General features: G+C 71.6%; 55 protein-coding genes and 1 pseudogene (1 of these 56 running past the window's edge). 31 read left to right on the top strand and 25 right to left on the bottom strand.

Features of this window, described 5'->3' with window-relative positions:
- Positions 1-274 precede the first annotated feature (274 nt).
- A complete protein-coding gene (locus tag WA640_RS04325; protein WP_335986265.1) occupies positions 275-3,445 on the top strand; it encodes a BTAD domain-containing putative transcriptional regulator in 3,171 nt (1,056 codons plus the stop codon).
- A gap of 36 nt (positions 3,446-3,481) precedes the next feature.
- On the opposite strand, the gene WA640_RS04320 is transcribed toward WA640_RS04325, so the two are convergent.
- The 3 genes from WA640_RS04320 to WA640_RS04310 all read right to left on the bottom strand — a co-directional run bounded on the left by WA640_RS04320 (position 3,482) and on the right by WA640_RS04310 (position 6,157).
- The gene (locus tag WA640_RS04320; protein ID WP_335986264.1) at positions 3,482-4,300 is read right to left on the bottom strand and encodes an ABC transporter permease; all 819 of its coding nucleotides are present in this window, start codon (positions 4,298-4,300) and stop codon (positions 3,482-3,484) included.
- Positions 4,297-5,262: an ATP-binding cassette domain-containing protein gene (locus WA640_RS04315; protein WP_335986263.1), complete on the bottom strand. Its 966-nt coding sequence runs from the start codon at positions 5,260-5,262 to the stop codon at positions 4,297-4,299. Before WA640_RS04315 ends, WA640_RS04320 begins: the two co-directional genes overlap by 4 nt.
- 100 nt (positions 5,263-5,362) lie before the next feature.
- On the bottom strand, positions 5,363-6,157 hold the full coding sequence (locus tag WA640_RS04310; protein WP_335986262.1) for an MBL fold metallo-hydrolase: 795 nt from the start codon (positions 6,155-6,157) through the stop codon (positions 5,363-5,365).
- A gap of 54 nt (positions 6,158-6,211) precedes the next feature.
- On the opposite strand from WA640_RS04310, the gene WA640_RS04305 reads away from it, so the two are divergent.
- The 8 genes from WA640_RS04305 (at position 6,212) to WA640_RS04270 (ending at position 13,093) form a co-directional block, all read left to right on the top strand.
- The gene (locus WA640_RS04305) at positions 6,212-7,066 is read left to right on the top strand and encodes an NAD-dependent epimerase/dehydratase family protein (protein WP_335986261.1); all 855 of its coding nucleotides are present in this window, start codon (positions 6,212-6,214) and stop codon (positions 7,064-7,066) included.
- 86 nt (positions 7,067-7,152) lie between these two features.
- Positions 7,153-7,638 (top strand): hypothetical protein, encoded by a 486-nt coding sequence (locus WA640_RS04300; RefSeq protein WP_335986260.1) that lies wholly within the window; start codon positions 7,153-7,155, stop codon positions 7,636-7,638.
- A complete protein-coding gene (locus tag WA640_RS04295) occupies positions 7,635-8,543 on the top strand; it encodes a hypothetical protein (RefSeq protein WP_335986259.1) in 909 nt (302 codons plus the stop codon). Before WA640_RS04300 ends, WA640_RS04295 begins: the two co-directional genes overlap by 4 nt.
- 77 nt (positions 8,544-8,620) lie before the next feature.
- Positions 8,621-9,748, top strand: coding sequence for a hypothetical protein (locus WA640_RS04290; RefSeq protein WP_335986258.1), 1,128 nt, complete (start codon positions 8,621-8,623; stop codon positions 9,746-9,748).
- Positions 9,749-9,809: 61 nt separating this feature from the next.
- A complete protein-coding gene (locus tag WA640_RS04285; RefSeq protein WP_335986257.1) occupies positions 9,810-10,262 on the top strand; it encodes a VOC family protein in 453 nt (150 codons plus the stop codon).
- Between the two features lie 129 nt (positions 10,263-10,391).
- A complete protein-coding gene (locus WA640_RS04280; protein ID WP_335986256.1) occupies positions 10,392-10,979 on the top strand; it encodes a DUF1707 SHOCT-like domain-containing protein in 588 nt (195 codons plus the stop codon).
- A 260-nt stretch (positions 10,980-11,239) separates the two neighbouring features.
- On the top strand, positions 11,240-11,860 hold the full coding sequence (locus tag WA640_RS04275) for a helix-turn-helix transcriptional regulator (protein ID WP_181245907.1): 621 nt from the start codon (positions 11,240-11,242) through the stop codon (positions 11,858-11,860).
- A gap of 93 nt (positions 11,861-11,953) precedes the next feature.
- Positions 11,954-13,093, top strand: a complete 1,140-nt coding sequence (locus WA640_RS04270) for a hypothetical protein (RefSeq protein ID WP_335986255.1) — start codon at positions 11,954-11,956, stop codon at positions 13,091-13,093.
- A 94-nt stretch (positions 13,094-13,187) separates the two neighbouring features.
- Here WA640_RS04270 and WA640_RS04265 read toward each other — a convergent pair whose 3' ends face one another.
- The 5 genes from WA640_RS04265 to WA640_RS04245 form a co-directional block, all read right to left on the bottom strand.
- Entirely contained in the window at positions 13,188-13,973 is a 786-nt protein-coding gene (locus WA640_RS04265) for an ABC transporter permease (protein ID WP_335986254.1), read from the bottom strand.
- Positions 13,974-14,012: 39 nt separating this feature from the next.
- Positions 14,013-14,957 (bottom strand): ATP-binding cassette domain-containing protein, encoded by a 945-nt coding sequence (locus WA640_RS04260; protein WP_335986253.1) that lies wholly within the window; start codon positions 14,955-14,957, stop codon positions 14,013-14,015.
- Positions 14,958-15,256: 299 nt separating this feature from the next.
- The gene (locus WA640_RS04255; RefSeq protein ID WP_106366096.1) at positions 15,257-15,775 is read right to left on the bottom strand and encodes an EXLDI protein; all 519 of its coding nucleotides are present in this window, start codon (positions 15,773-15,775) and stop codon (positions 15,257-15,259) included.
- A 204-nt stretch (positions 15,776-15,979) separates the two neighbouring features.
- On the bottom strand, positions 15,980-16,753 hold the full coding sequence (locus tag WA640_RS04250; protein WP_335986251.1) for a sporulation protein: 774 nt from the start codon (positions 16,751-16,753) through the stop codon (positions 15,980-15,982).
- A 140-nt stretch (positions 16,754-16,893) separates the two neighbouring features.
- Positions 16,894-18,189 (bottom strand): nicotinate phosphoribosyltransferase, encoded by a 1,296-nt coding sequence (locus WA640_RS04245; protein ID WP_106366098.1) that lies wholly within the window; start codon positions 18,187-18,189, stop codon positions 16,894-16,896.
- A gap of 157 nt (positions 18,190-18,346) precedes the next feature.
- Here WA640_RS04245 and WA640_RS04240 point away from each other — a divergent pair, with 157 nt between their 5' ends.
- The 3 genes from WA640_RS04240 to WA640_RS04230 all read left to right on the top strand — a co-directional run bounded on the left by WA640_RS04240 (position 18,347) and on the right by WA640_RS04230 (position 20,172).
- On the top strand, positions 18,347-18,829 hold the full coding sequence (locus WA640_RS04240) for a M67 family metallopeptidase (RefSeq protein WP_281260950.1): 483 nt from the start codon (positions 18,347-18,349) through the stop codon (positions 18,827-18,829).
- Between the two features lie 98 nt (positions 18,830-18,927).
- Positions 18,928-19,206, top strand: a complete 279-nt coding sequence (locus WA640_RS04235) for a MoaD family protein (protein ID WP_106366099.1) — start codon at positions 18,928-18,930, stop codon at positions 19,204-19,206.
- Positions 19,207-19,221: 15 nt separating this feature from the next.
- The gene (locus tag WA640_RS04230) at positions 19,222-20,172 is read left to right on the top strand and encodes a PLP-dependent cysteine synthase family protein (RefSeq protein WP_106366100.1); all 951 of its coding nucleotides are present in this window, start codon (positions 19,222-19,224) and stop codon (positions 20,170-20,172) included.
- Positions 20,173-20,223: 51 nt separating this feature from the next.
- On the opposite strand, the gene WA640_RS04225 is transcribed toward WA640_RS04230, so the two are convergent.
- A complete protein-coding gene (locus tag WA640_RS04225; protein ID WP_335986248.1) occupies positions 20,224-20,811 on the bottom strand; it encodes a hypothetical protein in 588 nt (195 codons plus the stop codon).
- Positions 20,812-21,111: 300 nt separating this feature from the next.
- On the opposite strand from WA640_RS04225, the gene WA640_RS04220 reads away from it, so the two are divergent.
- The 5 genes from WA640_RS04220 to WA640_RS04200 all read left to right on the top strand — a co-directional run bounded on the left by WA640_RS04220 (position 21,112) and on the right by WA640_RS04200 (position 26,574).
- Positions 21,112-21,546 carry a hypothetical protein gene (locus WA640_RS04220; RefSeq protein ID WP_335986247.1) on the top strand — a complete coding sequence of 145 codons (435 nt, stop codon included), beginning with the start codon at positions 21,112-21,114 and terminating at the stop codon, positions 21,544-21,546.
- A 247-nt stretch (positions 21,547-21,793) separates the two neighbouring features.
- A complete protein-coding gene (murI, locus tag WA640_RS04215; RefSeq protein ID WP_335986246.1) occupies positions 21,794-22,606 on the top strand; it encodes a glutamate racemase in 813 nt (270 codons plus the stop codon).
- On the top strand, positions 22,603-23,361 hold the full coding sequence (locus WA640_RS04210) for an MBL fold metallo-hydrolase (RefSeq protein ID WP_335986245.1): 759 nt from the start codon (positions 22,603-22,605) through the stop codon (positions 23,359-23,361). Before murI ends, WA640_RS04210 begins: the two co-directional genes overlap by 4 nt.
- Before the next feature lie 123 nt (positions 23,362-23,484).
- A complete protein-coding gene (locus WA640_RS04205) occupies positions 23,485-25,290 on the top strand; it encodes a hypothetical protein (RefSeq protein WP_335986244.1) in 1,806 nt (601 codons plus the stop codon).
- Positions 25,291-25,344: 54 nt separating this feature from the next.
- Entirely contained in the window at positions 25,345-26,574 is a 1,230-nt protein-coding gene (locus tag WA640_RS04200; RefSeq protein ID WP_442904684.1) for a deoxyguanosinetriphosphate triphosphohydrolase, read from the top strand.
- A gap of 2 nt (positions 26,575-26,576) precedes the next feature.
- Here WA640_RS04200 and trmB read toward each other — a convergent pair whose 3' ends face one another.
- Positions 26,577-27,266 (bottom strand): tRNA (guanosine(46)-N7)-methyltransferase TrmB, encoded by a 690-nt coding sequence (gene trmB, locus WA640_RS04195; protein WP_335986241.1) that lies wholly within the window; start codon positions 27,264-27,266, stop codon positions 26,577-26,579.
- Positions 27,267-27,320: 54 nt separating this feature from the next.
- A complete protein-coding gene (locus WA640_RS04190) occupies positions 27,321-28,154 on the bottom strand; it encodes a hypothetical protein (protein ID WP_335986240.1) in 834 nt (277 codons plus the stop codon).
- A gap of 367 nt (positions 28,155-28,521) precedes the next feature.
- Between WA640_RS04190 and WA640_RS04185 the strand changes: the two genes are divergently transcribed.
- Both WA640_RS04185 and WA640_RS04180 read left to right on the top strand, forming a co-directional pair.
- Positions 28,522-30,999, top strand: a complete 2,478-nt coding sequence (locus tag WA640_RS04185; RefSeq protein WP_335986239.1) for a sigma-70 family RNA polymerase sigma factor — start codon at positions 28,522-28,524, stop codon at positions 30,997-30,999.
- 49 nt (positions 31,000-31,048) lie between these two features.
- Entirely contained in the window at positions 31,049-31,564 is a 516-nt protein-coding gene (locus WA640_RS04180; protein WP_335986238.1) for a GtrA family protein, read from the top strand.
- 65 nt (positions 31,565-31,629) lie between these two features.
- On the opposite strand, the gene WA640_RS04175 is transcribed toward WA640_RS04180, so the two are convergent.
- The 3 genes from WA640_RS04175 to WA640_RS04165 all read right to left on the bottom strand — a co-directional run bounded on the left by WA640_RS04175 (position 31,630) and on the right by WA640_RS04165 (position 34,087).
- The gene (locus WA640_RS04175) at positions 31,630-32,154 is read right to left on the bottom strand and encodes a PH domain-containing protein (RefSeq protein WP_335986237.1); all 525 of its coding nucleotides are present in this window, start codon (positions 32,152-32,154) and stop codon (positions 31,630-31,632) included.
- A 115-nt stretch (positions 32,155-32,269) separates the two neighbouring features.
- On the bottom strand, positions 32,270-33,271 hold the full coding sequence (locus WA640_RS04170) for a hypothetical protein (protein WP_335986235.1): 1,002 nt from the start codon (positions 33,269-33,271) through the stop codon (positions 32,270-32,272).
- An 18-nt stretch (positions 33,272-33,289) separates the two neighbouring features.
- Complete coding sequence (locus WA640_RS04165) at positions 33,290-34,087, bottom strand: biotin--[acetyl-CoA-carboxylase] ligase (RefSeq protein WP_335986233.1); 798 nt, start codon at positions 34,085-34,087, stop codon at positions 33,290-33,292.
- Positions 34,088-34,120: 33 nt separating this feature from the next.
- On the opposite strand from WA640_RS04165, the gene WA640_RS04160 reads away from it, so the two are divergent.
- From WA640_RS04160 to WA640_RS04145, 4 genes are all read left to right on the top strand, one after another.
- Positions 34,121-35,704: a carboxyl transferase domain-containing protein gene (locus tag WA640_RS04160; RefSeq protein ID WP_106366183.1), complete on the top strand. Its 1,584-nt coding sequence runs from the start codon at positions 34,121-34,123 to the stop codon at positions 35,702-35,704.
- A gap of 238 nt (positions 35,705-35,942) precedes the next feature.
- Positions 35,943-36,938, top strand: coding sequence for an NYN domain-containing protein (locus WA640_RS04155; protein WP_106366111.1), 996 nt, complete (start codon positions 35,943-35,945; stop codon positions 36,936-36,938).
- Positions 36,939-36,942: 4 nt separating this feature from the next.
- The gene (locus WA640_RS04150; protein ID WP_335986231.1) at positions 36,943-37,152 is read left to right on the top strand and encodes an acyl-CoA carboxylase subunit epsilon; all 210 of its coding nucleotides are present in this window, start codon (positions 36,943-36,945) and stop codon (positions 37,150-37,152) included.
- Positions 37,149-37,742, top strand: coding sequence for a Maf family protein (locus tag WA640_RS04145; protein WP_335986229.1), 594 nt, complete (start codon positions 37,149-37,151; stop codon positions 37,740-37,742). Before WA640_RS04150 ends, WA640_RS04145 begins: the two co-directional genes overlap by 4 nt.
- On the opposite strand, the gene WA640_RS04140 is transcribed toward WA640_RS04145, so the two are convergent.
- The gene (locus WA640_RS04140; RefSeq protein WP_335986227.1) at positions 37,677-38,414 is read right to left on the bottom strand and encodes a GntR family transcriptional regulator; all 738 of its coding nucleotides are present in this window, start codon (positions 38,412-38,414) and stop codon (positions 37,677-37,679) included. The genes WA640_RS04145 and WA640_RS04140 overlap by 66 nt on opposite strands.
- A gap of 98 nt (positions 38,415-38,512) precedes the next feature.
- Between WA640_RS04140 and WA640_RS04135 the strand changes: the two genes are divergently transcribed.
- A complete protein-coding gene (locus WA640_RS04135) occupies positions 38,513-39,691 on the top strand; it encodes an amidohydrolase (protein WP_335986225.1) in 1,179 nt (392 codons plus the stop codon).
- Positions 39,692-39,699: 8 nt separating this feature from the next.
- Here WA640_RS04135 and WA640_RS04130 read toward each other — a convergent pair whose 3' ends face one another.
- Positions 39,700-40,239, bottom strand: coding sequence for a thioredoxin family protein (locus WA640_RS04130; protein WP_335986222.1), 540 nt, complete (start codon positions 40,237-40,239; stop codon positions 39,700-39,702).
- A gap of 338 nt (positions 40,240-40,577) precedes the next feature.
- The gene (locus WA640_RS04125; RefSeq protein WP_335986221.1) at positions 40,578-41,252 is read right to left on the bottom strand and encodes a MerR family transcriptional regulator; all 675 of its coding nucleotides are present in this window, start codon (positions 41,250-41,252) and stop codon (positions 40,578-40,580) included.
- A 92-nt stretch (positions 41,253-41,344) separates the two neighbouring features.
- Here WA640_RS04125 and WA640_RS04120 point away from each other — a divergent pair, with 92 nt between their 5' ends.
- The 3 genes from WA640_RS04120 (at position 41,345) to WA640_RS04110 (ending at position 44,731) form a co-directional block, all read left to right on the top strand.
- Positions 41,345-42,046: a DUF2306 domain-containing protein gene (locus WA640_RS04120; protein ID WP_335986220.1), complete on the top strand. Its 702-nt coding sequence runs from the start codon at positions 41,345-41,347 to the stop codon at positions 42,044-42,046.
- A gap of 15 nt (positions 42,047-42,061) precedes the next feature.
- Positions 42,062-42,487: a GNAT family N-acetyltransferase gene (locus tag WA640_RS04115; RefSeq protein WP_106366117.1), complete on the top strand. Its 426-nt coding sequence runs from the start codon at positions 42,062-42,064 to the stop codon at positions 42,485-42,487.
- A gap of 102 nt (positions 42,488-42,589) precedes the next feature.
- Positions 42,590-44,731 carry a HelD family protein gene (locus WA640_RS04110; protein ID WP_335986218.1) on the top strand — a complete coding sequence of 714 codons (2,142 nt, stop codon included), beginning with the start codon at positions 42,590-42,592 and terminating at the stop codon, positions 44,729-44,731.
- On the opposite strand, the gene WA640_RS04105 is transcribed toward WA640_RS04110, so the two are convergent.
- Genes WA640_RS04105 through WA640_RS04085 form a run of 5 tightly spaced genes read right to left on the bottom strand, consistent with a single transcriptional unit; the run spans position 44,728 to position 48,406 of the window.
- Entirely contained in the window at positions 44,728-45,420 is a 693-nt protein-coding gene (locus WA640_RS04105; protein WP_335986217.1) for a lysoplasmalogenase, read from the bottom strand. The two genes, WA640_RS04110 and WA640_RS04105, sit on opposite strands and share 4 nt — an antisense overlap.
- A gap of 28 nt (positions 45,421-45,448) precedes the next feature.
- The gene (locus WA640_RS04100; RefSeq protein WP_335986215.1) at positions 45,449-45,817 is read right to left on the bottom strand and encodes a hypothetical protein; all 369 of its coding nucleotides are present in this window, start codon (positions 45,815-45,817) and stop codon (positions 45,449-45,451) included.
- Positions 45,818-45,850: 33 nt separating this feature from the next.
- Positions 45,851-46,447, bottom strand: a complete 597-nt coding sequence (locus WA640_RS04095; protein ID WP_335986212.1) for a histidine phosphatase family protein — start codon at positions 46,445-46,447, stop codon at positions 45,851-45,853.
- 40 nt (positions 46,448-46,487) lie between these two features.
- A complete protein-coding gene (egtD, locus tag WA640_RS04090; RefSeq protein ID WP_335986210.1) occupies positions 46,488-47,465 on the bottom strand; it encodes an L-histidine N(alpha)-methyltransferase in 978 nt (325 codons plus the stop codon).
- Between the two features lie 53 nt (positions 47,466-47,518).
- The gene (locus WA640_RS04085) at positions 47,519-48,406 is read right to left on the bottom strand and encodes a carbohydrate kinase family protein (RefSeq protein ID WP_335986535.1); all 888 of its coding nucleotides are present in this window, start codon (positions 48,404-48,406) and stop codon (positions 47,519-47,521) included.
- Positions 48,407-48,635: 229 nt separating this feature from the next.
- On the opposite strand from WA640_RS04085, the gene WA640_RS04080 reads away from it, so the two are divergent.
- Positions 48,636-49,226, top strand: a complete 591-nt coding sequence (locus tag WA640_RS04080) for a DUF4245 family protein (protein ID WP_335986209.1) — start codon at positions 48,636-48,638, stop codon at positions 49,224-49,226.
- A 192-nt stretch (positions 49,227-49,418) separates the two neighbouring features.
- Here WA640_RS04080 and WA640_RS04075 read toward each other — a convergent pair whose 3' ends face one another.
- Positions 49,419-49,631 (bottom strand): exodeoxyribonuclease VII small subunit, encoded by a 213-nt coding sequence (locus tag WA640_RS04075; protein WP_106366123.1) that lies wholly within the window; start codon positions 49,629-49,631, stop codon positions 49,419-49,421.
- Positions 49,628-50,857, bottom strand: a complete 1,230-nt coding sequence (gene xseA / locus WA640_RS04070) for an exodeoxyribonuclease VII large subunit (RefSeq protein WP_442904683.1) — start codon at positions 50,855-50,857, stop codon at positions 49,628-49,630. Before xseA ends, WA640_RS04075 begins: the two co-directional genes overlap by 4 nt.
- Before the next feature lie 125 nt (positions 50,858-50,982).
- Between xseA and WA640_RS04065 the strand changes: the two genes are divergently transcribed.
- Positions 50,983-51,945, top strand: a complete 963-nt coding sequence (locus WA640_RS04065) for a 4-hydroxy-3-methylbut-2-enyl diphosphate reductase (protein WP_219926932.1) — start codon at positions 50,983-50,985, stop codon at positions 51,943-51,945.
- Here the strand turns inward: WA640_RS04065 and WA640_RS28770 are convergent.
- Positions 51,943-53,064 (bottom strand): annotated as a pseudogene (locus WA640_RS28770) (DNA recombination protein RmuC); the annotation flags it as partial. The gene WA640_RS04065 and the pseudogene WA640_RS28770 overlap by 3 nt on opposite strands.
- Before the next feature lie 41 nt (positions 53,065-53,105).
- Here WA640_RS28770 and WA640_RS04055 point away from each other — a divergent pair.
- Both WA640_RS04055 and WA640_RS04050 read left to right on the top strand, forming a co-directional pair.
- Positions 53,106-53,864, top strand: a complete 759-nt coding sequence (locus WA640_RS04055; RefSeq protein ID WP_335986200.1) for a hypothetical protein — start codon at positions 53,106-53,108, stop codon at positions 53,862-53,864.
- 482 nt (positions 53,865-54,346) lie between these two features.
- Positions 54,347-55,493 carry the 5' portion of a S8 family serine peptidase gene (locus WA640_RS04050; protein WP_335986199.1) on the top strand. 2,192 nt of this gene lie beyond the right edge of the window, so the window shows 1,147 of its 3,339 coding nt (coding positions 1-1,147); it begins with the start codon at positions 54,347-54,349; its stop codon lies off the right edge, out of view.

The following is a 55,493-nucleotide window of genomic DNA, read 5'->3' as shown; positions in this document are numbered from 1 at the left end:
GGGGGACCGTAGCGCCAAGGCTTGCCGAGGGGTCCGACAGAAACCGGCCGCCGCGGGCGATGTGTCACCCGAACGGGTGCCCGCCGCGCGGCCCCGCAGCGGGTGCACTGTCCCCGCCTGCGCCGACCCGCAGCGGATGCTCTGTCCCCGTCCACGCGGACCCGCAATGGGTGCCCTGCGCCCCATCCGCGCGGCCTCGCGGCGGGCGCCCCGCCCCCGCCCGCGCCGACTCGCGAAGCGAAAACCGCTGCGCCCGGCGACGTATATTCATCTCATGCCGCCACTCGACGCCTCTACGTTCACGGTCGGGGTGCTGGGGCCGCTCGCGGTCGGGACCGCCGACGGGCCCGTCGAGGTCGCCGGGGCCCGGCTCCGCGCGCTGCTGACCCGCCTCGCGCAGAGCGCGGGGCGGCCCGTCGCCGCCGAATCGCTCGCCGCGGCCGTGTGGCCCGAAGACGGGCCCGCCGACCCCGCCTCCGCGGTCCGATCCCTGGTCACGCGCCTGCGCCGCCTCCTGCCGCCCGGCGCCGTCGCGTCCGTCCCCGGCGGGTACCGCCTCGAAGCCGACCCCGAGGCCGTCGACCTGCTCCGCTTCGAACGCCTCGCCGCCGCGGGCCGCCGCGCGCTCCGGGCCGGGGACCCCGCCGCCCGCGGCCTCCTCGCCGAGGCGCTCGGCCTGTGGCGCGGCCCCGCGCTCGCCGACACCCCCGACGCGCTCAGCGCGATCGCCGCGCTCGAAGAGACCCGCCTCGCCGCCGTCGAGGACTGGGCCGAGGCCGAACTCGCCTCCGGCGCGGCCGCAGCCGCGCTGCTCCCCGCGCTGGCCGAGGCCGCCGTCGCACACCCCCTCCGGGAACGCCTGCACGCCTTGTACTTCCGCGCCCTCCTCGCCGCGGGCCAAGGCGCCGAGGCGCTCGCCCGCTACGACGCGCTGCGCCGCCGCCTCGCCGACGAGCTCGGCGCCGACCCCGGCCCCGACCTCCAGGCCGTCCACATGCGACTCCTCGAACCGGCGCCGCCGAAGCCCGCCCGCACCCGCGGCAACCTCCGCGCCCCGCTCACCAGCTTCGTCGGCCGCGAACCCGAGCGCGCCCAGATCGCCGCCGCCCTCGGCAACGCCCGCCTCGTCACCCTCTGCGGCCCCGGCGGCGTCGGCAAGACCCGCCTCGCCACCTCCGCCGCCGCCTCCACCGCCCCGCCCGGCGGCGCCTGGATCGCCGAGCTCGCGCCCGTCACCGACCCTGAGGGCGTCGCCCGCGCCGCCGCGGAAGCCGTGGGCGCCTTCGACACCGACCCCGCCGAGCGCCGCGCCCCCGCCGCCACCCTCGAACTTCTCGTCGAGGCCCTCGCGGGTCGGCCCGCGCTCCTCGTGCTCGACAACTGCGAGCACCTCATCGACGCCGCCGCCGACTTCGCCGACCGCCTCCTCGGCGCCTGCCCCGACCTGCGCATCCTCGCCACCAGCCGCGAACCGCTCGCCATCACCGGCGAGACCGTCTGCCACATCGGCCCCCTCGGCTCCCAAGCGGCCCAACGGCTCTTCGCCGACCGCGCCGCCGCCGTCCGCCCCGGGTTCACCGTGGACGAAGCGAACGCGGCGGACGTCGCGGCCCTCTGCGACCGGCTCGACCGCCTCCCCCTCGCCATCGAGCTCGCCGCCGCGAAGCTCCGCACCCTCGACCTCCCGCAGGTCGCCGACCGCCTCGGCGACCGCTTCCTGCTCCTCACCGGCGGCTCCCGCACCGCCCTCCCGCGCCACCAGACACTCCGCGCCGTGGTCGCCTGGAGCTGGGACCTCCTCGAACCGTCCGAACGGGACCTCGCCGAGTCCGCCTCCGTCTTCGCCGGGGGCCTCTCCATCGACGCCGCCGAATGGCTCGGCGCCTCCCTCGACACCCTGACCTCCTTGGCGGACAAGTCGATCCTCCAGCCCACCGGATCGGGCCGCTTCCACATGCTGGAGACCATCCGCGAGTACGGCCAGGAGCGCCTCGCCGAGACCGGCCGCCTCGTCAAGGCCCACGAAGCGCACGCCGCCTACGCCCTCGAACTCGCCGAGGCCGCCGAGCCGCACCTGCGCGGCGCCGACCAGATCGAGTGGATGCGCCGCCTCGACGCCGAACGCGGGAACCTCCTGGCCGCCTTCCACTTCGCCGTCGGCGGCGGCGACGCCGACACGGCCGTGCGCCTCGCCGCCGCCATGTGCATCCACTGGCTCTACGCGGGCGCCCGCCCCGAGGTCACCGGCTGGCTCGACGCGGCGCTGGCCGTCCCCGGCCCCGCCCCCGACGAATCCCGCGTCGTGGTGCAGGGCATGGCCGTGATCAACCGGATGATGTGCGGCACCTTCCAGACCGACGGCATCATCGAGGAGTTCGACGCCGTCGTCCGCGCCGCCGCGCCCTACCCCGACCATCCGCTGCTCGTCCTCGCCGAACCCCTGCTGCTCATGTTCATCGACGAGCACGACGGCGGCTTCGCCTGCATCGAGCGGCGCATGGCCCACCCCGACCCGTGGGTCCGCTCCGTGCTCTGGATGCTGCGTGCGCTCCTGCTCGAAGACCGCGGCGAGATGACCGAGATGCGCGTGGACCTCGGCCGAGCCGCCTCCGGCTTCCGCGACACCGGCGACCGGTTCGGCCTCTACCACGCGCTCAACTGGCTCGCCCAGATCGGCCTCATGTTCGGCGACCTCGAACCGGCCGTCGCCGCCCTGGAGGAGTCCATTGCGCTGCAACGCGAATTGAGCCCCGGGGCCGCCGCGATCCAGACCCGCACCATCCTCGCGAGCGCCCTGATCCGCGAGGGACGCAATGACGAGGCCCGCGAGGCCCTCGAAGCGGTCATCGCCGAGGCCGAGGCCGACCGGGACCACCCCTCGGCGGGCCGCGAGGCCCTGTTCGCCCACTTGGGACTCGGCGACCTCGCCCGCCTCGAAGGGCGCCTTGAGGACGCCGAGCGCCACTACACCGTCGCCGACGGGCTGCGCGAGGACCAGTGGGTCATCGTGCCTCCCCAGTGGACTGCGCTGATGTCGCGGGCCCGGATCTTCACCGCCCTCGCCCGCGACGACCAGGAGGGCGCCCGCCGTCTCCTCGCCGAGTCCTTCGACGCCGCGCACTCGGCGCTCGACATGCCGGTCCTCGCCAAGGTCGCCATCGCCGCCGGGTCGTTCGCGGCGGCCGGAGGCGATGACACCGCCGCGGCCGAGCTCCTCGGCGTCGCCGACGAGCTCCGCGGCGCCCCCGACCGGTTCGACGTCGACGCCGCGATCCTCGAACGCGCCCTTCGCAAACGCCTCGGCGCCGAGCCCTTCGAGGCGGCGGCGCAGCGCGGCCGCGCCCTCGACCGGGACGCGGCCCTCGCCCGCCTGGAGCGGGCCTGCAAAGCGCGAGAGCCGGACCCGGAGGCCCGGCGCTCGCGCGGTGTTTCCCAGTTGGATTAGTCCCGATCCCTCTGCGCCCCTTGCCAGACGCAGGGATCAGGTGCGCCGCCGGTAGGCCGCGACCGCGAGCGGCGCGAACACCGCGATGATCCCGGCGATCCACGCGAGGGTCACCGCGACCGGCGTGGCGACCGGCCCGCCGACCATGAGCCCGCGCGCCGCGTCCATCGCGTACACCGACGGGTTCACGTCCATCCACGCCTGGAGCCAGCCGGGCATCGACGCGGTCGGGGTGAGCATGTTCGTGCCGAACGTCAGCGGGAACGTCACGATGAACGCGATGCCCTGCACCGACCCCGGCTCCTTCATGACCGCACCGAGCAGCAGGAACACCCAGCTCAGCGCGAACCCGAGCCCGATCGCGAGCAGGCACGCCGCGAGCGCCCGCGCCGGGTCGGTCTCGATCCGGAACCCGAGCAGGTACGAGAACCCGAGCAGCACGACGATGGTGACCACGTACCGGATCGCGTCCCCGAGGACCGCGCCGATGAGCGGCGCGGACCGCCCGATCGGCATCGACCGGAACCGGTCGAACAGGCCGCTCTTGAGGTCCGTGGAGAAGTTCGTGCCCGACTGGATCGACGCGAACAGCGTCAGCATCACCATCAGCGCGGGCACGAGCGTCTGGAGGTACGCGGCGGTGTCGCCCGCGAGCGCGCCGCCGAGGAGGAACCCGAACATCGCGGTGAAGATGATCGGCTGGAGCGTCACGTCGAGCAGCTGCTCGGGGTTCCGCATGGTCTTGACGAGGTTGCGCCAGGCGAGCGCGAGCGAGTGGCGCGCGAGCGCGAACGGGCGCTTGACGGCCGCGGCGTCGAGGTCGGGCGCGGCGGGTGCGGTGAGGACGGCGGTCATGCCGGCACCTCCGTTTTCTGGTCGTTGCTGCTGGTGACGTGCCCGGTGAGCTTGAAGAACACGTCGTCGAGGTCGGGGAGGCGGAGCGCCAGCTCGGTGACGCCGATCCCGGCGAGCGCGAGCTCGGCGACGATCGCGGTGAACACGAGCTCGTTCTCCGCGGGCACGGCGAGCACGCCGCGCTGCGGCGACTCGGGCTCGTGCCCGGTGAACTTCCGCAGCAGGCCGGCGACGGCGTCGAACGTGCCGGCCTCGCTGGGCCGCACCACGATCGACTGCCCGCCGACGATCCGCTTCAGCTCGGCGGGCGTGCCGTGCGCGATGACGCGGCCGTGGTCGAACACGCTGATCGCGTCGGCGAGCGCGTCGGCCTCTTCGAGGTACTGCGTGGTGAGCAGGACCGTGGTGCCGTCGGCGACGAGCCTGCGCACGACGCCCCACAGCTCCTCGCGCTTGACCGGGTCGAGCCCCGTCGTCGGCTCGTCGAGGAAGACGGTGCGCGGGCGGCCCATGAGGCTCGCGGCGAGGTCGAGGCGGCGGCGCATCCCGCCGGAGTAGGTCTTGACGGTGCGCTTGGCGGCGTCCGTGAGGTCGAAATCGGCCAGGAGCTGCTTCGTGCGGGACCGGATCTCGCTGCCGCGCAGGTCGAGGAGCCTGCCGATGAGCTGGAGGTTCTCCATCCCGGTCAGGTCGTCGTCAACGGACGCGAACTGGCCGGTGAGCCCGATCCGGCGCCGCACCTCGTCGGGGCGGCGCGTGACGTCGATGCCGTCGACCCGCGCGGCGCCGCCGTCGGGGCGCAGGAGCGTCGCGAGGACGCGCACCATGGTGGTCTTGCCCGCGCCGTTGGGCCCGAGCACGCCGAGGACGGTGCCCTCCTCGGCGGCCAGGTCGACCCCGGCGAGGGCGGTGAAGTCGCCGAAGCGCTTGACGAGCCCTTCGGTCTCGAATGCGGTGGACATGCGGGTTTCCCTTCGAACCTTGTCGGTTGACGGAACCCATGGTTCGCGGCCCGCATGTCATCGGCGGTGCACGCGCATGTCACCCCCGCACGCGCCCGTGTCAGACCCTGACGAACGGCCTGGTCAAGTGCGGTGTCGCCAGGTGGAGCACGGCGTCGGTCGCGAGGATCGCCTCGCGGGAGCGCTTGGCGGCGGGGCGGTCCATCTCGTGGGCGTATTCGAGGGCGGGGTGGGCGAGCTGGATGGCGTGGACCAGGAGGTCGCCGGTGACGACGGCGAGGTCGCGGCCCGATTCGACGAGGACGCTCTGGTGGCCGGGGGTGTGCCCCGGGGTCGCCACGACGCGCTCGCCGGTGGGCAGCAGGGTGTCGCCGTCGAGGAGGCGCAGGCGCTCGGCGCCGAGCAGCGGCGCGATGATCTGGCCCTCCAGCTTCGGGTTGATCGCCTCGATCGCCTCGAACTCCTTGCGCTGCAACAGGTACTCGGCGTTCGGGAAGTAAGGGTGCTTGTCGTCGCCCACCACGGCCCAGCCGATGTGGTCCGAATGCAGATGGGTCAAGACGACCCGGTCGACCTCGGCCAGGTCGATCCCGGCCGCCGCCAGCTCCTCCGGGAGCCGCCCCGGCACCGGCGTCCACGAGGCCGCCGGGGCTCCGGCCGGACCGATCCCGGTGTCCACCAGCGTGACGCCCCGGTCCGAGCGGATCGCGAAGGCCCGGAACTGGAGCACCCACTCGCCGTTCGCGTCCACCGCATCGGGATCGAGCGCGTCCGCGTCCGCCCACTGCTCCGGCGTCGCGTCCGGGAACGCCTCCGCCCGCGAGGAGAGGAACGGCCCCACCCCGTCGGTCAGAGCGATGATCTGATGCGACCCGAGGTCCAGCGTTGGCGTCATCCGCATGATCCTGCCACACTGGTGTCGCACAAGCCACGATCAAGGGGAGGCGCGATGGCGCGCGCAGCGGTCACCGGAGGCAGCGGCAAGCTCGGCAGGGCGGTCGTCCGCCACCTGGTCGAGCACGGCTGGGACGTCGTCAACCTCGACCGGCGCCCCTCGCCCGACGGCCACGAACCCTACTCCCAGATCGACCTCACCGACTACGGTCAGGCCGTCGAGGCGCTCACCCGCATCGACGACCGCTACGACGGCGTCGACGCCCTCGTCCACCTCGCCGCGATCCCCGCTCCCGGCCTGCAGCCGAACTCCGCGGTCTTCCGCAACAACATGCTCACGAGCTACAACGTGTTCGCCGCCGCCCGCCTCGCCGGGATCGACAACATCGTCTGGGCCTCAAGCGAAACCGTCCTCGGCCTCCCCTTCGAGACCCCGCCCCCGTACCTCCCCGTCGACGAGGAGTACGCGCCCCGCCCCGAATCCACCTACTCCCTCGTCAAGACCATGGAGGAGACCATGGTCGACCAGTTCTGCCGCTGGAACCCGGACCTGAAGGCCACCGGCCTGCGGTTCTCCAACGTCATGTACCCCGAGGACTACGCGAAGTTCCCGTCCTTCAACGACGATCCCGCACTGCGCCAATGGAACCTCTGGTCCTACATCGACGCCCGCGACGGCGCGCTGGCCGTGCGCCTCGGCCTCGAACGCGAGGGCACCGGCAAGGAGGTCTTCGTGATCGCCTCCCCCGACACGGTCATGACCACCCCGACCGCCGACCTCGTCGCCGCCCACTACCCGGACCTCGAACTCAAGCGGCCCGTCTCCGGCCACGAGACGCTCCTCTCGATCGACAAGGCCCGCAGGCTCCTCGGCTACGACCCGAAGCACACCTGGCGCGACCACGTCTGAGCCGCCCCCTGCAGGTGGCCGTACCTCCATATAGTGGGCGATAGGGCCCGCCCCTCGGGCCCGTCGCGCACCCGGGGAGACCGTCCATGGGACACAACGGCTTCCAAGTGAATACCTCCGCCCTCCGCGAGACGGCCGCCCAGCTGCGCGCACTCGCCCCCGAGTTCGACGAGGTCGCCTCCTATGCGGCTGAAGCGGACCCGCCCAAGTGGGCGTGGGGACCCGCGGGCGTCGGGCTCGCCGGGAAATACGAGGACGCTGCCGCGCGGGCGGGCGCCGTCCTCGGCAGGCTCGGTCCGGCCCTCGACGGCCTCGCTTCCGGCATCGAAGGCTCCTGCGGCGACTACGAGGACGCGGACGGCAAGGCGGGCATCGACTTCGGCGCGATCGTCGACCTTTTCCGCCCCGGCCCGGGCCCCGGCACCGGCAGCCACCCTGGCCCCGGCCCGGCCACGCAGCCCGGTCCCGGCACCGGCTCCCACCCCGGCCCGGGCCCGGCCACGCAACCGGGCCCCGGCACCGGCGGCGACCCGCGAGGCAGCGACGGCGCCTATCCGAGGACCGCGCCGTGACCGACCCGATCGACATGTCCGACAAGCCCCGCCACACCGGCTGGGGCAGCCAGACGAGCGCCGAGGGTGACACCGGCTACGGCATCGACGACCTCGTGCGCGCCCGCCGCGACGGCGACCCGTACTACAAGCGGATCAAGAACATCCGCGACCAGCTCGACGCCGGGGATGAACCCCTCGACCGGCTCTTCGACGGCGACGCCAGCCACGACGACCTGCTTGTCCTCGCCCAGTCGCTGGTCGCGCTGTATCTGCAGATGTCGGAGATCGTGGACCTCGCCTACGCCAACTACGACGGTCCCGACCCCGCCTCCATCGCGGGCGAGGTCGCGAGCATGGGTCTCGACATCCTGCTCGCCGCCGCCCAGCCGCTCCAGGACGCGGTCGGCCTGGCGCTGTGCAACCCCGAGCGGCTCGGCCTCTCCGCGACCATGTGGCGCGAGACCGAGGCCGCTCTGAACACGTTGTCGCAGCATCTCAGCGGCGCGGTCGCCGACATGCTCGATGTCCAATGGCAAGGCGCCGCAAGGGATGCCGCCGTCCAGCGTCTTGCCGAGTACCAGGACGCCGTGTTCACCGCGCGCCTCGTCGCCGCTCTCCTGCAAGAGCTCATGGAGCGCACCGCCGAATTCGCGCAGGCCCTCAACAACCGCGCGAAGACCCTCTACGTGGAGTCCATCATGGATGCCGTCAGCCTGATCTCCATGATCCTCGGGAACCCCTCGTCCGTGGTCGACGTGCTGCTCTCCACCCGCAGCAAGCTCACCCGGCTCGCCTTGGACATCGTGAACACGCTCCTCGCCGCCGGCCGCATCTACGAGGCCCTCTCCCTGCTCACCGACAAGCTCGCCGAGGAGTTCGAGAAGACCACGGCACTCCTCGACCGCCTCGCCGCCTGCCGCTGATCCGGGCCGCGTGCAACCTTCGGGCGGTTTCGGCGCATCTATTCTGATGTCCCGCCTCCCCGTCGAAGGGCCACGCCATGCGCCGACCCGCACTCGCGCTCCTGTCGCTCCCGCTCCTCCTGACCGCTTGCGGCGGTGAGGAACCCGTCGAAGTCACCGACGAGGACATCGAGGCGATCGAGCAGAGCATCGTCAACATCTCCACGCTCAGTTGGGAACTGGTCCAGGCGGAGTACCGCGTCGGCTCCATGTGCATGCAGGACGAGGGCTACACGGTCCACGACCCGCTTGCCCTCTTCGGGAACGCCGTCCCGAACCGCTTCACCGGCTTCGCCTCCCCGTACGCCCGCATCCCCACGGTCGAGCAGGCCGAGAAGTTCGCCTTCGGCGACTGGGTCACCTGGACCGACACCGATGCGGCCCTTGAGATGCGCGAGGACCCCGACTACCTGGCCGCCCACGCCGAGGACCAGGGCTACTGGGAGCCCGCCTGGGACGCCGAGCACGAGGAGTTCGAGGCCCAGGGCGAGGAGTACACGGTCGCTTGGGAACAGGCGTGGAAGGGCCCCGAGCGCTACGAGTACGACCAGGCGTTCGAGGAGGCGATGGAGTCCGCCGGGGACCCCGCGGAGATCGATCTCGAACAGCCGCCGTTCGGCGGTTGCGAGCTGGAGACCATCGAGACCGTCTACGGCGAGCCGGAGAAGCGCGAGTTCGACGACGGCTCGGTCGCCTGGCTGAAGCCCGGCAACGATGAGAGCCCGTTGACGCAGATCGGCGACGGCGAGATCTACGGGGAGATGCTCGACGAGTACGCCGACGAGGAGGACGCGTTCCTCGGCTGCCTCGCCGACCGCGGCTACGGCGAATGGGAGTTCAGCGAGATCGGCTGGCTGGCGACCGACCAGTACACCACCGTGAACCTGTATGGCGACACCACGATCGCCTACGAAGGCGACGAGCGCGTCGAGGTCCCCGAGCTCCCCGACGGCCTCGACACCACCGACCCTGTGGCCGCCGAGTTCGCGATCGCCCTCGACTTCGCGCAGTGCGCCGAGGACTCGGGCCTGCGCGACGGCTCCGAGGAGCTCTATGCGCGCCTGTACGTCGAGAGGCTCATGTCGAACCAGACCGAGATCTACGCCCAGGAGCAGCAGGTCAAGGACCACCTGGCGAACGCCCAGGCCTACATCGAGGGGGAGTAGGGGAGCGGCCGGAGGGGCGAAAGGGGAACGGCTGTCGGTCCCCCGATCTACGATCGGGGGCATGGCCGTACCGTTCAAGATCTGCATCGACTGCACCGACCCGCACCGCCTGGCCGACTTCTGGGCCGCCGCGATGGACTACGTCGTCGAGGACCACTCGGCGCTCATCGCGGTGCTCCTCGAACAGGGGGTCGTCACCGAGGAGCACACCGTGGAGGTCCACGGCCGCAAGGGATGGAAGACCGCCGCCGCGGTCCGCGACCCCGAAGCGCCCTTCGACCCGGTGCGCGGAACGGGCAAGGGCATGCGGCTGCTCTTCCAGGTCGTGCCCGAGCCGAAGACCGTCAAGAACCGCCTCCACCTGGACCTCCACTACGGCCCCGACGACTACGAGGCCCAAGCCGACCGCCTCGAAAGCCTCGGCGCGACCCGCCTGGGCGCCTACGACGAGGACGGCGCCAAGTGGATCCTCATGGCCGACCCCGAGGGCAACGAGTTCTGCTGCCACGCCTGAGCACCGGCGGCGGCCTCGCGGCCGCCGCCGACGTCGCCCGCGAGCTCGCGACCACGGGCTGAGCGGCCTATCGCGCCGACCCGACCGGGCGGTAAATTCGTTCGCGGAACCAGTAGAAGGTGAACCGCGATGCCCGAACCAGACCCGAACGTCCGCCTCTCCAACGCCGAACGCGAGGCCCTCATCGCCCGGCTCCAGGCCGCCACCGAAGAGGGCCGCCTCGACCTGGACGAGTTCGCCGAGCGCTCCCGCGAGGTCTACGAAGCGAAGACCTACGCCGAGGTCGAGCGCCTCCTCACCGACCTCCCCGCCGAGGACCGCGCCCTCGCCGTCCCTAACCGCGCCAAGGTCGGCGGCGGCGCGCCCGACCTGGAACTGAACCCCTCCCACTCGCACGTCAAGCGGCAGGGCGAATGGCGGGTCCCGGCGCGCATCAAGGCCAAAGCGGCCCACAGCGCGATCACGCTCGACTGCCGCACCGCCGTGTTCACCGCCGCGGACATCGACCTCGACGTCGACCTCCGGCACTCCAAGATCACGCTCATCCTCCCGCCGAACGCCTCGGCGATCGACGAGGGCGTCGACCTCCACGGCGGCGCGGTGGTCAACCGCTGCCACTCGGCCTCCGGCGGCCCCAGGTTCCACATCTCCGGAAAGAACGCGTGGAGCAAGGTCGTCGTGCGCCGGGAACGCCGCTTCCTGTGGTGGCCTTGGTAAGACCCTCCCAGACCGTCCGACCGCTGCAGCGGCGTCGCCGAGTGATCGGCGGCGCCGCTTTCTGGTGTCACCCGGTCCAGTAACGGGTTGTTCACTATTTGCCATGGGATGTCCCTCGAATGGCGTAACTCGCGCGCCCGAGGCTCGTTAATCACGACATCCCTTTCCGATCCACCCATTCACATCCATTCCCACCGATTCCCACCGGTCGCGCCGTCCCCACCGGCGGCGCGCTCAACTCATCGAAAGCGAGAAGGACCATGAGCACCATGGTTGTCTGCGTCCCGACCGTGCAAGCGGCCAGGGCCATATCCGCAAGCGCCTCCCGCATGGGCCAGGCGCTGTCCGTCAGGACCGTCGACTGCGCCGCGTCGCTGCTCGTCGAGCTGCGGCGCAAGTTCGTCGAGACCGCGATCATCGACTTCCGCCTGGCCGCGCCGAACCCCGTCATCTTCGCGCAGAACCTGCGCTCCCGGTTCCCGCAGACGTCCCTGGTCATGTGCGGCGACGCCGAGCCGCGGATCGCGGCGATGGTCGTCGCCGCGGGCGCGAAGGGGGTGCTGCGGGCGCCCTCGCCGGGCGGCGACGCGCTGCTGGTCGCCTTCGCGCAGGCGTACCAGTTCGCCTGTCGCGCAGCCGCGGAGGCGAAGGAGGTGATGCCGCGCCAGCGCGCGGGCCGCGGCGGCTCGCTGCTGAGCAACCGCGAGCTGGAGGTCCTCTGGGCGATGTGCGAGGGGATGACCAACGCGGAGATCGGTGCGCGCCTGCACGTCTCGGAGGACACCGTGAAGACCCACGCGAAGCGCATGTACGGGAAGCTCGGGGCGAGGGACCGGGCGCAGGCCGTGGCGCGGGCGTTCCGGTCGGGCCTGGTCGCTTGAGGGGCGAGGGGCCCGGTTGGCGGTTGACTACCGAGCGTCCCTGCTGCGATACTCGGCAGCTTCCGGACCTCCGGCAGAAACGAGGCGATGCCCATGGCGCTCAATGAGGAACACCGCGAGGAGTGGTTCAGGATCCTGGACGGCTACCCCGACGACCAGAAGCCCGACCCGGAGGACCGGCTCGCCGTCGAGACCTCGTGCTCGGGGTTCCTGGGCAACATGTGGACGCGCGCGACGATGCCCGAGGTCCAAGGGGTGTCCCTGGCGGAGCTGGAGCTCGTGTTCGTCCAGTTCTACCTGGGGCGCCCGGGCCCGTTCTCGGCGGCGATGCTCGCGGCGATGACGGAGCTGGCGGACGCCCCGGGTGGGCGGCGCGCGGCGGTGAAGGCCCTGGAGCGGCTGGAGGCGCTGGGGGTGTCGCCGCCGTCGTGGTACGGCGAGGACATGAAGCTCGCGGAGTGCTGGAAGGCCGGCGACGTGTACGGCGACCAGTTGACGTTCTTCTGCGCGTTCCATGCGCCGAGCGGGGACCAGGCGCTGTCGTTCACGGTGGACTACTCGGAGTACCACTTCGACATGGTCGTGGACTGCGATGCGACCGACGACGTGGAGCGGCTGCTGGCGCTGCACCGCGAGCGGAACGGGAAGTCGCCGGACCGGCTGTTCCAGCCGGTGGAGGCCGATCCGGCGGAGGTGTTCGCGGGGACGCGGCGGGCGCTCGACGACTGGGACCTGTTCTGCGTCGAGGGCGACGCGCGGCGGCTCGCACCGCGGTTCCTGATGCTGCGGGAGCTGTGGCGCTCGCGCCTGCGCGCGTTCCCGCAGGTGGAGCCGGAGGAGGTGCGGCAGCCGACGGACGACGAGCTGTCGCTGTTCGCCTCGGGGTTCCTGAGCCACATGCTCGGGAAGCTGATGCTGGAGGCGGCGCATTTCGAGGCGATCAAGGAGCTGTGCTGGTTCCATGCGGTCAACGGGCCCAAGGTGAGTCCGACGCGGGCGTACGTGTTCCTGGAGCGCTGGATGCCCGCGAAGTTCGAGCCCGACGACCCGGTGGTGGAGGCGGTGCGGGAGCTGTTCATCCCGTTCCTGCGCTGGACGGCCTCCGCCACGGACCTCGACCCGGCGGCGTGGCCGTACCTGAAGTTCAAGGCCGAGAAGTACCTGGGGGAGTTCCCGGGCTGGTCGTCGAAGGACCCGGACGTGGCGCGCCTTCCGCGCCCGCGGTCCCTCTGAGGCCGGACCGCCCCCGGACCCCTGACGCGCGAACGAAGGCGGGCCGCCGGAGCGGCCCGCCTTCGGGGTGTTGGGAGCGCGGTTTCCGGTGCGCCTAGCGCTTGTTGAACTTCTTCTTCGAGATGGTGTAGCCCAGGAGCGCCAGGCCGATCGACCATGCGGCCGTGAGGATCAGGTCGGAGCCCTCGACCGGGTTGTCGAACAGGAGGGCGCGGACGACCTCGATGAACGGGGTGAAGGGCTGGTAGTCGGCGAAGTACTGGATGACCGTGGGCATCGACTCGGTGGGGACGAACGCGGAGCCGAGGAACGGCAGGAGCATCAGGATCATCGGCGTGTTCGACGCCTCTTCGACGGACTTGGCGCTCATGCCCATGCCGACGGTCAGCCAGGTGAGGCCGAAGGAGATCAGGGCCAGGACGCCGACCAGGCCGAGCCAGCCGAGCGGGGTCGCCTCGGGCCGGAATCCGATCGCGACGGCGACGGCCAGGAGCACCGCCATGCACAGGAAGGACTGGAGCACCGAGGCGATGACGTGTCCGGTGAGGACGGAGACCCGGGCGATCTTCATGGTGCGGAAGCGGTCGACGATGCCTTCGGTCATGTCCATGGCGACGCTGATCGCGGTGCCCTGCACCGCGGCGACGATCGCCATCAGCAGCATGCCGGGTGTCAGGTAGGTCAGGTACGCCTCGCGGCCGCCGGTGGGGCCGCCGAGGCCGTCGCCGATCGTGCCGCCGAAGACGTACACGAACAGCAGGAGGAAGACCACCGGCATGCCCACGAGCATGACCGTCAGGGACGGGTAGCGCAGCATGTGCTTGAGCTGGCGGTTGAGCATGGTGGAGGTGTCGGAGACGGTGTGCGCGAGCGTGCTCATCTGAGTTCTCTTTCTCGGAGTTTCGGTCTGGGGCGGGGGTTACGCGTCGGCCTTGGCCTGGCCGGTGAGGGACAGGAAGACGTCGTCGAGGTCGGGGGTGTGGACGGTGAACTCGTCCACTTCGATGCCCTCCCGGTCGAGGGTGTCGAGGATCTTGCGCAGCGAGTCGACGGACGCGTCGGTGGGGACCTGCACGGTGAGCTGGTCGGTGTCGAACGAGCCGGCGTCGAGGACGCGGGCGGCGTGCTCGACCTGGTCGGCGCGGTGGAGGCGCAGGCCCACGTGGCCGCCGGGGATCAGGCGCTTGAGCTGCTCGGGCGTGCCCTCGGCGACGATCTTGCCGCCGTCGAGGACCGCGATGCGGTCGGCGAGCTCGTCGGCCTCTTCGAGGTACTGCGTGGTCAGGAAGATCGTGGTGCCGCCCTTGACGAGGTCGCGGATGATCTGCCACATGGTGCGGCGGCTGCGCGGGTCCAGGCCGGTGGTGGGCTCGTCGAGGAAGATGATCTTCGGGTCGCCCATGAGGCACATCGCGATGTCGAGGCGGCGCTTCATGCCGCCGGAGTAGGTGGCCGGCGGGCGCTTGGCGGCGTCGACCAGGTCGAACCGCTCCAGGAGGTCCTCGGTGCGGCGGCGGATCTCCTGCTTGGGCAGGTGGTTGAGGCGGCCCATGAGCCGGAGGTTCTCGCGGCCTGTCAGCAGGCCGTCGACGGCCGCGAACTGGCCGGTGACGCCGATGGCGCCGCGGACCGAGTCGGCCTGGCCGGCCACGTCGAACCCGCCGACGCGCGCCTGGCCGCCGGAGGCGGGGATGAGGGTCGACAGGATGTTCACGGTGGTGGTCTTGCCGGCGCCGTTGGGGCCCAGGAGCGAGAAGATCGTGCCCTCGGGGACGGCGATGTCGATGCCCTTGAGGACCTCGTTCTCGCCGTACGACTTGGTGAGGTTCGCGGCTTCGATCGCCAGGGTCTTGGTGGTGGTCATGATTCCTTCTTTCGGGGGTATTCGCGGTGGTCTTCGGTTTCCGGTTCGGTGTCCCTCGCCGGGCATGTGAGTACTTTGGCGGCGGGCGCTGACACGGGGCTGACACGGCTCTGACGAGTCGGGCCGGGCGCTGTCAGGGGCCGCGGCGGCGGGTAGAGGGTGAGGATCAGGCCGAGGTCGAGCACGGGTCCGCCTCCTGAATAAGGGTCCAATGTGGACGTTCGAAGGGCAGGGCTCCGCCCCGGTGGCCTCAGGTGCGGATCGAGTCGAGGGCCGTTGCGGCCCTTACGGAGCGGTCGCTAGATGTCGAGGTCCTGGACGGGCGGCGCCTCGGCGCTGGCCGCGACCATCTCGTACAGCTCGGCCGGGATCTTCGCCTTGAGCTCCTGGAGCGTCTCGACCACTTCGAGGGTCGAGTCGCCGGTGTTCATCGCGAAGGTCTGCTCGCCGAGGCCCAGGAGCTTGCGCCAGCCGGTCTCCTCGGTCAGGTGCGTGTAGTCGGGGGTCTTCTCGGTGTGGAGCACGAACTTGCCGGACTTCGAGCGGTAGACGCGGAGGATCTCGGCCTTCTGGTTGTTCGAGCTGACCCACTCGCCGAGCTTGACCCCGGTGAAGCGCTGCCGCGGCCGGTTGCGGCCGGTGCCCGGGCCGACGCGGACGGTGATCTCCTCGTAGCCCTCCTGGCGCCCCTCCTCGGCGTCGACGTAGCGCCGCAGCGCGGTCGAGATGGCCTTGGACAGGTTGCCTCCGGCGAGCTCCTGCGCCCGGTTGTAGATCGGCAGGTCGCTGTCGGAGACGTAGATCGTCTTGTTGGGCATAGCGGCATCTTAACCTCCTTCCAGGGGTCGCCCTCGGTATACGCATAGACTATACGTATACGTAGAGATGTGCAAGCCCCGGTCCGGAGATTCACGCCGACCCTTCCGCGGGCACGCGAAAAGGCGGCCCCGCGAACTGTCGCGGAACCGCCTTGAGCTGCGGAAATCCTACATCCTATAGGATGCACGATTTCAGGGCCGGGATCAGACGCCCTTCTGCGCCGCCAGCTGCGTCAGCTGCGCCTTCACGGTCTCGACCACGTCCGCCGAGTCGGTGGGCACCGAGAAGCGGATCGTCGAGTTCAGGTCCGGGGCCAGCAGCTCCGCGGAGTTGTCCGCCGCGAACACCACGTCCGTGCTCGCCTCGCCGACCACGAACACGACCTCCAGCTCGCGGATGCGCTCGTGGAACTCGCCCTCGGTCGCCCAGAACTCGACCTCCTGGTAGAACGGCACCGTCGCGCCCTGGATCGTGCCGAGTTCGAGGTCCGTCTCCTGGAACGCGAACCCGAGCGACTCCAGCGCCTCCCACACCGCCTTGTGGACCGGCAGCGCCTCCACCGTCAGCCAGTCCAGGTCGCCCTTGTCCAGGGCCTGGTCCAGCGCCAGGTGCGTCGAGACGCCGAGCTTCATGCCGCCCACCAGCGGGCGCTCCTCCACGTTGTTGAACGGGGTCTCCCAGGGGACCTGCACCTCGAACGGGATCGGGTGCGCCGTGCCCTTCGCGAGGTCGAACTTGCCCGAGACCTCGGCCTTGAAGTAGTCGTGGACGGCGCCGGGCTCGTCCTCGCCCTTCGAGTCGTCCTCGACCAGGGCGGTGAACTCGATCTCGACGCTCTCGACGGAGGCGTCCACTTCGGCGCCGGAGATGCGAACCTCGCCCTTGAGGGTCCCGCCGGGGACGACGTGCTTCTCGTGCAGGAGCGTGTCGACTTGGATGCCACTACCGAGGATGGCTTTGAGCTTGCTGAAGACCATTGGGGCGGTTCCTTTCGGAGGATCGCGGGAACGTCGCGGGGGAACACGGACAGGGGGCAACCGCATCGTATCCCGGAAGCGCAGGCCACCGTGTGACAGCCACCTGATCCAGCGTCAACTTACATGGGCCGCAAAAGGAACTATTCGCCCCCGTGTCGCTGCACGACCGGGATCGCCGGATCGCCGGGCGACAGTTTCAGTCCCTCCCAAGGGATCGAGATGAGGCGCTGGCGCAGCAGCTCCCGCGACTCGTCCAGCGTCGGCTGGTTCACGAGCTCGCCGCCGCGGAACAGCGGGGTCTGGAGCGGCTTGTCGCCCGGCTGCGCGTCCGGTTCCCCCTGGGACACCACGACTTCCTCGACCGCGGTCCCGGTCGGCTTGTGGCGGCGCACCGCGATCTTGCGGCCCCCGTTGGTGCCCTTGTGCTCCGAGCGCTTCGCGACCGCCCGGCCCTCCACTTCGACGAGCTTGTAGACCAGCTGCGCCGTCGGCGCGCCCGACCCGACCACGACCGCCGTGCCCGCGCCGTAGATGTCCACCGGCGCCGCCGCGAGCGCCGCGATGGAGTACTCGTCCAGGTCGCCCGACACCACGATCTTCGTGTCCTTCGCGCCCAGCTCGTCGAGCAGTTCCCTTGCGCTCGTGGCCATCACGTCGAGGTCGCCGGAGTCGATGCGGATCGCCCGCAGCCGCGGGCCCGCCACCGCCACGGCGTTGCGGATGCCCTGCGTGATGTCGTACGTGTCCACCAGGAGGGTCGTGTCCGTGCCGAACGCGTCGATCTGCGCCTGGAACGCCGCCACTTCGGACTTGTGCAGCAGCGTGAACGCGTGCGCGCTCGTCCCCGAGGTCGGCACCCCGTACCGGCGGCCCGCCTCCAGGTTCGACGTCGCCGCGAACCCCGCGAGGTACGCGGCCCGGGACGAGGCGATGGCCGCCGCCTCGTGCGTGCGGCGCGACCCCATCTCCAGGATCGGGCGCCCGCGCGCGGCCGTGACCATGCGCGCCGCCGCGCTCGCGACCGCGCTGTCGTGGTTGAGGATCGAGAGCGTCAGCGTCTCCAGCAGCACGCACTCGGCGAACGTCCCGGTCACCGTGACGATCGGGGAGCCCGGGAAGTACAGCTCGCCCTCGGGGTAGACGTCGATGTCGCCCTTGAAGCGGTAGTCGGCGAGCCATTCGGCCGTCGACTGCTTGACGACGCCGCGGGAGGTGAGGTCCTCCAGGTCGCTGTCCTCGAAGCGGAAGCGCTCGATGGCCTCGCCGAGGCGGCCGATCCCGGCGACGACGCCGTAGCGGCGGCCGGTGGGCAGGCGGCGCCCGAACACCTCGAACACGCACGGCAGCGAGGCGGTCCCGTCGCGGAGCGCGGCCTCCAGCATCGTGTACTCGTAGTGGTCGGTGTACAGGGGCGTGCGGGGGAGCGTGACGGACATAGAGGTGAGCGTAATGCACCCCGGCCCGGTCCGGGCCCGGTGCGCGAGCGGCCCTCGCGGACCCCGGATTATTCCCTCCCGCCGCAGGTCGGGAGGTTCGTCTCACGCTCTGAACGGAGGCTGGAGCGCACGTGCCGCCGCGTGTACGCTTGCTGACGTGTTGCGGATCGCGCATGAGCTGGTCGAAGCGATGGTCGCGCACGCCCGCGCGGACCACCCCGACGAGGCGTGCGGCATCATCGCCGGCCCCGAGGGCACGGGAGCGCCGGAGAGGCACGTCCCGATGACGAACGCTGCCCGCTCCACCACCTTCTACGAGTTCGACTCCGAAGAGTGGAAGCGCGAGTACGACCGCATGTGGGACAACGACGAGGAAGTGGTCGTCGCCTACCACTCCCACACCCACACCGAGGCCTACCCGTCGCGCTCCGACGCGAAGATCGCCTCCGAGCTGGGGCTGCCCGGCGCCCACTACGTGCTCGTCACCACGAAGGACCCCGAGACCGCCGAGGTCCGGTCCTTCCGCATCGCCGACGGCGTCATCACCGAGGAGCCCATCGAGGTCACCGGCGCGCCCGAGGCGGTCCAGAGCTACAAGTTCGCGCACACCCCCGACTCCACGGTCTACGACTGTCACTGAGCGCCCGCCCCCGGGCGGACCAGGTCCATGCAGCGTTCGGCTGCGCGCCAGACAATTCGAGCGTCCACGAGGCTGCTCACGGAACAAAGGAAACCCGCATGTCCATCGAAGTCCGCATCCCGACCATCCTCCGCCCCCAGACCAAGGGCGAGAAGCTCGTCACCGGCGAGGGCGAGACCATCGGCGAGCTGTTCACCGACCTCGACTCCCGCTACACCGGGCTGCGCGCGCGCGTGGTCACCGACGAGGGCGCGCTCCACCGCTTCGTGAACGTCTACATCAACGACGAGGACGTGCGCTTCATCGGCGGCCTCGAAGCGAAGCTGGCCGACGGCGACTCCGTGACCATCCTGCCCGCCGTCGCGGGCGGCATGTAAGCCGGAGGGAACGCCGTGGCACGCTTCGACGACATCACCGCGACCACGGGCGGCACGCCCCTGGTCGGTCTGCCGCGGCTGTCGCCCGCCCCCGGGGTCCGGCTGTGGGCCAAGCTGGAGGGCGCCAACCCGACCGGCTCGGTCAAGGACCGCGTGGCCGCCAAGATGATCGAGGCCGCCGAACGCGACGGCCTCCTCCACCCGGGCGCCACCATCCTGGAGCCGACCTCGGGCAACACCGGCATCGCGGTCGCGATGATCGCGCGCCGCAAGGGCTACAAGCTCGTCGCGGTCATGCCCGAGAACACGTCCCTGGAGCGGCGCCAGCTGCTCGGGGCGTTCGGCGCCGAGATCGTGTTCTCCCCGGCCGCGGGCGGCTCGAACGCCGCGGTCGCGAAGGCGCGCGCGATGGCCGCCGAGCGGCCCGACTGGGTGATGCTCAACCAGTACGCGAACCCGGCGAACGCCGCCGCGCACTACGAGGGCACCGGGCCCGAGCTCCTCGCGGACCTGCCCGAGATCACGCACTTCGTGGCGGGGCTCGGCACGACCGCGACGCTCATGGGCGTGGGGCGCTACCTGCGCGAGCACGCGCCGGGCGTCCAGATCGTGGCGGCCGAGCCGCGGTACGGCGAGCTGGTGTACGGGCTGCGGAACCTCGACGAGGGGTTCGTGCCCGAGCTGTACGACGAGGCGGTGCTCGACCGGCGGCTGTCGGTGGGGACCGAGGACGCGCTGCGGCGCACGCGCGAAGTGCTGTCGGAGGAGGGGCTGTTCGTGGGCCTCTCGACCGGCGCGGTGCTGCACGCGGGGCTGTCGCTGGCGCGCGAGGCCGCGAAGGCGGGGCGCGAGGCGGACATCGCGCTGCTGGTGGCCGACGGCGGCTGGAAGTACTTGTCGACTGGCGCCTACTCCGACGTCCTGGACGACGCGGTGGACGCGCTCGACGGCCAGGTGTGGGCTTAACACATCGATTCCATGGGCCGGGCCTGCGCATCGCGCGGGCCCGGCCCGCTGCTATCCCAGATTCGCCTGCGCGGCGAAGGCGGGGTCGATGCGCATGGTGCGGCCGATGTGGCCGGCCCAGGCCCGGGCCCGTGAGAGCGGGTGGTCGGGGAACTGGCGGTCGAAGGCCGGATCGTCGCCGCGGTGGAAGGGGAGGCGGGTGCGCAGTGAGGGATCGAAGGGGTGCGGCCGGGTCCAGTCGGCGGGCATGCCGAGCTGGGCCATGAGGGTGGCTTCGCGGATGCCGGTCATGCCGGATTCGGCGGCGGCGTAGATCAACTGCGCGTAGACCGGGGTCTTCGGGAGGGTGTAGATCGCCATGAAGACCTGCCCGGCGGGCAGGGCCGGGTGTGGGACCTTGACGACCTGGTAGATGACCGGGACGCCGACGATCTCGTAGCGCTCCAGCTCGATGAGGCATCCGGCCTCGCCGTACATGCCGGCGAATCCGCGCCGCAGCGCCCCGAGGTCGTGCATCCAGGAGGGCTCGAAGGCCTGGCCCTCGACGGTCTTGACCTCGATCTTGTCGTCGCTGCCCGGGTTGGCCCAAGCGGTGGGCCCGGTCTGCTGGAGACCGGTGGTGTCGAAGGAGATCGGCATTCGGCGGAGCCTAGTCCACATCGATGCGTGTCCATTCGCTCACGGCGCACCGTGCTCATCCGTCACAGCGGTCACGGACTGCTATGGCCCACGCGGTCGGGCGTGTCGGCGCGGAGTCGCCCCCGGTTTCAACGATGCCCCGAGGGTGCGACACGGGGTTGCGACGGCACCCGGCCCGGCTTCCCGTCGTGCGTACCGCGTCTGCCCGTCGCGCGTACCGCGGCCGCTCGCCGTGCGCAGCGCGCCGCACCGCTCCAGTCCACTCCTGAGCAGTCCTCAGTGGGTTGCTAGCCTGGGCGGATGACCACCGGCGACCAGCGAACCCTGACCATCGGCGCGGCGAACGGCGCGGCCAGTGGGCTCCCGCGCCAAGGCGCTGCACCGCAACCGGAGTCGGAGCCGGCTCCACGGCAGGGCCTGTCGATCCCGGTCGACCCGGCGCCGCCGAAGGTCCGCGCCGACTCCCCGGAGGTGCGGCTGCGCCGCCTCGCGGGCGTCGCGGCGTGGGCGCTCGTGCTCGTCCTCGCGGGGGTCGCCTCCGCGATCGTGGGCCTGTTCAAAGTGTTCGGGGACGGCCCGGACTGGTTCACGCCCGCGTTCATCTCCGTCGGCGTCGTCGGGATGCTGCTGGCGATGATGGCGTTCGCGACGGTGCGCTTCAAGGGCGTGCCGTGGATCTTCATGGCGGCCTCGACGGTGACGCTCCTGGCCGCGTTCGCGATGCTCCGGGCCTAGGCCCGACCGGCAGGAGAGGCCCGGCGCGGAGCGGCCGGGCGCCCGGCGGAGGCGGGGCGCGCGCACGCTCCCGCCCAGGGTGGGGAACCCTCCCTCGGGTGGGACCGCCCCTCGATCGTTCGCCCCGGGGGCGACGAAAACCGCTTGCGTCCAGCGAAAATGTGGCGAGCGCCACGTTGTCATTTTGGCGACATTCCCGTGGCGAGCAGGGGCGCTGAACGGCGGTTTGGACGTACTCTCGGAGCCCATGAACGACGCGCCCATCGGGATCTTCGACTCCGGTGTCGGAGGTTTGACCGTCGCCCGGGCGATCAGCGAACTGCTGCCGGCCGAGCGACTCGTCTACGTCGGCGACACCGCCCATGTCCCGTACGGTCCCAGGCCCATCGCCGAGGTCCGCAAGCTGTCCCTCGACGTCTGCGACCACCTGGTCGAACAGGAGGTCAAGGCGCTCGTGATCGCCTGCAACTCGGCCTCTGCGGCAAGCCTGGCCGACATCCGCGACCGCTACGACATACCCGTCGTGGAGGTCATCCGGCCCGCCGTCCGCCGCGCCGTCGCCACGACGCGGACCGGCCGGGTCGGGGTGATCGGGACGGTTTCCACGATCTCGTCGGGCGCGTACCTGGACGCCTTCAACGCCGTCCCGGACGTCAAGGTGACCGCCGTCGCCTGCCCGGCGTTCGTGGATTTCGTGGAACGCGGTGTGACAACCGGCCGACAGCTCCTAGGCCTCGCCCAGGGGTACCTTGAGCCGCTACAGCAATCCGACGTCGACACGGTCGTGTTGGGCTGCACCCACTATCCGCTGCTGTCGGGACTCATAGGACTGGTGATGGGAGAGGACGTGACACTGGTGAACTCCGCGAGCGAGTGCGCCCGCGAACTCTACCGCGTGCTCACCGAGCGCGAACTGCTGACCGCCAGCGACGTCCCGCCCGCGCACCGGTTCCTCGCCACGGGGGACCCGGAGGCGTTCACCAGGACCTCAAGGCGGTTCCTGGGGAACCTGTTCCCGAGCGCGGCCGCAGCCGTACTGGACAAGGTGGATCTGCCATGAAACTGACGGTCATCGGCTGCGCCGGCTCCTTCCCGGCGCCCGACACGCCCTGCTCGGCCTACCTGGTCGAGGCGGGCGGCTACCGGCTGCTGATCGACTTCGGCACCGGATCGCTCGGTGAGCTCCAGAAGCACCTCGATCCGCACCTGGTGGACGCGGTCATCGTGACCCACCTGCACGCCGACCACTTCTTCGACGCGTGCGCCTACGCCGTCATGCGCCGATACGCGCCCGAGGCCCCGAAGGAGCCGCTGCCCATGTACGGGCCCACCGGGGTCGGCGAGCGCATCGTCGCCGCCTACGGCGGGCAGGGCGAGCTGTGCCACCCGTCGCTGCGCGACGTCTACGACTTCCGCGAGCTCGCCCCGGGCAGCTTCGAGCTGGGCCCGCTGAGCATCACCGTCGACCGGGTCGCGCACCCGGTGGAGACCTACGGCATCCGCGTCGAGCACGCCGGGTCGTCCCTGGCGTACACCTCCGACTCCGGGCCCTGCCAGGCCCTGGAGACCCTCGCCGCGCACTGCGACGTGCTCCTCGCCGAGGCGTCCTACATCGAGGGCCGCGAGAACCCGAAGGACGTGCACCTCACCGGGAAGGAGGCGGGGGAGTACGCCACCAAGACCGGCGCCGGACGCCTCCTGCTCACCCACCTGGTGGAGCCGTGGAACTCCCGCGAAGCGACCCTCGCCGAGGCCAAGGCCGCCTACACCGGGCCCGTGGACGTCGTCCGCCCCGGCCAGGTCTTCGAGTTCTGAAGCGACCGAGCGTCCAAGCCTTCTGGCGCGACCAGGCCCTGAAGCGGCGCGTCACCGTCCGCTGAGGCCGGTTTGGCACGTTCCCGGGATACGGCTGTTGCACGCGCGCCGTAGCGTCGAAGGATGTCGAGTCAACCCAGCCCCCCGCCGTACCAGGGACCGCCCAGCGGCCCCCCGTACCAGCAGCCTCCCGCGCCCCAGCAGTACTACCAGCCGGGCCCCGCCCAGCCGGTCCCGTACGTGGAAGCCGGTGCGCCCCAGGCGCCCGGGCAGCCCCCGTACCTCCCGCCGGGCGCGTACACGCCCGCACCGCCGCCCCCGCCCCGCGGCGGGCGCGGGGCGAAGGTCGCCATCGCGACGATCCTCTCCGTGGTCCTCCTCGCCGCCGTCGGCGCCGTGGTCCTCTTCAAGTTCGTCCTCAAGGGCGGACCCGACCCGGCCGAGAGCTTCCCCGCCTCCGCGAGCATGTACATGGAGCTCAACCTCGACCCGTCGTTCGACCAGACCCCGAAGCTCCTGGAGCACCTCTCCAAGTTCGAGGACCTCGACTACGACTCCACCGACGACCTCCTCGCCGACCTCATCGAGGAGTCCGGCCTCGAAGGCGTCGACGCCGAGAAGGACCTCAGCTCCTGGCTCGGCGGCCGCCACGGCGTCGCCATGTGGGAGTACGACGGCCAGCCTTATGCGGTCGTGAGCCTCGCCAGCACCGACGCCGGCGCCGCCGAGGACGGCCTCGCGAACCTCCGCGCCGCCGCAGGCGTCGACGAGGACCAGATGGCCTACGCCGTCGAGGACGACCACGTCCTCATGGTCGTCGGCGAGACGGGCGCGGCCGCCGCGCTCGACGCCGCGAAGTCCGAGGCCGGGTCCGAGCCGCTCTCCGCGTCCTCCTCCTACGAGGAGGCCCGCGCCTGGCTCGACGGCGACCAGCTCGCCGTCTACTGGGTCGACATGGAGTCCGTCGCCGAGCTCGCCGAGCTCACCGGCGAGGACGCCGACATGTTCTCCGAGTTCTACTCCGGCCAGCTCATCGCGGGCTTCTCCGCGTTCGACGACGGCTTCGAGCTGACCTACCGCCTCTTCGGCGGCGAGGACGACCCGTGGACCGGCTCCGAGGACCTCCTCGCGAACATGGGCGAGCTGCCCGCCGCCGACGTCGCCGCCACCGCGCACATCCCCGAGAACATCGGCGACCTCACGAGCGAATGGCTCGAAGCCTACGAGGGCCTCTACGGCGTCGACGACTACGCCGAGGCCGAACCGGCCGAGCCCGCCGGGGACCCGCTCACCGCCGAGGAGTACACCGAGTACCTCGAACTCCAGGACGGCTACTACAACGGCACCCTCACCGCCGAAGAGGAGACCCGCTACCTCGAACTCGACACCCGCTACTGGACCGCGGGCACCGTCGAGGACCCGTGGGTCGACGACTCCGACGACTACGACTACGGCCCCTCCGCCGAGGAGATCGAAGCCATGGTCACCGAGTTCACCGACCTCCTCGCCGGGGCCGACCTCTCCTTCGCGGGCGACTTCGACGCCGAGGAGGGCATGAACCCCGACTCCGTGCTCGCCTCCGCGCACCTCGCCGAGGACCGCGCCGCCGACCTCCAGGCGCTCATCGACGAGTCGCTCACCGAGGAAGGGGCCGAACTCCCCGAGGGCGTCACCGCCGACGGCTCCGAGATCTCCTACACCGGCAGCGAGACCGCGTCCGGGACCCTCAGCGAGGACTCCCGGTTCAGCGACTTCGCCGCCGCCGCACCCGAGCAGTCCGCCGTCGCGGTCTGGGTCGACCTCGCCGCGGCCGCCGAGACCTTCCCCGACGAGTTCGAAGGCGCCCAAGCGCTCTCGGCCTTCGCGTGGGCCCACGGCTCCGACGGGGGCGACGGCACCGGCGTCCTGCGCCTGTACCTGACGGATTAACCGCGAGCACAAGGGATCGGTCGCGCTAGGCTCGACAGCGTGACCGATCCCGCTCTGCACCCGCTGGCCAAGCGCTGGCCGTCCGCGGCGCGGCTCGTGCCCGAGCCCGGCTCGACGCGCTCGCCGTTCCAGCGCGACCGCGCGCGGCTCCTCCACTCGGCCGGGTTCCGGCGCCTCGCCGACAAGACCCAGGTGCACACTGCGGGCACCGACGACTTCCTGCGGACCCGCCTCACCCATTCCCTCGAAGTCGCCCAGATCTCCCGCGAGCTCGGGTCCGCGCTCGGCTGCGACGCCGACGTCGTCGACGTCGCCGGCCTCGCCCACGACCTGGGCCACCCGCCGTTCGGCCACAACGGAGAAGACGCCCTCCACGAGGTGGCCGGGCCCTGCGGCGGCTACGAGGGCAACGCCCAGACCCTCCGCGTCCTCACCCGCCTCGAAGCGAAGGTGGTCGGCCCCGACGGCGGGTCGGCGGGCCTCAACCTCACCCGCGCCTCCCTCGACGCGACCTGCAAGTACCCGTGGCCCGCCCGGCCCGGAGTGCGCAAGTTCGGCGTCTACGAGGACGAACGGCCCGTCTTCGACTGGGTCCGCGGCGGCGTCCCCGAAGGCGTCACCTGCCTTGAAGCGCAGGTCATGGACTGGTCCGACGACGTCGCCTACTCCGTGCACGACGTCGAGGACGGCCTCCACGGCGGCTACATCAACCTCGCGAAGCTCATGGACGACGCCGACGAGCAGGCCGCGGTCTGCGCCGACGTCGCCGGGCGCTACTCCGACGAGTCCACCGCGGCCCTCGGCGAGGCCCTGCGCGACCTGCTGCGCGACCCCGTCACCGAGGGGCTCCACGACTACGACGGCTCGTTCGCCGCGATGGTCGTCCTCAAGGACTTCACCTCGAACATGGTGGGCCGCTTCGTGAACGGCGCGGTCCGCGCCACCCGCGACCGGTTCGGCGAGGGGCCGCTGCGCCGCTACGACGCCGACCTGGTCGTGCCCGAACGCGAGCGCATCCAGTGCGCGCTGCTCAAGGGGATCGCCTGGCGGTACGTGATGCGCCCGCGCACCGACGAGTCCTGGTACACGCTCCAGCGGGAGATCCTCCACGACCTCGTGGCGCTGCTGTGCGACCGCGGGCCCGAGGCGATGGAGCCGATGTTCGCGGAGCTGTGGCACCGGGCCGCCGACGACGCCGCGAGACTGCGGGCCGTCATCGACCAGGTCGCGTCGCTGACCGACGCGTCGGCCCAGTCCTGGCACCGCCGCCTCACCGCGGCCTGACCCTACTTCTTGCGGAACACCAGGTCGAAGATGTCGCGCCCGGCCTTGACGCCGCGCCGCTCGAACTTGGTCACGGGCCGGCGCTCCGGGCGGGCCGCGAAGCCGTCCTCGGTGTTCTCCAGCGACGGCTCCGCCGTGAGCACGTCGAGCATCTGCTCCGCGTAGTCGGCGATGTCGGTGGCGCAGTGGAACAGCCCGCCCGAGCGCAGCAGCCCCGCGAGGGTCGCCACGTGCTCGGCCTGGATGATCCGGCGCTTGTGGTGGCGCTTCTTCGGCCACGGGTCCGGGAAGTACACGCGGACCTCGTCGAGGGACTCCGGCGCGAGCCCGCGCCACAGCAGCGGCAGCGCGTCCCCCTGGTAGATCCGCAGGTTGTCGAGCCCGCGCTCCTCGGCCCGGTCCATGAGGTCGGCGATCCCCTGCGGGTACACCTCGACGGCGAGGAGGTCCCGGTCCCGATCCGCGTCGGCCATCGCGGCGGCGGCCTCGCCGTTCCCCGAGCCGATCTCCAGCACCAGGGGCGCGGTGCGGCCGAACAGGGCCGCGGTGTCGATGCGGCCGTCCTCGGGCGTCCACTCCAGGCCGTAGCGCGGCCACAGGCGCGCGAACGCCTCGTCGTGGCGGGGCTTGTTGCGGCCCTGGCGGAAGTTGAACGTCAGGATGTGGCGGTGCTGGGATTCCTCGTCAGGCATAACCGCGCAAGTCTAGCGGTGCGACCGCTGTGACCTGCCCCCGAACGACCCGCTTCAGCGTTCGAGCTTCGCGGGGGCCTCGTAGGAGCGGCCGCGCACGCCCGCGGGCCCGTCGGGGCGCCGCGGGTCCGGCCGCGGCGGGGGAGCGGGCTCGTCGTCATCGTCCTCCGCGAACAGGAACGACTCGCGCGTGTCCTCCTCGACGTACCCGCCGTCGCCCGCGTAGTCGCCGTCGGGCTGCTCGGGCACGTACGTCGGCGGGCCGACCTCCTCGTGCTCGGGCTCGGCGGTGATCATCGCCTTGGGTCGCCTGGGCCGCAGGCGCTTCGCGCGCTCGCGCAGGAACCACACGTAAGCGCCCAGCGCCGCGAGCGACAGGCCCGCGCCGATCCAGAACCCGGGCCCCGCGATGGCGACGCCCGCGAGCTCCAGCAGCGCAAGGGCTATGAGCACGTAGAGGATGCGGCGGTGTCGCCGCCGCCACCACTCGGCGCGCATCTGCCGGAGCCTGGCCTGCTCGTGCATCTCGGGGTCCTCGCCGGTCAACGACTGGTCGGACACCAACCGTACCGACCCGCCGCTGCGAGCGCCGCGCCGCTCCCACCCGCGGGCGCCCGAAACGCCGTGAGATCGTTGGGAGTCAACGGGATCTGAGTACGGGTCGTCCGTTTCGCCCGGTTCTGAAAGCGCGGGGGAATCGTCCAGCGGGACGGTCCGGTGCGAGGCGGGACGAGGCGGCCTGTGCCCGTCGCGGTCGAGGACGCGGGCGTCGGAGGAGGCGCGGTCGGCGATCATCCGCTCGTCGGGGTCGTACCGGCGCACCAGGGCCGGGGTCAGGGCCAGCAGGGCGGTTCCGACCAGAAGCGCCAGCAGTACCGATGCGGGCATCGCTCACCTCCTTCGCGTCGTCTGCATCACACCATGCGTCGTCCCACGGTACGCAATGGCCTGACGTATTTCCGACAGTTGCCTGGAACCCGGGCGGGAAGTCCCAATACCATCACACCTGGTCACAATCGCATCACAATTCACGACTATGACGGGTTTTTGCCCTAAACTCCGAGAAATGTCCTGTTCGCTGCCTGCCCGAACGTCGGCCGCACGGGGCGCAACCGGAGGCCGACTCGATCGTTAACCCAAGGGAGACAGCGAGAACTCCTCCAATCAAGTCGACCCGAACGCCTCGCACGCGAGACGCCTCCGAGCCCCCCGATCGTACGAGCTCGGCGCAACCAGGAAGGAGCACCGGCGCACGATGCCCGAGACCGTCCCCGCCGGCGATCCGCGCGGCCCCGGACCCGACGCCCCCGGCGACGCCCCCGACGCGCTCTCCGACCCCGAGCTCATCGCGGCCACCCGCCGCGGCGACACCACCGCCTACGCGGTCCTCTACGAGCGCCACGTCCACGCCGCCCGCCGCCTCTCGCGCATCCTCAGCCGCGACCCCGCGGGCGCCGACGACCTCGTCTCCGAGACCTTCGCGAAGCTCCTCCACACCTTCCGCGAAGGCGGCGGCCCCGACCTCGCCTTCCGGCCCTACATGCTCCAGACCCTCCGCAACACCTTCTACGACCGCGTGCGCCGCGACAAGAAGGTCGAGTTCACCGACGACCTCTCGCCCCACGACTCCGGCGAGATCTACGTCGACCCCGCCGTCGAGGGCCAGGAGCGCCGCTACGCCGCCCTCGCCTTCGGGAAGCTCCCCGAGCGGTGGCGGATGGTCCTGTGGCACACCGAGGTCGAGGAGGATTCCCCGGCCAAGATCGCCACCATGCTCGGCATGACCCCGAACGGGGTGTCCGCGCTCGCGTACCGGGCCCGCGAGAAGCTCCGCCAGAACTACCTGACCGAGCACGCCGCCGACTCCCCGCGCGAGGAGTGCCGCTGGACCGTCGACCGCCTGGGCGCTCGCGTGCGCGGCAAGCTCGGCGAGCGCGACATGCAGAAGGTCGACGACCACCTCGACTCGTGCGTCACCTGCAACCTCCTGTTCGCGGAGCTGACCGAGCTGAACTCCGGCCTGCGCGTCGTCATCGCCTGGGTGTTCCTCGGCCAGACCGCCAGCCCGTACCTCGCGGCGGGCGCCGTCTCGGCCGCGGGGCTCGCCGTCGGCGGGGTGCTTGCGTTCTTCGCCGCGCCGTTCATCAGGGTGTTCAACTGGATGCGCCGGATCGCGCAGCAGCTCGGCACGAAGGGCACCGTCGCCACCGGCACCGCTGTGGCGGTCGTGGCCGCCGTCGCGGTCTTCGCGCTCACCTCCGGCGAAGAGGAGGAGCCGCCGCAGGCCGCGCCCGACGAGCCCGCGGTCACCGAGCCCGCCGACCCCGGCCCCGAGGCCGAGGACGACCCGGTCCCCGACCCCGACGACCCCGCGGAGGAGGACCCGGACGACCCCGAGCCCGAACCGGACCCCGACGATCCCGCGGAGGAGCCCGCGCCCGACGAGGAGGACCCGGCGGCGTACGCCATCGCGCACGGCCTCGGCACGAGCGGCCTCGTCGCGGGAGGCGAAGCGGTGCTGCCGATCCGCCTCGAAGCGCCCGAGAACTCAGGCGGCGCCTACGCGCCGCGCACCGAGCGGACCGCCGAGTCCGCGGTCGTCGGCCACGGCCAGGCGGCCTCGACCGACCGCGTCACGCTCGACATCGTCTTCCCCGCGGGGATCACGCTCGCCTCCGAGACCGCCGACCCCGGCTGGACCTGCGTCGAAGGGGACGCCGTGCACTGCACGATCCCCGAGATGCCCTCCCCCGCGGAGGCGAACCTGCGGATCAATATCGCCGACGACGTCTCCGGCTACCAGACCTTCGAGGTCACCGTGGACGGCCCGGGGATCTCCGGGACGACCCGGCTCCAGGTGCCGATCGCCCCGGCCGGGTCCACCGTCGGGTACGCGAGCCTCGACGCCACCGGCGTCACGGCCTCCGGGAACACCTGGATGACCTGCTCGATCCCCGGCTGCCGGGAGGCCACCCTGCTCGGCGCGGGCGACCGCTGGCCGATGAAGTCGTACAAGCCGCAGACCGCGCCCGCCGGGCGCGAGGGCGAGGCCGCCTCCGGCGCGGTCCTCGACGTCCCCGGCGGCGCCACCGTGAAATGGGCGGGCCTGTACTGGGCGGGCGCCCACGAGGACCTGCCGACCGAGGTGTCGCTGCACGGGCCGGGCGGGTCCTGGACCTCCCTGTCCGCCGACTCGGTCACCGACACGACCCCCGGCGTGCAGGCGTTCGCCGACGTCACGGGCCTGGTGAGCGGCGGCGGCGAGTACTGGGTCTCGACGGACAACCACCAGCTGCCGACCTCCGACTGCGGCACCTGGCCGATCGGCGCGGACGCGCACTGCATCGCGGAGCAGCACTGGGCGGGCTGGTCCCTCACGGTGGTCTACGCGGAGCCGGGCGCGGACGAGAAGGAGGTCGCGGTCTACGACGGCGCGGACGCGGCGGACACGGAGATCGAGATCGAGAACGGCGGGGAAGTCGACATCGCGGCGACCCTGTGGGGCGGCTCGGCGAACCGCCGCGGCGACAGCGTCTCCGCGGGCGACCAGCACCTGGGCCAGGCGGCCTCGTGCTACGCGAACGGCGCGGTGGACAACCCGAACTGGTACGCGTTCGGCGTCGACGTGCAGGTCTACACCGCGCACACCGGCCAGGCCGGGGTGATCCGCTTCGAGCGCGGCGACGACCCGTTCATCGTCGGCGTGGTCGCCGTCGCGCAGCCGCACGTGTAACCCGTTCGGCCCTCCCGCGGGGGTCCCGCGGCGGGTATCCTGGCGCTTGATGACCACCACCGACACCCCGACGTCCGCGCCCCGCCGCGGCCTCGTCGCCCGCACGACCGGGCTGCTCAAGCGCCACGCGGGCGAGCTGATCCGCTTCGCGGGCGTCGGCGGCACCGCCTACATCATCGACTTCGGCCTGTTCAACCTCGCGTACCTGGGGATGGACTGGTCCTACTGGTGGGCGAAGATCCTGTCCTCGGTCGTGGCGATGACCGTCGCGTTCTTCGGGAACCGGCACTGGACGTGGCGCGAGCGCCGCGGCACGGCCGCCGCGCACCGCCAGTACGGGCTCTACTTCTTCTTCAACGGCATCGGGCTGCTCATCTCGCTGGCGTGCATCTGGGCCAACAGCGGCCTCGCGCAGGTGTGGCCGCAGTACTTCGACAACCCGCTCGCGGTGAACCTGGCGGCGAACTTCTTCGGCGTCGGCCTCGGCACGATCTTCCGGTTCTTCGCGTACCGCACGTGGGTGTTCCGCACCCCGAAGCTCGCCGAAGCCCAGATCGGCGCCTGAGGCTCAAGGCGCGCAAAGCAGAAGGCCCGCACCTGCCGTGCGGGCCCCATTGCGTTCTACGGGCTTTAGGAGCCGTCGCCCTGGTTCGCGCGGCGCGAGCGGTCGTCCTCGGCGAGCTGGTAGAGCAGCGCCTTGGTCTTGTCGACGCTCGGGACGTCGATGAGGTTGATCTCGCCCTCGTCGGAGGCCGAGTCGATGTTCATGTCGCCGAAGCCGAAGATCCGCTCCCAGACGTTCTGGGTGTAGGACACGGTGTTGACGCGGGCGAGCGGGATGTGGCGGCTCTCGCGGGTCACGAGGCCCTCGCGCCACATGACGCGCTGGTCGGTGATGACGTAGTGGGTGGAGCGCCAGCGGATCCACGGGATCACCGACAGCCACACGAGCAGGACGATGGTGAGGACGACCTCGGCGAGGATCAGCCAGATCTTCCCGTCCCAGTCGAGCTTCGCGGTGTAGGTGACGGCGATGGCGCCGATCGCGAGGAAGACCACGAACCACAGGACCGGGGCGACGCCTTCCTTCCAGTGCGGGTGGGTGTGGAGCTTGACAACCTCGTCACGGGCGAGCTGGTCGTCGGGATATCCCACTGCGGACCTCCAGGAGTGAGAAATACGGGCCGGGGGCGGTACGAATGTTCAAAAGCACAGTACAACACTTCGTCACCGGCCCCGTGACCACGATTGCGCGACCCCGCCCGGGGGACTAAGGGACCCAGCCGTTCTTCGCGGCGTGCCAGCCGAGCTGGATGCGGGTGTCCACATCGGCCAGGTCCATGAGCTCGCGGACGCGCCGCTGCACGGTGCGCAGCCCGATGCCCAGTTTGGACGCGATGGACTGGTCCGTCAGGCCCGCGATGAGCAGGCCGAGGAGCACCGCGTCGTCCTCGTCGATGCGCACGCCGCCTTCGGCGGCGGTGGTCGCGGGCACGCCCGCGGTCCACAGCTGCTCGAAGAGGGTCGCGGCGAGCCCGGCGATGGACCGGTTGCCGGTGACGATCGCGCGGGGCCGCTCGCCGCCGGGCTCCTCCATGAACACGGTGCGGTCGTCGACGATGAGGACCTTGAGCGGCAGGCGCTTGGCGAAGCGGACCTCGTCGCCGGATTCGAGGGCGTGGCGCACGTAGTCGGCGTACGGGTCGATGTCGAGGACGGCCCGGTCGAAGAGGATGCGGTGGACGACCCCGCGGGCCTGGAGGTCCTGGTGCAGCCGGTCCTCGGGGACGGGCAGGACCATCGGCGGGCGCACGAACGTGCACAGGGTCCGCTCGGCGGCGGCCTTGAGCTGGCGGATGCGCGAGCGGATCGCGGTGGCGCCGGTGACGACCTCCCACTGGCCGCCGCCGGGGTCGGCGGGGCCGGCGCGGTGGATGCCGAGGAGCTCGCGCAGGGCCTCGTACTCGCCGAGGACCTCGCCGAGCTGGGAGGCGATGCGGCCGCCGAGGACGGCGTCGGGGCCGACGGCGCGGAACCGCGAGTCGGCGACCATGGTCGCGAATCCTTCGTCGACGAGGTGCGCGAGGACGTCGCGGACGTGGTCGACCGAGCGCGCGGCGTCGGCGGCGAGCTGCGCCACCGTGGCCTCGGACCGGGTCAGCAGGAGGCGGTAGAGCGCCTCGGACTCAGGGTCGAGCCCGGTCGCGCCCGGCGGCTGCCGGGCCGGCCGGGTGCCTGGATGCGGGGCGTTCGGATGCTCCGGGTCGGTCAATGCGCCACTCCCTCGGGTTCACGCCCGCGGACGCAGGTGGACGACGTCGCCCGCGGCGACCGTCTCCACCGGTCCGTCGCCCGGGTCGACCTGTAGGCGGCCGTCGGCGTCGATGGCGACGGCGCGGCCGGTGAGGTTGCGGCCGTTCGGGAACGATACCGCGACCCGCCTCCCCAGCGTGTCGGAGTTTTCCTCCCAGCGCGCGACCACGTGGCCGGGGCCCTGGTCCTCCCAGGTGCGGTAGACGGCCGCGACGTGCGCGAGGAACGTCGCGGCGATGAGCTCCCGGTCGAGGGTCGCGGCGCCCGCGAGGAGCAGCGAGGTCGCCTGCTCGACGGGCAGTTCCTCCGCGGTGAGGGACACGTTCAGTCCGGCGCCGACGACGACGGCGTCGCCTTCGGCCTGCGCGAGGATGCCGCAGACCTTGCGGCCGCCGATGAGGACGTCGTTGGGCCACTTGAGCTTCGCGTGGACCCCGCACACGGCGCGCAGGGCCTCTTCGAGCGCGACGGCGGTCGCGAGGCCGAGCGTCCCCCACTGCTCGCGGGGTGCTTTCGGGCGCAGCAGGAACGAGATCGCGAGCCCGGCGCGCGCGGGGCTCTCCCAGCGCCGGTCGAGGCGCCCGCGCCCGCTGGACTGCTCGTCGGCGATGAGCACGCGGCCCTGCTCGGCCCCGCGCTTCGCGGCGGCGGCGAGGTCCGCGTTCGTCGACCCGGTGACCGGGACCACGTCGAGGCGGGTCCAGAAGTCGGACTTCTCCGACAACAGCGACCACAGGGCGTCGCGGTCCAGTGGCTTTCTCGTCGGTGTGCTCACGGCAATAGCGTAGCCACCGCGCGGGCCGATACGATCCGAAGCGTGACCGACATCGACTTCCACACGACCGCCGGGCGGCTCGCCGACCTGGCCGAGCGCCTCTCCGAATCGGCCACCGGGAACCCCCGGGCGATCGAGAAGCAGCACGAGAAGGGCAAGCGCACCGCGCGCGAGCGGTTGGAGCAACTGCTCGACGAGGGGTCGTTCGTCGAACTCGACAGCCTGCGGCGCCACCACTCCACGAGCTTCGGCATGGAGGCCAACCGGCCCTACGGCGACGGCGTGGTGACCGGGTACGGCACCATCGAGGGCCGCGAGGTGTGCGTGTACGCGCAGGACTTCACCGTCCTCGGCGGGTCCCTCGGGCAGGTCTCGGGCGAGAAGATCACGAAGATCCAGGAGCTGGCGCTGCGCACCGGCCGCCCGATCATCGGCATCTCCGACTCCGGCGGGGCCCGCATCCAGGAGGGCGTCGCCTCGCTCGGCGGGTACGCCGACATCTTCTTCCGCAACGTGCGCGCCTCCGGGGTCATCCCGCAGATCTCGCTCATCATGGGCCCGTGCGCGGGCGGCGCGGTCTACTCGCCCGCGATCACCGACTTCACCGTGATGGTCGACCAGACCAGCCACATGTTCATCACCGGCCCGGACGTGGTCCGCGCGGTGACCGGCGAGGACGTCGGCATGGAGGAGCTGGGCGGGGCCCGCACCCACAACGCGGTCGCCGGGAACGCGCACTACCTCGCCTCCGACGAGGACGACGCGCTCGAATACGTCAAGCACCTGCTGTCGTACCTGCCGTCGAACAACCTCGACGAGCCCCCGGCGTACGAGTCGAAGGACTTCGAGCTCGACATCACCGCCGACGACCTGGCCCTCGACACGGTCATCCCGAACTCCGCGAACCAGCCGTATGACATGCACAAGGTCGTCGAGTCCGTCCTCGACGACGGCGAGTTCCTGGAGACGCAGGCGCTGTTCGCGAAGAACATCCTCACCGGCTTCGGGCGCCTCGACGGCAAGCCAGTCGGCGTCGTCGCGAACCAGCCCATGCACTTCGCGGGCTGCCTCGACATCGACGCCTCCGAGAAGGCCGCCCGGTTCATCCGGTTCTGCGACGCGTTCAACATCCCGATCATCTCGTTCGTCGACGTCCCCGGGTTCCTCCCGGGCACCTCGCAGGAGCACGACGGGATCATCCGCCGCGGCGCGAAGCTGATCTACGCGTACGCCGAGGCCACCGTCCCGAAGCTCACCGTCGTGTGCCGCAAGGACTACGGCGGCGCGTACTGCGTCATGGGCTCCAAGGGCGTGGGCGCCGACCTGTGCCTGGCGTGGCCGACCGCGGAGATCGCGGTCATGGGCTCGCAGGGCGCGGTCAACATCCTGTACCGCCGCGAGCTGGCGAAGGCCGACGACGAGCAGGCCAAGCGCGCCGAGCTGATGTCGGAGTACGAGGAGAAGCTGAACAACCCGTACGTCGCGGCCGAGCTGGGCCTCATCGACGCGGTCATCCAGCCGCGCGAGACCCGCGCGCAGCTCGTGCGCGGCCTGCGCATGAACGCCTCCAAGCGCGACGAGCTCCCCGCGAAGAAGCACGGGAACATCCCGCTCTAGGACCCATGCGGCACGCGCGGGACCCTCACGTCCTCCGGTCACCCGAACCGGTGAGGGGCCCGCGCGTCCCGTTGCGCTCCCACCCCGGCTACCGGGGGAAACCGCATTTCCCGCCGAAGCGGCGTGCACCACTCCCAACCCAGGGGTCCGATCCGGGTACCGTCTATACAGCTGGGGAAAGCGGGACGAAACGTCCCGCCGGATATCGGGAGTGTGGGCGATGACACCAATCGGAGGAATGCTTCCAGGACTGCCGTCCCGGCGGTACGCGATCCTCATCGACGTCGGCTACCTCTACGCGGCCGCAGCGGAGCTCCTGCTCGACGCCACCTCCAGGCGCGACTACCGGGTCGACGCCGAGAAGCTCATCAAGTCCCTCATCGAGCGCGCCGCGATCCGCCTCTCCGACGGCGAGCTGCTGCGCCTGTACTGGTTCGACGCCGCCCGCGACCGGGTCCCCACCGTGGACCAGCGCGTGATCGCCAACATGGACTACGTCAAGGTCCGCCTCGGGAACCTCAACTCGCGCGGCCAGCAGAAGGGCGTCGACGCGCAGATCCGCTCCGACCTGGAACTGCTCGCCCGCCACCGCGCCATCCACGAGGCGATCCTCCTCGCGGGCGACGAGGACATGGTCCCGGCCGTCGAGGTCGCGCAGGCCTACGGCGTGCGCGTCCACCTCTGGGGCGTCGAGCCGCCCTACGGGACCAATCAGGCCGAACGCCTCGTCTGGGAGTCCGACACCGTCGAGACCATCGAGGCCGAGGAGCTCAAGGCCTACTTCACCAAGAGCGGCACCGCCGCCGCGGCCACCCACGGCATGGTCGGCGCCCCCATGGCGCAGCCCGCGCCCACCGTCCCCAACCCGGCGATGGTCTTCGGCACCCGCCAGTCCGTGGCCGTGACGATGACGGCCGCCGACGCGCTCGCGCAAGCGGAGTCGGCGCGGCCCAAATTCGTGCGCACCACGCAGACCGGCGAGAAGCTCGACCCCGAGACCGTCCGCTCCATCGGCGAGTACGTGGGCCACAAGTGGCTCCTGACCAGGGGCGCCGACAACATAGCGGACCTCCTGCCGGGGCCACAGCTCCCCACCGTCATCGACAAGGAGCTGCTGGTGGAAGCCGAGAAGGAACTCGGCTACTCTCTACGCGACCACCCCGAAGCGCGGATCTGGGTCCGCGACGGGTTCTGGGAGCGGGTGCACCGCGAGTTCGACTACGACGAGGAGTAGCACGATGGGACTGGAGCTCAAGGTCCTCCGAGGCAACCCCACGGACGAGGAGCTGGCCGCCCTGGTCGGCCTCATCACCGCGCTCCCGCGGCCCGCCGAGGAGTCCGAGGCGCCGGCCCGCCGCGCCGCCTGGTCCAACCCCGGCCTGAAGCTGCGCGTGCGCCGCTCCTGGCGCGACACCGCCGTCCCGGCCCGCCGGGGGACCGAGCGTTGACCCGGCCGTTCGTCCTCGCGTCGCAGTCGCCTGCGCGACGGGCGCTGCTGGAGGCCGCGGGGATCGACCCGATCGTCATCGTCTCCGGCGTCGACGAGTCCCGCGTCATGGGCCACGACCCCGCCGACCTCGCCAACGCGCTCGCCGAACTCAAAGCCCAGGCCGTCCTCGACCAGGTCAGCCCCGGCTCGCTCGTCCTCGGCTGCGACTCGGTGCTCCACTTCGGGCACGAGATCCTCGGCAAGCCCGACGGCCCCGAAGAGGCCGCCTCGCGCTGGAAGCGCATGCGCGGCAACAACGGGACGCTCTACACCGGCCACTGCCTCATCGACACCGCCGCCGACCGCCAGATCGTGCGCGCCTCCGGCACCGCCGTCCACTTCGCCGAAGTCTCCGACGAGGAGATCGCCGCGTACGTCGCCACGGGCGAGCCGCTGCACGTCGCCGGGTCCTTCACCCTCGACGGCTACGGCTCCGCGTTCATCGACCGCATCGACGGCGACCCCGGAACCGTGATCGGCCTCTCAATGCCGTTGCTGCGCAACATGCTCGGCGAACTGGAGATCGCGCTCCACCAGCTCTGGCGGTAATTCCACGTCGACTCGGCGGCGCCTGGTGCGGGTCGCCTCGTAGGCGTCGACGGCCTCCAGCTGCCACCTGCGGGCCGCCTCCAGGGTGAACGCCCGGCCGTCCTCCACGTGCGCGTGCGCGACCGCAGCGGCCCGGTCCGGGTCCGGCGCGACCAGCGCCTCCAGCAGCTCGGCGTGCTCCTGGCGCTGGCGCTCGGGGTCGCGCTCGACGGTGAGGTGGAAGACCCAGCGCATCCGCGCTTCGAGGGGCTCCATGATCTGCGCGAGCAGCGGGTTGCGCGCGGCGGCCACCAGTTCGCGGTGGAACGCGGCGTTCGCCTCGGTGCGCGAGTCGGCCCGGTCGCGGGGGAGCACGCACGCCTGGAGCTTCAGCAGGTCCTCGGGCGCCGCGTTGGCGGCGGCGAGGCGCGCGGCGACCGGTTCGAGCCCTGCGCGCACGTCGAACAGGTCCGCGATGTCCTTCGGCGTCGGCACCGTGACGATGCTGCCCTGGCCAGGCACGGCCGTGACCAGGCCGTCGGCGGCCAGCCGCTGGAGCGCCTCGCGCAGCGGGATGCGGGAGACCTCGAACTCGGCGGCGAGGTCGCGCTCGATCAGGCGCGCGCCCGGGCGCAGCCCCACGGTGACGATGCGCTCGCGCAGCGCCTGGTAGACCTGGTCGGCTCGGCTCATGGTGCTCCTCGGAGGTGGACGGAGGCCCGTCAACGGTATACGGTCCAGGATAGTGGTATACCGTTAACGGCGGGGACCGTGAGGAAAGGACCGACACCATGACCGACCTCCTGTTGCGCGACGCCCGGCTCTGGGGCCGCGACAGACGCACCGACGTGCTCGTCAAGGACGGCCGCATCGCCGCACTCGGCGACTCGCTCGAAGCCGAAGGCGCCCAGGTGGAGGACCTCGACGGCGCCGTCGTCGTCCCCGGCCTCGTCGACTCCCACGCCCACGTCGACAAGACCCTCTGGGGCGGCCCCTGGGTCCCCCGCACCGCGGGCCCCGGCCTCGCCGCCGCCATCGCGTACGGCCGCGACCGCCGCGCCGAGTTCGGCGTCCCCAACCCCGACTTCATCACCGCCCTCCTCACCAACATGGTCGCCTCCGGCACCACCCACGCGCGCTCGCACGTCGACATCGACCCCGGCATCGGCATCGGCGCCGTCGACGCCGTCCTCGAAGGCGTGCTGCGCCTCGAAGGCCGTATCGACGTCGAACTCGTCGCCTTCCCCCAGACCGGCATCCTCGTCAGCCCCGGCACCGCCGAACTCCTCGAAGAGGCCCTCAAAGCCGGCGTCAAGTCCATCGGCGGCATCGACCCCGCCGGGTTCGACCTCGACGCCGAGACCCACCTCGACCTCGTCTTCGCGCTGGCCGCGCAGTACGGCGCCGAGATCGACATCCACCTCCACGACGGCGGCGACCTCGGCATCCGCGAATTCGACCTCATCATCGAGCGCACCCGCGCCCTCGGATACGCGGGCAAAGTGGTCATCAGCCACGCCTTCGCCCTCTGCGACGCCGACGACGCCACCCGCGAGCGCCTCATCGCCGACCTCGCCGAACTCAGGATCGGCCTGACCTCCGTGGCGCCCAAGAAGATCCTGCCGCTGCGCGAGCTCGACGCCGCGGGCGTCACCATGGGCATCGGCAACGACGGCGTGCGCGACCTGTGGAGCCCCTACGGCACCGGCGACATGCTCCAGCGCACCCAGTGGTTCGCCCGCAACGCCGGGTTCAGCCGCGACGCCGACATCGAACTGGCCCTTGAGGCCGCCACCTTCGGCGGCGCGCGCCTGCTCAAGATCGACGGCTACGGCCTCGCGGTCGGCGACACCGCCGACCTGGTCGCCGTGCCCGGCCGCACGCCTTCGGAAGCGGTCCTGGAGCACCGCCCGCGCACGCTCGTGGTCAAGAGCGGCCGCGTGGTCGCCCGGAACGGCTCACTCGTCTAGCGCTTCCCCTAGCGCCACTTGATGCCGCAGCCCATCGACGGGTAGTGCGGCTCGGGCACCGGCTCGCCCTTGCGGACCCGCTCGATCGCCGACGCCAGGTACTCCCCGGTGACGGGCACGCCGTTGCCGGGGGTCGAGCCGTCGAACGCGCCGCGGTAGGCGAGCTTGCGGTCCGGGCCGTACAGGAAGAAGTCGGGGGTGCAGACCGCGTTGTAGGCGCGGGCGACCTCCTGCGACTCGTCGATCAGGTACGGGAACGCCCACTGGGCGCGCACGACCTGCTCGGCGAGCCCCGCCGGGCCGTCCTCGGGGTGCGAGGCGGTGTCGTTGGAGCAGACGGCGACCGTGTCGAGGTCGGCCTGGCCCGCGGTGAACGCGCCGAAGGCCTGCTCGATGTGGCGCACATAGGGGCAGTGGTTGCAGACGAAGGCGATCAGCAGCGCGGGCGCCTCGAAGCCTTCGAGCGACCGCACCTCGCCGTCGAGGTCCGGAAGGGAGAAGTCCGGCGCGGCCGTGCCGAGCGGGACCATGGACGAGTTGAGGGCCACGGGAAATCGCACTCCAGAGCTAGGCGGTGGGTTCCATCGTAGAGATTGGAGTGCCCGGGCTCAACCGTCGCAAAACGAAAAGGCGGCGGGGCCCCGGGCCAGGTAGTCGGGACCCCGCCGCGGGCCGCCCGTCTACCCCACTTCGGCGGACGGCCTCCTGGTGATGGCGGCGAAGTCGCTTGTCGAGCAGGCTTGGAAGCTCGCCGCCGCGCCATTACCGGGCGTTGGAATAAGCCTAGAACCACCCAATCGACTTGCGAAGTCAAAAACCCGACAAGTGCAGACATTGTCATTCGTGCATGGAACGGGGTGGTGGGGAGGGGAGTGCGGTCCCGGAGTCACTCCCCAGTGGACGAATCTTCTTCGTCTTGCACTGATTCCCGTTGTGCCGGTGGGTATACCCGCGACGACACCTCGACCTGCGCTATCCGCCGCAGCGCCTCGAAGATCGCGTCGCCGAGTACGGTCCCCACGACCATCGCCTCCAGAATCTCGTCGCGGTCGCTCCGCATCTGGAGCAGCGCAAGGTCGAACTCAGCGACGATCTCGGCCGCCCGCGCGTACTCGCCGGTCATGTCGACCATGTCCGCGAGTCCGAGCTCCCGCAGCCGTCCGATCGCGTCCGCGAGCGTCCAGACGTAGCCGTGCTCCAGTGGAACCGCGTTCCAGCCGCGGCCGCGGACGATCGCCTTCGCGGTCTCGACGTCGACCGCCGCGGGCTCCTCGGCCGGGACCTTGTGCTGCGACAGGGCCCGGCTGGCGACGCCGAGAGTGGAGTCCAGGTCCCGGCGCGGGTCCTCGATCTCGGTGAGCACCTCGCGGACCTTCGCGATCGGGACCGACCCGACCTCGACCATCGCCCGCACCAGCCGCAGCCGCCGCACGTGCTCCTCGCCGTACTCGACCTGGTTGTGGCCGCGGCGCTCGCCGCCGGAGAGCAGGCCCTCGCGCACGTAGTACTTGATGGTGGCCGCAGGGACCCCGGTCCTGGCGCTGAGCTCTCCGATTCGCATGGGTCTTTCTTACCCGAAGCGGCGTTGACTCCGGCTCGTCTCAAGTGATAGTTTCACTATCGATAGTGAAACTCACACCAGGAGACACCCCCATGACCGCCACCCTCGGGCGTCCGCCCGCCGCCCGCAAAGGCCGGGCCGCCGTGCTGATCGTCGCGATCCTCAGCGTCGCGATCGTCCTGTACGCCGTGCCCGCCTACCTCGTGCCCGACGTCGACTCCCGCGTCGGCATCCGCGAGGACGTGCCGTTCCACCTCCCGTTTCTCGTCGTCCACGCCGCCACCGCCGGGATCGCGCTGCTCGTGGGCCCGTTCCAGTTCTTCGCGTCGATCCGCGGCAACCACCCGAAGGTCCACCGGATCCTCGGCCGCACCTACCTCCTCGCGGGGGTCCTGCCCGCCAGCCTGAGCGGGATCGTCGTCGCGTTCCTCACCACCGCCGGGCCGATCCCCATGGCGACCTTCGTGCTGCTCGACGTGTGGTGGTTCTACTCGGCGCTGCGCGCCTACCGCGCGGTGCGCGCGCGGGACTTCGCGTCGCACCAGGAGTGGATGCTGCGGAACTTCGCGGCGACCTTCGCCGCGGTCAACTTGCGGGTCTACCTGGGCCTGTTCATCGCACTCCAGCTGCCGCTGCTCGACGGGTACTACGGCGGGGACTTCGAGCCGCTGTTCGACACCGCCTACACTTCGGCGGTCGTCTCCTCGATCGTGCTCAACGTGGTATTCATGGAAATCTACTTGCGGCGCAAGCGGAACCGGAGCAACGTCGTTGTGAGCACGGCCGAGGCCTGACCACGAGGGAGCAGCATGGGCAGCGAAGCGTACGAGATCTCCACCGACCCCGACCGGCTCGACCGCGACTGGGTCCACCAGGTCATCTCCACGGACACGTACTGGGCGAAGGGCCGCACCCGCGAGGACATGGACCGCGCGATCGACCACTCGCTCCCGTACGGCGTCTACGGGCCCGGCGGGCAGGTCGCGTTCGGGCGGCTCGTGACCGACCGGACCTACTTCGCGTGGCTCAGCGACGTGTTCGTGGACCGCTCCGTGCGCGGGCAGGGGATCAGCAAACTGCTCATGACGCGGATCGTCGCCGATGCCGAGGAGATGGGCCTCAAGCGGATCCTCCTCGCCACCGGCGACGCGCAGGGCCTCTACCGGCAGTTCGGGTTCGACGACATCGGCGACGACTACTCGTGGATGTACCGGGTCTGGGACGCGCGGCCCTAACGCCTTCGCAGGGTGTCCGAGCACTCGCCGGTCCATGATCGGCGGACGGGCGTCGCACGGGCGCGCTAGGCTGGTGCGTCCCGAATTCGAGCGAGGAGCGCCGTGTCCCAGGAACCAGGCCCCGCCGACGCACGCCCGGCGGAGGACGTCGACACGTCCCACGCCGTGCCCGATCCCGACCCTTCCAGCACGCCCGAGCAGGAGATCGCGATCGAGCAGGCGTTCGTCGACCGCGTCTACGGCCGGGTCGACGTGCTCCGCGGCGAAGCCGAAGGCAACCGCGAGTCCGGCTACGCCCACCTCGCCGCCACCGTGCCCGGCGCGCGCTATGAGCGCGACGTCTTCGTGTACCAGGCCGCCCGCCGCATCGCCGACCTCGACTCGCAACACGAAGGGCTCGTGTTCGGGCGGCTCGACTTCGACGACGGGAAGGTCCGCCACATCGGACGCCTCGGCGTGCGCGACGAGGAGTACCGCACGCTCCTGGTCGACTGGCGCGCCCCCGCCGCCGCCCCGTTCTACCGCGCGACCGCCGTCGACCGCCAGGAGGTGGCCCGGCGGCGCGTCATCCGCTCGTTCGGCCGCTCGGTCGAGGAGATCAGCGACGACCTGCTCAACGAGGACGCCGCCGACCGCCTGCCCGTGATCGGCGACGGCGCGCTCATGGCCGCCTTGGGCCGCAAGCGGACCGGGCGGATGCGCGACATCGTCGCGACCATCCAGGCCGAGCAGGACGCCGCGATCCGCGCGCCCGGGCGCGGCGCCACGATCATCACCGGCGGGCCCGGCACCGGCAAGACGGTCGTCGCCCTGCACCGCGCCGCGTACCTGCTGTACCAGGACCGCAGCCGCTACGAGGCCGCGGGCATCCTCGTCGTCGGCCCTTCCGCGGTGTTCATGAAGTACATCGGCCGCGTCCTCCCCAGCCTCGGCGAGGAGACCGCCGCCCTGTACTCCCTCGGCGAGCTGTACGCCGGGGTCGAGGCCACCCGCCAGGACCTGCCGCAGGTCGCGGCCGTCAAGGGCGGCACCGTCATGCTGCCGATCCTGCGCCGCCTGGTCCGCCAGACCCCGCCCGACGCGCCCGACGAGCTGCGCATGGTCTACCGCGGCGACGTGTTCCGCCTCGACGCAGCCGACCTCGCCGCCGCCCGCGCCCGCGTCTTCGAGAAGGAGCCGCGCCCCAACCTCGCCAAGACCGAGGCGGGCCGGGCGCTCCTCATCGCCCTGTGGCGCAAGATCAAACCGGTGATCCCCGACGCCGAGCCCGCGAAGTTCTCGCGCGACGTGGGCTCGCGCGGCGAGTTCCTCACCTTCCTCGACCACTGGTGGCCCGACCTCGACCCCGCCGAGGTCCTCGGCTGGGCCGGCGACCCGCGCCGCCTCGCGTCCGCCGCCGAAGGGCACCTCAAGCACGAGTCCGTGGAGGCCGTCGCCGCGTCGCTGCGCGAGACCGACTTCTCCATCCCCGACGTGGCGCTCCTCGACGAGCTCCGCATCCTCCTCGGCGTCAAGCCCCAGCCGCGCGGGAGGGACCGCATCCGCTCCTGGGACGGCATCCAGGAGGTCTCGACCGCCCAGGACCGCTTCTACGACCGGCCCGAGCGCCAGGCCCGCGACGCGTTCTACGAGGACTACGCGCACGTCATCGTCGACGAGGCCCAGGACCTCTCGCCCATGCAGTGGCGCATGCTGTCGCGCCGCGGCCGCGCCGCCGGATGGACCATCGTCGGCGACGAGGCCCAGTCGAGCTGGCCGCGCCCCAAGGAATCGGCCGACGCCCGCCGCCGCGCCGTCCCGCGCGGCAAGATCCACGAGTTCCACCTCACGAAGAACTACCGGAACTCCATGGAGGTCTTCGAGTACGCCGCCGAGTGGGCCAAGCCCCGCCTGCGCAACATCGACCTCCCCGAGGCCGTGCGCGAGACCGGCATCCCCGTCGAGTCCAAGTCCGTCGACGCCGACGCGCTCCTCCCCGAGCTCGCCAGCGCCGTCGCCGAAGCCCTCGGCGCCGTCGAAGGCACCGTCGGCGTCATCGCCCCCTACGCCCGCCACGCGGAGCTCGCCGCCGTCGTCACCGACGACCGCGTGACGCTGGTGGGCCCCTTGGAGTCCAAGGGCCTCGAATGGGACGCGGTCATCGCCGTCGACCTCGACGCGGTCGCCGCCGCCCACGGCGCGGGCGTCGCGTACGTGGTCCTCACGCGGGCCACGCAGCGCCTCAAGCGGATCGACCCGCTCTAGACCTGCGCCGGCCGCCGGCGCTTGAGGAACCTGATGACGCCGAGGGTCAGGAGGAGCTGGGCCGCGGCGTAGGTGGACATGACGGCGAGGCCCGCGCCGGGGATGTCGTAGCCCGCGACGCCGAGGCCGAGGACGGTGTCGGAGACGACGAAGAGGAGGCCGCCCCAGCCGAGGGGGTGCTTCAGGGTGTTCCAGAATCCGAGCACTCCGGCGAGGGCGGCCATGCCGACGAGGAGCAGGCTGTAGACCGCGACGGGGGCGGCGAGGGGGCCGAGGCTCGTCCACAGCGCGGTGATGAGCCCGGCCCAGAACGCGAAGTAGCAGATGAGGACGACGCGGCCGCTGTCGAAGTAGCGGAGCGCGTCGAGTTTGATGAACGAGGCGATGTAGAGGACCTGCATGACCGCGAAGAGGCCCATGCCGGTGAGGAACGCGGGCGTGCCGTCGACCAGGAGCGCGATGTCGGCGGCGCAGGCGAACAGCAGGCCCGCCGCGAACAGGCGGGCGACGGTCTGGCCCGGGGCGACGGCGGTGAGCAGGTGGCCGAGGAGCAGGAGCGTCAAGGCGCTCTTGCTGACCCACCTGACGGCGTCCCAGCCGAAGGCGACGGCGAGGAGCTCCACGGCGAGGACTGCGGCGAAGGCCCGGAGCCAGGTGCGGGCGGGGATGCGGGCGAGGGGTTCGGTCATGGACCGGGACGCTACCTGATGCCGCGGGTCAGCCGAGGTTCTGGATGTTGATCGTCTCGCCCTGGACGACGTTGCTCGGGGCGCCGTTGTAGAAGTTGTTCTGGAACGTGACCTGCTGCCCGGCCTGGTTCACCTGCGTCACTTCGATCTTGCGGCCCGCGAGGGATTCGAGCTGCGCGAGGAAGGCGGGGTCGGCGGCGGCGGTCTCCTCGATGGCGGCGGCGAGGTCCTCGACGGGGACGCGGCCGGTCTCGGCGCGCATGAGGACCGCTTCCCGCTCGTCGTCCTTGCCGAACCGCTCCTTGACGAAGCGTCCGGCGGCGACGATGCCGCGGGCCGCCTCCTCGGCGAGCTTCCCGGCTGCGGCGGTGGCGATCGAGACGAGAATCGGATCCATGAGCGTGCCCCTTCGTCGAGTGCACCGCCCAGCTTATTCCTGTGCGGCAACGGCCTCGGCGGTGAGGTTCCAGAGGGTCACGGCGTGGCCGCCGTGCTCGTAGCCGAGGGCGCCGATCGAGGCGGTGTCGATGGTGAAGTCGCGGCCGTCGCGGGGCGGGCGGCCGAGCCAGCGGGCGGCGGCGACGCGCAGGCTGTGGCCGTGGGCGACGAACGCGACGTCGCCTTGGACGAGGAGCGGTTCGGCTTCGGCGAGCGCCCGGTCGAGGCGCTCGGCGACCTGCGCGGGGCTCTCGCCGTCCGGGCCCTTCCCGCCGTCGGTCCACAGCGACCAGTCGGGGTCCGCGGCGGCGATCTCGTCGCTGGTGCGGCCCTCGTAGTCGCCGTACGCCCACTCGGCGAGGTCGGGGATGACGGCGTCGACGTCGAGCCCGGCGAGGTCGGCGGTGACCAGGGCGCGTTTGCGCGGGCTCGACCAGACCGCGGCGAAGCGGCGGCCCGCGAGGAGCGGCGCGAGCGCCTTCGCCTGGGCCGCACCGCGTTCGGTGAGGTCGAGGTCGGTCACGGACGTGTGCTGGCCGGAGGCCGACCAGGTCGTCTCGCCGTGGCGGATGAGCACGATCTCTCCCATGCCCGCCACCCTAACCGCCGGGCGCGGCCGCCACGCGCGTTCAGGCCGCCTCGGCGAGGAACACGCCCATGTAGCCGCGCTCGTCGGTCCAGCACGCCTCGGGCGCGAACCCGGCGGCGCGCAGCTGCGACTCCAGCTCGCCGCGGTGGAACTTCACGGAGATGCCGGTGCGGATCTCCTCGCCGACGTCGAGCGACACCTCCAGGTCCAGGCCCGCGACGGCGACGCGCATCGGCTTCATGGCGCGCAGCCGCATGTCGACCGTGTCGGTCCCGCCGTCCCACAGGGCGACGTGCTCGAAGTGCGCGGGCTCGAAGTCGGCGCCGAGGCGGTGGTTGACGACGTCGAGGATGTTCCGGTTGAACTCGGCGGTGACGCCTGCGGCGTCGTTGTAGGCCGCGAGGATCACCTCCGGGTCCTTGACCAGGTCGGCGCCGACGAGGAACCGGTCCCCGGGGCGCAGGGCCTCGCGCAGGTCCTGGAGGAACCGGCCGCGCTCGGGGCCGGTGAAGTTCCCGAAGGTGCCGCCGAGGAACGCGACGAGGCGCGCGGCCCCGGTGTCGGGCAGCTGGGAGAGGTGGCGGGTGAAGTCGCCGACGATCCCGCCGAGCCGCACGCCGGGGTAGGCCGCCGCCAGCTCCGCGAGCACGTCCCGGACCTCGCCTTCGGCGACGTCGAAGGGCCAGAACGCCTCCAGGCGCCCAGCCGCGGCGAGCGCGTCGAGGACGGGGCGGATCTTCTCGGCGCGGCCCGCGCCCAGCTCGATGACGGAGACCGGGCCGGTGCCGAAGGCGGCGATGCCGACGGCGTTGTCGCGCAGGACGGCGCGCTCGCTGCGGGTCTGGTAGTACTCCGGCTGCCGCGTCAGCTCGCCGAAGAGGCGGGAGCCGCGGCCGTCGTAGTGCAGGCGCATCGGGAGGTGCTTGGGCCGCGAGGTCAGGCCGTGCCCGACGTCGAGGCGCAGCGCGGCGTCGAGGTCGTCCTCGGCGATGCAGATCCGCAGTTCCTGGTGTGGCACGAGTCCAGTTTATGTCGCTCGTGTCCGGGTTTCCGGCGTGTGGACGGCGCGGCTCAGGGCGCGCCGGGGACGGTGCACGCGTGGGCGGCGATCTGGCTCGCGTACCGCAGGGCCGCGGCGACCACCGTGCTGTTGCCCCAGGACGCGAGGCGGTCGAGGCGCATCCAGCCCGCGGAGGTGAGCCAGCCGATGAGGCCCGAGGTGTAGGCGTCGCCTGCGCCGATCGCGTCGACGAGGTCGACGGGCGGCGCGGTGGCCTCGGTGGTGTGGTTGCGGTGGAACGCGACCGACCCGGCGTCGCCGAGGGTGACGACGACGAGGACGGGTCCGAGTTCGAGCCATTCGCGGGCGACCCGGTCGACGGGGACGCCCGGGTAGATCTGGGCGAGGTCGCGTTCGGAGACGCGCACGAGCGTGGACAGGCCCACGAGCCGCTCGGTGCGCTCGCGGACCTTCGCGGCCTCGCCCATGGCGCTGAGGCGGATGTTCGGGTCGAAGGTGATCGGCACGGCGCCGCGGGCGCGGTTGACCCAGTGCTCGATGGCGCGCGCGGAGGGCTCCAGGTACGCGGCGAGGGACCCGAAGTGGACGAGGTCGACCGCGCCAGGGTCGGGCTTGGGCAGGGCCCGGCCCTCCCATGCGAAGTCGGCGGTGCCGGTCGTCCAGTAGTCGTAGTGGGCGGTGCCGTCGCCGTTGACGACGGCGAGGCCGAGCGTCGAGGGCAGGTCGGTGCGCTGGAGCCAGTCGCGGCGCACGCCCGCGGAGATGTGGCGGCGCCACACGCGGCGGCCGAAGTGGTCGCCGCCGACGGAGCCGACGAGCGCGGTGGGGATGCCGCGCCTGGCGAGGGCGACGGCGGTGTTCGCGGGGCCGCCGCCGCAGGTGGGGCGGAGCTCGCCGCCGGGCGCGGGCACGAGGTCGATGACGTTCTCGCCTGCCACGAGGATCAACGGGGGCTCCTTCCGGTCGGGCGCGATGCCGCTGCCCGAAAGGTTATTGCAGTGCCTGGCGGGCCCGGAAGTCGGATTCGCGCCTCGTTGGCGGCGTGCGTCCCGGTTCGGCCGCATCGGGTCCGTGGCGGAGCCGGGCCGGTGCCGGGGTCGAGCCTCGTGGGCCACGCCGCGGCGGGGCGGCTCGGGGCGCCGCGGCGGGGTCGTCCAGGATGGGGGCATGTCCAGCGAAGAGGTCAAGGCCGCTGCAGAGGTCGACATCGAGGCCCTGGCGGCCGCGGAGGCGAACGCCGAGTCCGCGAAGGCCAAGCGGCCCAAGCCGCGGCGGATGCGCGACATGGCGCTGTCGATGGCGGTCCTGCTGGTGCCGCTCGGCCTGTTCTACTGGGCGTGGAGCTGGCTCGCCGAGGACCGGCAGGTGAGCGTGGTCGACACCGCCGAGAACTACGCGACGGCCGCGAGCCTGGGCCTGCCCGCGATCGAGCCGGAGCTGGGGGAGGACTGGAAGCCGATCTCCACGCACCTCGCCGCGGACGGGACCGTGACGACGCTGCGCACCGGCTGGTACTCGCCGGACGGCAACGGCCTCCAGATGTCCGAGACCTCCGGCGACGCGACCGAGGTCGACGAGGGCCTCACCGGCGCCGGGACGCCCGTCGAGTCCGCCGGGATCGAATGGGCCTCCTACGAGCTCGACTCGGGCGAGGCGTGGGTCGCGGTCATCGACGGCGCCACGGTCGTGCTGTCGGCCGAGACCGACGGCACGGCCGACCTCGACGACCTCGCGGCGGGTGTCGCCGCCGCGTCCTAGGACAGGCTCTAGACGCGCGCCGCCCGAAGGGCGTGGGCGGGTGGGCCAAGGGCGTGGGCGGGTGGGCTAGGAGTACTGCCATCCCTAACCCCCACCCACCCGGGGAACGGGTAGCGCCCATCCTTCCGGGCGGGTCCGACAAGAACGGCCTCCCGGGGCCGGAATGTCGCCCGGACGGGCGACCTCCAGCGATCAGTCCTCGTCTTCTCCCGCTTCGGGTTCCGTGCGGGCCTTGAGGCGCTCGCGGGCGCCCTCCAGGTGTGACTGGCAGCGGTCGGCGAGGGCCTCGCCGCGCTCCCAGAGCTTCAGGGACTCCTCCAGGGTCGCCCCGCCCGCCTCCAGCCGCTCCACCGTCGCGACCAGCTCGGCGCGGGCCTCCTCGTACGTCAACCGTTCGTCGCTCACGCGTCGTCCTCCCTCGTGTCCGTTGCCGTCTCGTTCGTCGTCGCCACGACCGCCGCGCGCAGCGAGCCCGCCGCGAGGCGCACTTCCACGGCCTCCCCGGCGTCGGCCGCGTCCCGCAGGACCGCCCCCGACGCCGTGTCCGTGACGATCGCATAACCGCGGTCCAGTGTGGACTGCGGCGAGAGGGTGCGCAGCCGCGCCCGCAGGTGCTCCAGCTCGTCCGCCGACCGCTCCAGCCGCGAATCCACGCGGGACCGCATGCGGTGCACCAGGTTCGCGACCGCCTCCGAGCGGGCCTCCAGCATCGACTCGGGCCTTGCGAGCACCGGCCGCGCGCGCATCGCCGCGAGCGCGTCGGATTCGCGCACGAGCATCGCGTTCAGGGCCTGGCGCAGCCGGGTGCGGCTGATGTTGAGGCCGCGCTGCTCCTCGGCGAGGTCCGGGACCACTTTCTTCCCGGCCTCGGTGGGCGTCGAGGCGCGCCAGTCGGCGACGTAGTCGAGGATCGGCGTGTCCGGCTCGTGCCCGATCGCCGACATCACCGGCGTGACGGCCTCGGCGACGGCCCGGCACAGCGTCTCGTCGGAGAAGGGCAGCAGGTCCTCCATCGAGCCGCCGCCGCGGGCGATGACGATGACCTCGACGTCCGGATCGCGGTCGAGCTCGGCGAGCGCCGCGCACACCTCCGTGACCGCGCGCGGCCCCTGCACGGCGACCTCGCGGACCTCGAAGTCCGCGGACGGGAGGCGGGCCTTCGCGTTCTTCAGCACGTCGCGCATCGCGTCGGAGGCGCGGCCGGTGATGAGCCCGATCCGGTACGGCAGGAACGGCAGCGGCTTCTTCCGGTCGGCCGCGAACAGGCCCTCCGCGGCCAGGAGCTTCTTGAGCCGCTCCAGCCGCGCGAGCAGCTCCCCGAGCCCGACCTGCCGGATCTCGCGCACGTGCAGCGACAGCGACCCGTTCTTGTCCCACCACTGCGCCTGCGCCCGGATGACGACCTGCGCGCCGTCGCGCAGCGGCGGGTCGCACGCGGCGACCGCGCCGGTGAAGTCGACGACCCGCATCGAGACCTCGGCGGACGGGTCGCGCAGCGTCAGGTACACCGTGCGGCCCCGGTGGCTGATCTCGGTGATCTGCCCCTCGGTCCACACCTCCCCGAGCCGCGCCAGCCAGTCGCCGATCTTCTTCGACACGACCCGCAGCGGCCACGGGTTCTCGGCGCTCATCGGCGCGCCCGGTCCGACGGCCGGTGCCTCCCGGCCCTGGGCTGCGCTGCTCTGCTCTGCGGCGGTCACGTGGCCAGAGTAACTGGGGGGTGTGACGAAACCGGGCGTCCGGTTACCATCGAGGCGTGGCAGACCCGAAGCGAGTGTTGTTGGCCAAGCCGCGCGGGTACTGCGCGGGCGTGGACCGGGCCGTGGTGACCGTCGAGAAGGCGCTGGAGCTCTACGGCGCTCCCGTCTACGTGCGCAAGGAGATCGTGCACAACCGGCACGTCGTGGACACCCTCGCCGCGAAGGGCGCGGTGTTCGTGGAGGAGAACGAGGAGGTCCCGCACGGGTCCGTCGTCGTGTTCTCGGCGCACGGCGTGGCGCCCGAGGTCCACGACCAGGCCGCCGAGCGCGGCCTCAAGGCGATCGACGCGACCTGCCCCCTGGTGACGAAGGTCCACAAGGAGGCCCGCCGGTACGCCGAGGAGGACTACGACATCCTGCTCATCGGCCACGAGGGCCACGAGGAGGTCGTGGGCACCTCCGGGGAGGCCCCCGAGCACATCCAGCTCGTCGACGGACCGGACGGGGTCGACGGCGTCCAGATTCGTGACCCCGAGAAAGTGGTGTGGCTCTCGCAGACCACGCTGTCGGTGGACGAGACCATGGAGACCGTCGACCGGCTGAAGAAGCGACTGCCGATGCTCCAGAGCCCGCCGAGCGACGACATCTGCTACGCGACGCAGAACCGCCAGCAGGTCGTCAAGGACATCGCCGCCGAATGCGACGTCATGCTCGTCGTCGGCTCCAAGAACTCCTCGAACTCGGTGCGGCTCGTCGAGGTCGCCGTTCAGCACGGCGCGCGCTCCGGCCACCTCATCGACTTCGCGCACGAGATCCAGGAGGACTGGCTCGACGGCGCCTCCACCGTGGGGCTCTCCTCGGGCGCGTCGGTGCCCGACAACCTCGTGCAGGACGTCCTCGCGCACCTCGCCCAGCGCGGGTTCACCAGCGTCGAGGAGTTCGAGCCGGTCACCGAGAAGATCACCTTCCAGCTCCCGCGCGAACTCGTCACCGACCTCCGCGCCGCAGGCCGCGCCTAACTCGTCCCAGGACGGGCGCCGCGCCGGCGTCACCACCGGGGCCGGGGACTCCGGCGGGTCGCCCGCGACCTCCAGTTCGCTGAAGCGCCGCGCCGTCACCAGGAGCCGCGACTCGACGCTGGCGACCGCCGCGTTGTAGGACCCGACCGCGGCCTCCAGTGACGAGCCGAGCCGCGCGAAGTGGCCCGCGACCGCGCCCAAGCGCTCGTGGAGCTCGCGGCCCAGCTTGTGGACCTCCTTCGCGTGCCGCGCCAGAGCCTCCTGGCGCCACGTGTGCGCCACCGTCCGCAGCAGCGCCATGAGCGTCGCCGGGGACGCGACGACCACGCCGCGCGCGAACGCGTCCTCCAGCAGCAGCGGGTCCCCGCGCAGGGCCGCGTCGAGGAACGCGTCCGCGGGCACGAACAGGACCACCAGCTCCGGCGTGTCGTCGAACGCCCGCCAGTACTCCTTGCCCGCCAAGGCCTCCGCGTGCCGCCGCAGGTGCTTCGCGTGCGCCTTCAGCAGCTGGTCGCGCGCCGCCTCGTCCTCGACTTCGAGGGCCTGGAGGTACGCCTGGAGCGGCGCCTTCGCGTCGACCACGAGCGTCCGCCCGCCCGACAGCCGCACCACCAGGTCGGGGCGCACGCCGCGCCCGTCCACCGAACCGGTGTGCTGCTCGGAGAAGTCGCAGTGCTCGACCATCCCCGCGGCCTCCACGATCCGCCGCAGCTGCACCTCGCCCCACTGGCCCCGCACCTGCGGGGACCTGAGCGCGCCCAGGAGCCGCCCGGTCTGCTCGCGCAGGCCCTCCGAGATGTCCGCGACGCCCGAGAGCTGGATGCGCAGCTGCGCGTACGCGTCCACGCGCGCCTTCTCCACGTCGCCCAGGCGCGTCTCATAGCGCTGCAACGTGTCCGCGATCGGCGCGAGGACCTGCCCGACGGCCTCCCGCGAATGGTCGGTCGCCTCGTACGCCACGGTCCGCAGGGTCGCTTCGAGCCGGTGCTCGTTCTCCGCGGCGGCCTCCAGGCGGGCCGTCGCCGCCGCCAGCTCGGCCGCCTGGCGCGACCGCCCGGCGAACCACCCCCCGACCCCGCCCGCCGCGAGGCACACCGCCGCCAATAGGACCCACGTCATAGAGGCCAGTCTAAGCGGGCGGCCGCAGGTAGAGTCGGTACATGTTGCTGTGGTTGACCCTCCTGGTGGTGGCCATCCTGGTCATCGCCTTCCTCGTCCAGTCGAACAAGAAGCGCGCCCAGGCCGAGCTGGCCGACGCGCAGGCCGAGGCCCGCCGCCTGCACGAGCGGCTCGGCGGCCAGACGATGAACCTCGTGGCGCCGGGGGACAACCTGCCCGCCGCGCAGGCCCTCGCCGACGCGGGCGAGCGCTACACCGCGACCGGCTCCCAGATCGAGCAGGCGCAGACGATCCACCAGTACAGGCTCGCCGCCCAGACCGCGATCGAGGGCCTCCACTACGTGCGGGCCGCCCGCACCGCCATGGACCTCGACCCCGGGCCCGAGATCCCGCAGCTGCGCGGCCACCGCAGCACCGGCGCGCTCACCGAGCCGGTGAGCGCCGAGGTCGAGGGCCGGCGGTACACCGGCTCGCCGAACCCGAGCGACGAGAACCGCCACTACTACCCGGGCGGCACTGTGGACGGACGCCCCGTCCCGTCCGGCTGGTACAACACGCCGTGGTGGCAGCCCGCGCTGGCGGGCGCGGGCGGCGCGCTCGTGGGCATGATGATCTTCGACGCGATGATCTCGCCCGCGTACTCCATGGGCGCCATCGAAGGCGGGTACGCCGACGGCTACCAGGACGGCTTCGCCGACGGCGGCGCGGACGCGTCCGCGGACGGTGGCGGCGATTACGGCGGGGGCGACTTCGGCGGCGGGGACTTCGGAGGCGGAGGGGACTTCGGCGGGTTCGAGTAGCCTCCCGACGCGAATGCTCCGGCCCCCGCCCACCGTGGGCGGGGGCCGTTCGCGTGCCTGGGGGTGCAGAAGGGGTAATGCGGCCACTACTCGACGTGAGTCCCAAGCGCCCCAGCGACTTTGTGCAACCTTGTTTGTGATCTTGGTCACCCAATCGAGTCTACATTCCGTTTCCAGAGTGTTGACGAAGCGTTACTTCACGTCCCGCGCCGTCCCGCTTCCGCCGGGCTGCGCGGGAATCTCCCGAGTTCAGGGGCTCTGCCGCTCACTCCCGGTTCGGGCCCTTCGCCCGCTGCGCCGCAAAGGCGCGTTACCGGAGTTCTGTCGAGGCGTGACCGAACCGTGCGAAGTGGGGCCTTGTGCGTTCGTTTGTGGACTGGAATCGTGTCCTCGTCGGCGTCCGCGCATCCACGCGAGGCGCCGCTCGACCCCCCACTCCGGGCACTACCCAACGCCCGGAGCCCAACAGAACAGGAGCCGTCGTGACGAATCCGCAACGACGATGGCGCAGGGCGCTCGCGGCTGCGGCCGCGGGACTGCTGGTATCGGCCATGCCCGGTACCGCGGCCTTCGCCGAGTCCGACACCGACGCACTCATCGAGGACAAGGCCGCGGCCGACCTCCTCGCGGCGATCGAGTCAGAGGGCGAGGCCGAGATCTGGGTGCGCTTCGAAGGAGCCCCCGATTTCAGCCCCGCCCTCGCAGCAGACACCAAGACCGAGAAGGGCTCCGAAGCCGTTGCAGCGGCTCAGGAGTTCGCCGAGGCCTCGCAGAAGGACGTGATCGACCTCCTGGAGCAGTCCGGTGCCGACTACGAATCCTACTGGGGTTCCAACACCGTGCGCACCACCGGCGGCAAGGACCTCGTCGCCGACCTCGTGCAGGTCGCCAATGTGGACGCCCTCGTCCAGGCGCCCGAGTACGAGCTCATCGACCCCGTCCCCGAGAGCGGCTTCGGGACCACCGCCACCGAGTGGGGCGTCGACGCGATCAACGCGCCCGACGTGTGGGACCTCGGCTACGACGGCACCGGCGTCGTCGTCGCCTCGATCGACACCGGCGTCGACTACGACCACCCGGCCCTGGTGAACCAGTACCGCGGCAACAACGGCGACGGCACCTTCACGCACGACTACAACTTCTACGACGTCGCGAACTCGTGCGCCGGGGACGCCCCCTGCGACACCAACGGCCACGGCACCCACACCATGGGCACCATGGTCGGCGACGACGGCGCCGGGAACCAGATCGGCGTCGCCCCCGGCGCCGAGTGGATCGCCGTCAACGGTTGCTGCCCCAGCGCCGACGCGCTCCTGGACGCCGGGCAGTGGATCGCCGCGCCCACCAAGGCCGACGGATCCGACCCCGACCCGTCCAAGGCGCCCGACGTCGTCAACAACTCGTGGGGCACCACGGCCTCCGTCGACGACCCGTTCTACGAGGACGTCGTGGCCCTGTGGCACGCCGCCGGGATCATCCCCGTGATGTCCCTGGGCAACAACGGCGAAGAGGGCTGCGAGTCGGCCGGCTCGCCCGGCCTGTACCCGAACGTGATCGGCGTCGGCGCCTACGACGAGGCCGGCGAGATCGCGTACTTCTCCGCCCGCGGCCCCGGCCGCGACGGGCAGG

It is taken from the genome of Glycomyces sp. MUSA5-2, assembly GCF_037034145.1.
Lineage (GTDB): Bacteria > Actinomycetota > Actinomycetes > Mycobacteriales > Micromonosporaceae > Glycomyces > Glycomyces artemisiae.
The sequence above is the reverse complement of the archived record's forward strand: the minus strand, read 5'-3'. Positions and strand labels throughout refer to the sequence as shown.

Coding starts and splice junctions, on each gene's coding strand:
- WA640_RS04325 (WP_335986265.1), top strand. CDS start 275: ATGCCGCCACTCGACGCCTCTACGTTCACGGTCGGGGTGCTGGGGCCG.
- WA640_RS04320 (WP_335986264.1), bottom strand. CDS start 4,300: ATGACCGCCGTCCTCACCGCACCCGCCGCGCCCGACCTCGACGCCGCG.
- WA640_RS04315 (WP_335986263.1), bottom strand. CDS start 5,262: ATGTCCACCGCATTCGAGACCGAAGGGCTCGTCAAGCGCTTCGGCGAC.
- WA640_RS04310 (WP_335986262.1), bottom strand. CDS start 6,157: ATGACGCCAACGCTGGACCTCGGGTCGCATCAGATCATCGCTCTGACC.
- WA640_RS04305 (WP_335986261.1), top strand. CDS start 6,212: ATGGCGCGCGCAGCGGTCACCGGAGGCAGCGGCAAGCTCGGCAGGGCG.
- WA640_RS04300 (WP_335986260.1), top strand. CDS start 7,153: ATGGGACACAACGGCTTCCAAGTGAATACCTCCGCCCTCCGCGAGACG.
- WA640_RS04290 (WP_335986258.1), top strand. CDS start 8,621: ATGCGCCGACCCGCACTCGCGCTCCTGTCGCTCCCGCTCCTCCTGACC.
- WA640_RS04285 (WP_335986257.1), top strand. CDS start 9,810: ATGGCCGTACCGTTCAAGATCTGCATCGACTGCACCGACCCGCACCGC.
- WA640_RS04280 (WP_335986256.1), top strand. CDS start 10,392: ATGCCCGAACCAGACCCGAACGTCCGCCTCTCCAACGCCGAACGCGAG.
- WA640_RS04275 (WP_181245907.1), top strand. CDS start 11,240: ATGAGCACCATGGTTGTCTGCGTCCCGACCGTGCAAGCGGCCAGGGCC.
- WA640_RS04270 (WP_335986255.1), top strand. CDS start 11,954: ATGGCGCTCAATGAGGAACACCGCGAGGAGTGGTTCAGGATCCTGGAC.
- WA640_RS04265 (WP_335986254.1), bottom strand. CDS start 13,973: ATGAGCACGCTCGCGCACACCGTCTCCGACACCTCCACCATGCTCAAC.
- WA640_RS04260 (WP_335986253.1), bottom strand. CDS start 14,957: ATGACCACCACCAAGACCCTGGCGATCGAAGCCGCGAACCTCACCAAG.
- WA640_RS04255 (WP_106366096.1), bottom strand. CDS start 15,775: ATGCCCAACAAGACGATCTACGTCTCCGACAGCGACCTGCCGATCTAC.
- WA640_RS04250 (WP_335986251.1), bottom strand. CDS start 16,753: ATGGTCTTCAGCAAGCTCAAAGCCATCCTCGGTAGTGGCATCCAAGTC.
- WA640_RS04245 (WP_106366098.1), bottom strand. CDS start 18,189: ATGTCCGTCACGCTCCCCCGCACGCCCCTGTACACCGACCACTACGAG.
- WA640_RS04235 (WP_106366099.1), top strand. CDS start 18,928: ATGTCCATCGAAGTCCGCATCCCGACCATCCTCCGCCCCCAGACCAAG.
- WA640_RS04225 (WP_335986248.1), bottom strand. CDS start 20,811: ATGCCGATCTCCTTCGACACCACCGGTCTCCAGCAGACCGGGCCCACC.
- WA640_RS04220 (WP_335986247.1), top strand. CDS start 21,112: ATGACCACCGGCGACCAGCGAACCCTGACCATCGGCGCGGCGAACGGC.
- murI (WP_335986246.1), top strand. CDS start 21,794: ATGAACGACGCGCCCATCGGGATCTTCGACTCCGGTGTCGGAGGTTTG.
- WA640_RS04210 (WP_335986245.1), top strand. CDS start 22,603: ATGAAACTGACGGTCATCGGCTGCGCCGGCTCCTTCCCGGCGCCCGAC.
- WA640_RS04205 (WP_335986244.1), top strand. CDS start 23,485: ATGTCGAGTCAACCCAGCCCCCCGCCGTACCAGGGACCGCCCAGCGGC.
- trmB (WP_335986241.1), bottom strand. CDS start 27,266: ATGCCTGACGAGGAATCCCAGCACCGCCACATCCTGACGTTCAACTTC.
- WA640_RS04190 (WP_335986240.1), bottom strand. CDS start 28,154: ATGCCCGCATCGGTACTGCTGGCGCTTCTGGTCGGAACCGCCCTGCTG.
- WA640_RS04185 (WP_335986239.1), top strand. CDS start 28,522: ATGCCCGAGACCGTCCCCGCCGGCGATCCGCGCGGCCCCGGACCCGAC.
- WA640_RS04180 (WP_335986238.1), top strand. CDS start 31,049: ATGACCACCACCGACACCCCGACGTCCGCGCCCCGCCGCGGCCTCGTC.
- WA640_RS04155 (WP_106366111.1), top strand. CDS start 35,943: ATGCTTCCAGGACTGCCGTCCCGGCGGTACGCGATCCTCATCGACGTC.
- WA640_RS04150 (WP_335986231.1), top strand. CDS start 36,943: ATGGGACTGGAGCTCAAGGTCCTCCGAGGCAACCCCACGGACGAGGAG.
- WA640_RS04140 (WP_335986227.1), bottom strand. CDS start 38,414: ATGAGCCGAGCCGACCAGGTCTACCAGGCGCTGCGCGAGCGCATCGTC.
- WA640_RS04135 (WP_335986225.1), top strand. CDS start 38,513: ATGACCGACCTCCTGTTGCGCGACGCCCGGCTCTGGGGCCGCGACAGA.
- WA640_RS04125 (WP_335986221.1), bottom strand. CDS start 41,252: ATGCGAATCGGAGAGCTCAGCGCCAGGACCGGGGTCCCTGCGGCCACC.
- WA640_RS04120 (WP_335986220.1), top strand. CDS start 41,345: ATGACCGCCACCCTCGGGCGTCCGCCCGCCGCCCGCAAAGGCCGGGCC.
- WA640_RS04115 (WP_106366117.1), top strand. CDS start 42,062: ATGGGCAGCGAAGCGTACGAGATCTCCACCGACCCCGACCGGCTCGAC.
- WA640_RS04105 (WP_335986217.1), bottom strand. CDS start 45,420: ATGACCGAACCCCTCGCCCGCATCCCCGCCCGCACCTGGCTCCGGGCC.
- WA640_RS04100 (WP_335986215.1), bottom strand. CDS start 45,817: ATGGATCCGATTCTCGTCTCGATCGCCACCGCCGCAGCCGGGAAGCTC.
- WA640_RS04095 (WP_335986212.1), bottom strand. CDS start 46,447: ATGGGAGAGATCGTGCTCATCCGCCACGGCGAGACGACCTGGTCGGCC.
- WA640_RS04080 (WP_335986209.1), top strand. CDS start 48,636: ATGTCCAGCGAAGAGGTCAAGGCCGCTGCAGAGGTCGACATCGAGGCC.
- xseA (WP_442904683.1), bottom strand. CDS start 50,857: ATGAGCGCCGAGAACCCGTGGCCGCTGCGGGTCGTGTCGAAGAAGATC.
- WA640_RS04055 (WP_335986200.1), top strand. CDS start 53,106: ATGTTGCTGTGGTTGACCCTCCTGGTGGTGGCCATCCTGGTCATCGCC.